We start from the raw sequence: 57,046 nt of genomic DNA on the forward strand, positions 1-57,046 counted from the left end.
GCCCGCGGCGTCGCGCGGCGGGTTGAACTCGACGGAGAACGGGACGTTGCGGCCCGAATGGACCTGCAAGCTCTGCACAACCGAAGGCGTTCCAGAGACGATCGGTGGCGTCGGGGACGGGCGCCCTGGGGTCGAACGTCCCCGCACGGAATCGAAAGTCACCGGTTCAGTGTAGTGGGACGCCCGTCCTGACATGTCTGCTCACTCCGGGTCCGGCGGATATCCGCTTCCGCTCGGGCCGCGTGCGGGGTCGTCGGCGGGGTTCGTCCGAAGGCGCGAAACGTCCTATGTCCGGCCACCCCATGAGTGGTTTTCCCAGGGCGGAGGTTGGTCACCGACGGGATGGGATGGCCGCGTATTCTCTGATACGGCACCACTATCGCTGCGGCCGAACCGGAGTGCGCCGCGATCGCGCCGAACCCGGGCGGCGGTGACACACGCTCGCTCACAGACCACTCGTCGCGCTCGACCGGCGCGACCACACCCGTGACCCTGGAGGTTCCTCTGTCCGCCGGACCCGGTACTCCGACACGAACCCCGGCAACGCCCGCCGACGCGCAGCGGACGCCGATCCCGGGCACGCCCGGATTCGTCGCGGCCGTGCAGGACCGGCTCACCGAGTTCTTCGCCACCCGGCGGCCCATCGTCGAGCCGCTCGGCCCGGTCTTCGTCGACGCCGCCGACGCGCTGGAGCGGTTCGTGCTCCGCGGCGGCAAGCGCACCAGGCCCGCGTTCGCCTGGACCGGCTGGCTCGGCGCGGGCGGCGACCCGGACAGCGCCGAAGCGGGCGCGGTGCTCGCCGCCTGCTCCGCACTCGAACTGGTGCAGGCGTGCGCGCTCATCCACGACGACATCATCGATTCCTCCCGGACTCGCCGCGGTTTCGCCACCGTGCACGTCGATTTCGAGCGGCGCCACAGCGAGCGCGACTGGTCCGGCGACGCCGCCCACTTCGGCACCAGCGTCGCGATCCTGATCGGCGATCTGGCCCTGGCCTGGGCCGACGACCTGGTTCACACCGCCGGGCTCGCCCCGGCCGCCCTCGCGCGGTTCGCGCCGGTCTGGGCGCAGATGCGCACCGAGGTGCTCGGCGGTCAGCTGCTCGACATCAACGGCGAGGCGGTCGGCGACGAGTCGGTGGAGGCCGCGCTGCGCATCAATCGCTACAAGACGGCCGCCTACACCGTGGAGCGCCCGCTGCACCTCGGCGCCGCCATCGCCGCCGCCGACCGCGACCTGATCGCGGCCTACCGCACCTTCGGCACCGACATCGGGATCGCCTTCCAGCTGCGCGACGACCTGCTCGGCGTGTTCGGCGATCCCGAGGTCACCGGCAAACCCTCCGGCGACGACCTGCGCGAGGGCAAGCGCACCGTGCTGCTCGCCGAGGCGCTGCGCCGGGCCGACGCCACCGACCCGTCCGCCGCGCACCTGCTGCGCACCAACATCGGCACCGACCTCGGCGCCGAGGATGTCACGCGCCTGCGCGCCGTGCTCACCGAGCTCGGCGCCGTCGACGAAGTGGAACGCCGCATCGCCGACCTCACCGACCGCGGCCTAGCCGCCATAGATTCCAGCTCGGCCACCCCAGCCGCCAAAGAGCAACTGCGCGGTATGGCACTGGCCGCAACCAGGAGGATTGCATGAAAGCCGTTGTGGGACCAGCTGATCGCGTGATCGCGGTCGGCGCAGGACCGGCCCCGCGCAGCACGGGCAAGCGCCGGGGGAAGTCCCCGGTCGCGCTGACCGAACGTCGGCTGATCCTCGGTGCCGCCCTGCCCACCCGGCGCGGCGTCCGTGTCCCCCGTGCGTGTTCGGCGCCGCGGGACACCGGGTCGACCGAGGACTAGTCCCCGTCTTCGAGCGCCGGATCGGCGAGCCGACCGGCGCCGTACACCGCGTAGCGATCCACCTACCGACCGGCAGGCATGAGATCATCGCGGAGCGAGCACCGCACCGCGAGGGTCTGCCCCTTGCGGTGCGGAAACGGCCGTGTCGTCCCGGAACTGACGCGGCGCAGGCCGACGCAGAGTTTCACGGGTAGCCCGCCGTGCCCGGCGGTCGAGGAGAAGTCGAATGAAAACCGTTGCGGGACCGACCGATCGGGTGGTCGTTGTGGGCGCGGGCCTGTCCGGGCTCGCCGCCGCGCTGTATCTCGCCGGCGCGGGACGATCGGTCACGCTGCTGGAGCGGGCCGATCATCCTGGCGGCCGGGTCGGCAGGTATCGCGGGCCGGACTACGAGATCGACAACGGCGCCACGGTGCTCACGCTGCCGGAACTGATCACCGACGCGCTGGCCGCCGTCGGCCGCACTCCCGAATCGGGCCCGGCGCCGCTGCGCATCCACCGGCTCGCGCCGAGCTACCACGCGCGTTTCGCCGACGACTCGACCATCCGGGTGTTCGCCGACGCGGACGCCATGGCCGACGAGGTCGCCCGCACCTGCGGCCCCGCCGAGGCGAACCGCTACCGACGGCTCCGCGACTGGCTGGCGCGCGTCTACCGCGCCGAGTTCACCGAGTTCATGGACACCAACTTCGACTCGCCGCTGGACATGGTGCGGTATCCGAGCAAACGCGCCGCGCTGACCGACCTGGTGCGCCTCGGCGGGTTCGGCAGACTCGGACCGCGCGTCGGCCGGATCCTGACCGACGCGCGGCTGGCCAGGCTGTTCACCTTCCAAGCGCTCTACGCCGGCATGGCGCCCGCCGACGCGCTGGCCGTCTACGGTGCGATCCCGCACATGGACACCTCGCTGGGCGTCTACTTCCCCGAGGGCGGGATGCGCGCCATCGCCGCCACCATGGCCGAGGCGTTCACCGCCGCGGGCGGGGTGCTGCGGCTGAACACCGAGGTCACCGGGATCGAGTACGAGGGACGGCGGGCCCGCCGGGTGCGCACCGCCGACGGACACGCGCTGGACTGCGACGCGGTGGTGCTCACCGCCGACATCGGCTCGGTCGAACGCTTCGGCGTCCGGCCCAGGCGCGGGCTGCGGGCCGCGCCGTCGGCGGTGGTCGCGCACGGCACCATCCCGGCAGAGATCGCCGCGCGCTGGCCGATCCAGGCGCACCACACCATCGACTTCGGCGCGGCATGGGACACCACCTTCGACGAGATCGCCGCAGCACCACGCCGCGGCGGACGGCTCACGGCGCGCGGACGGCTGATGCGCGACCCCTCACTGCTGCTGACCCGCCCCGCGCTGACCGATCCCGGGCTCTACATCGATCGGCCCGACGGACGTCACGAGCCGTTCTCGCTGCTCGCGCCCTGCCCCAATCTGGCGAGCGCCCCGCTCGACTGGGACAGGCTGGCCCGCCCCTATCTGCGCGAGCTGCTCGAGGTGCTGGAGACGCGCGGCTACCGCGGGATCGCCGAGCACTTCACCGTCGATCACCTGGACACCCCGCGCACCTGGCAGGCGCAGGGCATGATCGCGGGCACGCCGTTCTCCGTCGCGCATCTGTTCCGGCAGACCGGACCTTTCCGGCCGCGCAATTTCCCGAAGTTCAGCGACAACGTGGTTATCGCCGGTTGCGGCACCACGCCGGGCGTCGGTGTGCCGACGGCGCTGCTCTCGGGAAAACTGGCGGCAAACCGAATTACCGGCGCGACGAGTGTTACTGGGGATGAACCGCCCGCACCAGCGGGATAGTGTTCTCGGCGAACCATTAAACTGATCGCCGACCTATTCGCTCGCGGTTGCGACCGCCGACCTTGCCGGGGGGACCGACACCACATGCATCCCCCCGATACGAGCGCCGCAGCCGCACCGCCGACCGATACCGCGCCCCGCGTGTCGAGTCGCCCCGGCACCCCGGGGGCAGGCGCCTCGCGATCCGCCGACCGGCTCGGACTTCTGGATCGGATGCAGACCTACGCCGATTTCGCGCGCAGCCCCGAAGGGCACGCCGCGCTGTTCGGCTTCCTCGGCGCGGTGATGATCACCTTCGGCGGGTTCGGCGCGGGCAGCGTGCGTCAGCGCGATCCACTGCTCGAGGCGATGAACCTGTCCTGGCTGCGGTTCGGGCACGGCTACGCGCTGTCCACCATCCTGATCTGGATCGGCGTGCTGCTGATGATCACCGCGTGGGTTCGCCTCGGCCGCACCACACTCGGGCTCGGCAATCGGGCGGGCGCCGCGGTGACGCTCAACGAGTTGCGCGCGATCGTCGGAATCTGGATCTTCCCTTTGCTCTTCGCGGTGCCGATGTTCAGCCGCGATGCCTACTCCTACCTGGCCCAGGGCGCGCTCCTGCGTGACGGCTTCGACCCCTACCAGGTCGGTCCCGTCGCGAATCCCGGTGTGCTGCTGGACAATGTGAGCCCGGTCTGGACCACCACCACCGCGCCGTACGGCCCGGTGTTCCTGCTACTCGGCCGCGCCATCACCGCGATCACCGGTGACAACGTGGTCGCTGGCACCATCGCGCTGCGCCTGGTGATGCTGCCCGGCCTCGCGCTGATGATGTGGGCGGTGCCGTATCTGACCAAGCACCTGGGCGGCAAGCCGACGGTCGCGCTGTGGCTCGCGGTGCTCAACCCGCTGGTGCTCATCCACCTCATCGGCGGCGTGCACAACGAGATGCTGATGGTCGGCCTGATGTGCGCGGGCATCGCGCTGGTGCTGGAGCGCCACCACGCGGCGGGCATCGTGGTCGTCGCCATCGGCGTGGCGATCAAGGCCACCGCGGGCATCGCGCTGCCGTTCCTGGTGTGGATCTGGATGTTGCACGAGCGGGAGCGCCGCGCCGCCGAACGCGCGGCCGCGGACCCGAACGCGCCGGCGGATCCGAGCTCAACGCCCGAGAACGGCGCACCGGACGCCGCGAAAGCCGGACCGGACATGCCCCACCCGGCCATGACGTTCGCCAAGATCGCCGGGCTCGGACTGAGCGTGTTCGCGGTGGTGTTCGTCGCGGCCTCGGCCATCGCGGGCGTCGGCATCGGCTGGCTGACCGCGCTGTCGGGCTCGAAGAAGATCATCAACTGGCTCTCGCTGCCGACCATCATGGCGCACGCCACCACCTGGATCACCCCGCTGCGCATGGAATCGGTGCTCACCGTCACCCGTGCGCTGTGCGCGCTGGCGCTGGTCGCGGTGCTGGTGTGGACCTGGTGGCGATTCCGGCACAGCGAGCGCGAGGCGGTGTTCGGCATCCTCATCGCGTTCGTCGGCATCGTGATCCTCTCCCCCGCCGCGCTGCCCTGGTACTACTCGTGGCCGCTGGCGCTGGCCGCCGCGTTCGCGCTGTCCACCACGACGCTCATGGTGCTGGTCGGCCTGTGCACCTGGTTGATGCTGGTGTTCCAGCCGGACGGCTCGATCGGTCTGTACAACTTCTGGCACGTGGCGGCGGCCACCTTCGCCGCGGTCGTCGCCGCGCTCTCGCTGCGTACCGTGGACCCGCTGCGCCTGCGCTCCGCGCCACCACAGCAGGCAATGCCGCGCGCCGACGTCGCGGCCGCCGCTTCTCGTCCATGAGCGCCGCGAGACCCGGCGACGACCCGGACCTAGAGGTACGCAGAACGGGCACAGCCGGACGCTGGCCGTCGATAGACCCGCCCACGACCGGACCGATTCCAGAAGCACCGAGAACGGACGCACCCGGACACAGTCCGTCGATAGCCCCGCACACGACCGGAGCGGAGGCGGAGGTACGCCTTGTGTCCGCCTATCGGGCATGCCGGACTATCGCGGCGGAGCACGGGCGCACGTATTTCCTCGCGACCAGGCTGTTGTCGGCGCACCGAAGACCGGCGGTGCACGCGCTCTACGCGTTCGCGCGGATGGTGGACGACATCGTCGACCACGCGGAACCGAGCCTCGCGCGAACGGGGCGCGCCGACTCGACCTCGCCGGAGTCGCTGCTCACCCTCGGACAAGGCCCCGCCAACGAACTAGACCTGATCGAGAAACAGCTACGCACGGCCCTCGAACAGGGCGCATTCGCACCGCATGACACTCCCGACGCGCCAGCTTCGCCGCTGCGCGCCCAGATACTGTCCGCGCTCGCCGATACCGTCGACCGCTTCGCGATCGATCCAGAGCACTTCTGGACCTTCCTGGACTCCATGCGCATGGACGTCCCCGGCACGCATCGTTTCCGCGACCGCTACGCCACGATGGCCGAGCTGCGCGAATACATGCGCGGATCGGCCGCCGCCATCGGTCTGCAGCTGCTTCCCGTGCTCGGCACCGTCGTGCCGACGGTCGAAGCCGAACCCGCGGCCGCCGCGCTGGGCGAGGCCTTCCAGCTCACCAACTTCCTGCGCGATGTCGCCGAGGATCTCGACCGCGGGCGCGTGTACCTGCCCGCCGACCATCTCGCGGCCTTCGGCGTGGACGCCGACCTGCTCGCCCACTGCCGCCACACCGGCCACACCGATCCGCGAGTCCGCCGCGCCCTCGCCCACTTGATCGCGATCAACCGCGACGTCTACCGAACCGCCGCTCCCGGCATCGACCTGCTCGAGCCCAGGGTCCGTCCGGCTATCCAGGCGGCCGCCGCCCTCTACGCCGAAATCCTCGACCGCATCGAGCAATCCGGCTACGCGATCTTCCACACCCGAGCAGTCGTCCCCCGCCACCGACGCCTACTCGTCGCCACAACCCAACTCTTCACCGCCGCCCTGCCCTAACCGGCCTCGCACACCTGCCACACGCCTCACACAGGTAACAAGGGCTGCGAGGCGTGCGGACGGTCTGCGAGGGTCAGAAGGGATCGGCGGCGGCGCGTCGTAGCACCTCGCGGGCGAGGGGGCCGTGCAGTGCGTCGACGGGTTTGCCGGGGAGGCTGGCGTCGTCGGTGAAGATCCATTCGAGGATCTCCTCGTCGGTGTACTTGGCGTCCTTCATGACGGTGATCAGCCCGGGCAGGTGCTTGGTCACCGCGCCGGTGTCATCGAAGAAGACCTCGGGAACGCTCGCCACTCCGTTGCGGCGCACGGCAAGCAGCTGGTGGTCGCGCAGCATCTGATGCACTCGCGTCACCACGATTCCGAGCCGGTCGGCGACCTCGGGCAGCGGCAGCATGGCCACGGATTCCGGAAGGACATCCTCGCTGCAGGGAAATGCACTCACCCGCACAACGGTAGACGGTGCCGCGCCGCGCGTCGTATGACACCCGGGCGACAGACGGGTTCGGCCGCTCGACACGGTTACCATCGTGGGGGCCGCACGGGGCGGTCTGTCGCTGTTCGCGTCATTAGCGAGGGGTGAGCAGTTTTGTGAAAGCCGGAGGACATCACTTGATCGGGCAGATGCTGGAGGGGCGCTACCGGATTGACGCGCCGATCGCTCGGGGCGGGATGTCGATGGTCTTCCGCGGCGAGGACACCCGCCTCGATCGCCCGGTCGCCATCAAGGTGATGGACCCGAAGTTCGCCGCCGACCCGCAGTTTCTCTCCCGGTTCGAGTTCGAGGCCCGCGCCGTCGCCAAGCTCAAGCACCCCGCGCTGGTCTCGGTGTACGACCAGGGCGTGGACGGCGACCATCCGTTCCTGATCATGGAGCTGGTCGAGGGCGGCACGCTACGCGAGTTGCTGCGCGAACGCGGGCCGATGCCGCCGCACGCCGTGCGGGCGGTGGCCGAACCGGTGCTTGCCGCCATCGGGGTGGCGCACTCCGCGGGCCTGGTGCACCGCGACGTCAAACCGGAGAACGTGCTCATCTCCGATTCCGGCGAGGTGAAGATCGCCGACTTCGGCCTGGTGCGCGCGGTGGCGGCCGCTACGACCACCTCGGCGAGCGTCATCCTCGGCACGGCGGCCTACCTCTCGCCCGAGCAGGTGACCAGCGGCACCGCCGACTCGCGCAGCGACGTGTACGCGTTCGGCGTACTGATCTTCGAAATGCTCACGGGCCGTGTTCCTTTCGTCGGCGACACGTCGCTGTCGGTGGCGTATCAGCGCATCGAGAACGACGTGCCGAGCCCGAGCCAGTTCATCGCGGGCGTGCCGCCGGAGTTCGACGACCTGGTCGCCCGCGCGACCAATCGGGAGCCCGCGCACCGTTTCGCCGACGCCAACGAGATGGCCGCGGAGCTGGGCTCGATCGCCGCCGCGCTGAGCCTGCCGCCCTACCGGGTGCCCGCGCCGCGGGAGTCGGCCGAGCATCTGAGCGCCGGTTTCCGCGCCGATCCCGGTGGCAGGGCCGCGGCCGCGCGGCCGGGCCCCGCGCCGGACCCGCACACGCCGCAGCCGACGCAGCACACCAAGGTGGTCACCGCGCAGCGACCCCGGGTGCCGGACTACGACCCGCACGGGGAGTACGGACCGCCGACGGGCCACGATCCGCGGACGACCGGCCTGCGTCAGCCGCCGTACGACCCCTACGACGCCGATCGCCGCAAGTCGCGCAGGACGACCCTGGTGTGGGTCGCAATCGTCGCCGTACTCACCCTGATCGTCGGTGTCGGCGGCTGGTGGCTCGGCGTCGGCCGCTACGAGGCGGTGCCCCCGATCGCCGGGCTGGGCAGCGAGCAGGCGACGGCGACGTTGCGCGAGGCGGGCTTCGAGACCGAGATCAGACAGAAGGCCTCGGACACCATCCCGGTCGGCGGCGTGGTCGGCAGCGATCCGTCCGCGGGCTCCAAGGTGACCAAGGGCTCGACGGTGTCGGTGCTGGTCTCCAGCGGTAAGCCAAGGGTGCCCGACATCAAACCCGGCGACGACGTGCGCAAGGTGAATCAGCTCATCAAGGACGCCGGACTCCAGCCGATCGACGCGGGCGAGGTCGGCAGCCAGGCGCCGAAGGGTTCGCTCGCGAAGGTCGAGCCCGCGCCGGGCACCGTGCTGCCGATGGGCGGACAGGTCAAGGTCTTCCGCAGCAACGGCGCGCAGCCGGTGAAGGTCCCCGACGTGCGCGGCAAGACGACCGAGGAGGCCATGCAGGCGCTCACCGCCGCGGGCATCAAGGTCCGCGAGACGCGCACCGAGTACGACAAGGCCATCGAGGCGGACCAGGTGATCGGCACCGACCCGGCGGCGGGCAGCACGGTGAACTCCGGTGAGGGCGTCGCGCTGATCGTCTCCAACGCGGTCAAGCTGCCTTTCCTGGTCGGCGAAAGCGTCGGCGAGGCCAAGCAGAAGCTGGAGGGACTCGGCCTGCGCGTCCAGGTCCAGCAGCTGACCCCGTCGGACAGCTCCGTGGTCATCGGCCAGAGCCCGGGCGCGGCGGCCAAGGTCCAACCGGGCAGCACGGTCACCCTCACCGCGCTGCCCTGACGTTCAGAGCGTCAACGTGACCTTGCCGAGCGCGGCGACGACATCGCGGTACATCCACCGCTTCATCACCCCGAGCGCGGGACCCGCGGTGGCAGCCAGCGCGCCCGCCCTGGCCAGCGCGACCGGCAGCACCCGCTCGTGCTCCTCGACCACGTCGACGATGCCGGCGGCGAGCGCGTCGGGGCCGCCGTAGCGGCGTCCGGTCAGCATCGCCTCGTGCGCGGCGGGTCCGGGCAGCCGCGCGGTCAGCAGGTCGGCCATGCCGCCGGGGATGACGAGGCCGTCGTCCGACCGCGCCAGCGGCAGGGTGATCTCGGGCAGGCAGAAGAAGCCGCGATCGCCGCGCATGACCCGCCCGTCGTGGGCCATGGCCAGGATCGCGCCCGCGCCGAACGCGTGCCCCTGGACCGCCGCGACGGTCGGGGCGGGGAACGTCAGCACCCGCTCGAACACCCGCTGTCCGGCCATGAGGTAGTCGGCGACGTCCGGGCGCAGAAACCGCTCCGGCTCGAAACCGTTCGAGAAGAATTTGCCGGAGCCGGTGGTGACCAGCGCCTTCGGCCCGTCGGATGCCTGCACTTCGTCGAGGCAGGCGTGGACGGCATCCGCCCACTCCGGGGTGAAGCGGTTCTCGGTGTCGAGCTGGTCCGGCTCGCCGAGATCGAGCACGAAAACTTCGCCGTCGCGGCGTAGGTGCGGCATCGATACTCCCTGGGTGCGGTCTGTTTCGGGTCAGGCGGGCGGGTCGACGAAGATGTCGTAGCTCAGCTCGCCCTCGGGGCCGTAGCCGGACAGGTCGGTGATGCCGTGGGCGGCAAGGACTTCCACGTCCAGGTAGGTGTTGCCGGTGGTGGTCGCGGCCGGGCTCTCCAGGATCAGCACGGCGGCGTCGGCGACGATCTCCGGGGTGCGCGCGGTGGCGGCGACTTCCTCGCCGCCGAGCAGGTTGCGCACCGCGGCGGTGGCGATGAGCGTCTCCGGCCACAGGCAGTTCGCGGCGATGCCCGACTCGCGGTGCTCGGCGGCCACGCCGAGGGTCAGCAGGGTCATGCCGTACTTGGCCAGCATGTAGGGCGGGTGCACGCCGAGCCATTTCGGATCCAGGTTCAGCGGCGGCGAGAGCGACAGCACGTGCGGGTTCGCCGACTTGCGCAGGTGCGGCAGTGCGGCGCGGGTGAGCAGGAAGGTGCCGCGCAGCTGGATCTGCTGCATCAGGTCGAACTTCTTCGCCGGCAGCGTCTCGGTGCCCTGCAGATCGATGGCGCTGGCGTTGTTGACGACGATGTCGATGCCGCCGAAGCGCTCGACGGCCCGGTCGATCGCGGCCTGCACCGACTCCTCGTCGCGCACGTCGCCCACGACGGCGAGGGCCGATCCGCCCGCGGCCTCGATCTCAGCGGCCGCCGTGTGCACGGTGCCATCCAGCTTCGGATGCGGGACATCGGTTTTGGCGAGCAGGACGACGTTGGCGCCGCGGCGGGCGGCCGCGAGGGCGATGGACAGGCCGATGCCCCGGCTGCCGCCGGACATCAACAGGGTGCGGCCGGACAGTGTCTGTGTGGTCACGAGGGTGCCTTCCGGTTGCCGAAGCCGCGGCATGTCCCGGCCGAATCGAGGAGTGCCACGTATAATTTGCTTCACAAATCGTTTGCACTACTACTGTTTTATAGAGGCAACGGTTTGTCAAGCGAGCGGCGCCCTGGGCATGATGTGACGGGAGGTGAACGATGTCCTACAACGCGCCGCTGGTCCCCGGGTCCATCGGCAACCACACCGTGTGCCTGATACAGAAGATGGGACAGGCCGCCTTCCGATTGGCCGAGGAACGCCTGCTCGCCATCGGCCTGCGGGTGCGGCACTACAGCGTGCTCCAGGCGCTCGCCGATCGCGGCGGCATGGCGCAGGCCGAACTCGGCGGCTACCTGCGCATCGACGCGGCGACCATGGTCTCGACGCTCGACGACCTGGAACGGCAGGGCTATGCCGAGCGGCAACGCGATCCCGGCGACCGCAGGCGCTACCTGGTCATCCTGACCGGCAAAGGCAGCGAGACGCTCGCCGAGATCCAGACCATCCTGCGCGAAGTACACGAGGAGATGTTCGCCGACCTGTCACCGGAACGACGCGACATGCTCGCGGAGATTCTCGGCGAGCTCAACGACTCGGCGGCCTTGCGCGCGCGTTTCGACGCGACCCGAGGCTGAAAATTCCCGCGCGCCAGCGCGATCGAGCCCGGCCGCGTCGAAACGATTCCCCGACAACGAGATCCGCACCGGCCTCGGACACGCTCCGCGCGCCCCCTCCGCAGCGCCTTTCGGCGGCAGCGGCCAGGACGATTCCAGCGCACAGGCTTTCGATGACCGGGCGGCAGGCGCGAACCCCGCTCAGTGGCCGTGCGGACCACGGCGCAGCGGGCTCGAGCCCAGCGCAGTGACCCTCGACCTCAGCGCAGCATTTCGGCGACCAGGAACGCCAGCTCCAGCGACTGCTGGGTGTTCAGGCGCGGGTCGCAGGCGGTCTCGTAGCGGCCGGACAGGTCCAGGTCGGAGATGTCCTGCGCACCGCCGAGGCATTCGGTGACGTCCTCGCCGGTCAGCTCGATGTGCAGGCCACCGGGGTGGGTGCCCAGTGCGCGGTGCACCTCGAAGAAGCCCTGCACCTCGTCGACGATACGGTCGAAGTGGCGGGTCTTGAAACCGGTGGAGGCCTCGTGCGTGTTGCCGTGCATCGGGTCGCACTGCCAGATCACCTGGTGACCGGTCGCCTGCACCTTCTCGATGATCGGCGGCAGCACGTCGCGCACCTTGCTGTTGCCCATCCGGGAGACGATGGTGAGGCGGCCAGGCTCGTTGTTGGGGTCGAGCCGTTCGACGTACTCCACGGCCTGATCCGGGGTGGTGGTCGGGCCGATCTTCAGGCCGATCGGGTTGGCGAGCAGCTCAGCGAGCGCGATGTGCGCGCCGTCGAGCTGACGGGTGCGCTCACCGATCCAGAGGAAGTGCGCCGACAGGTCGTAGAGAACCGGTTCGCCGGACACCGGGTGCTCGCTCAGGCGCAGCATGGCGCGCTCGTAGTCGAGTACCAGCGCCTCGTGGCTGGCGTAGATGCGGGCCGACTGCAGGCTGGGGTCGGTCACCCGGCATGCGGTCATGAACGCGAGACCGCGGTCGATCTCCTCGGCCAGCGCCTCGTAGCGCGCGCCCGCCGGGGACTGCGCGACGAAGTCGCGGTTCCAGTCGTGCACCTTGTGCAGGTCGGCCATGCCCGCGCTGGTCAGCGCGCGGACCAGGTTCATCGCGGCGCTGGCGTTGGCGTAGGCGCGCACCAGCCGGGACGGATCGTGCTCGCGCATGCCCGCGTCGGCGACCAGCGCGTTCACCATGTCACCGCGGTAGGACTTCAGGCCGAGCGAGTCGGTGTCGGAGGAGCGCGGCTTCGCGTACTGGCCCGCGATGCGCGCGACCTTCACCACAGGAAGGCTCGCGCCGTAGGTCAGCACGACGGCCATCTGCAACAGCGTGCGGATGTTGCCGCGGATGTGCGGTTCGGTGTTGTCGGCGAAGGTCTCCGCGCAATCACCGCCCTGCATCAAGAACGCCTCGCCGCGCGCCACCTCGGCGAGCTGTCCGCGCAACTCCTCCACTTCGGCGGGCACACAGATCGGCGGCACGCTCTCCAGCACGGTGCGCATCATCGCCGCCTGCTCGGGATCCCACGACGGCTGCTGCAACGCCGGTCGGCCCAGCGCTTCGTCCAGCCTGCGGCGCAGCTCGGCGGGTAGCGGCGGCAGCTCCGGCAGGCGATCGATCGGTACGTCGACGGTCCAGTTCACGAGTTCAGAATACGGACCGGGCGATCGTGTAGACAGCCGGAGGTGGGGTGGAGTTCGCCCCCCGCAGGTGTGGGCGATACCCACCCTGAGTAACCCCTCGCGTCCGCCGCCCAGATCGCCGCATAGGGTGACATCGACCGGCACATGCCACTACCGCCCGACCGAGGAGAGGTCGATCTCGCTGAGATACTTCTACGATTGCGAGTTCATCGAGGACGGGGTCGTCATCGACCTGGTGTCCATCGGCGTCGTCTGCGAGGACGGCCGCGAATACTACGCGGTCTCCACCGAATTCGACCCCGAGCGAGCGGGGCCGTGGGTACGCAAGTACGTGCTGCCGCAGCTGCCGCCGCCCAGCTCCCCGCGGTGGCGCAGCCGCGAGCAGATCCGCGACGACCTCTACAAGTTCCTGGTTCCGCGCCCCTCTGTGCAGCCCGAGCTGTGGGCTTGGGTCGGCGCGTACGACCACGTGGCGCTGTGCCAGCTGTGGGGTTCGATGGTCGATCTGCCCACCGCGCTCCCCCGCTACACCAACGAACTGCGCCAGCACTGGGAGGCGCACGGCCGCCCCGCGCTGCCACCGGTACCGCCGGACGCCCACGACGCGCTGGCCGACGCCCGCCACAACTACGCCAAATTCGAGGCCATCGAGGCGGCCCGCAGGCGCTGAGCTGCGGCCCGAACGCAAAGGCCCCGAGTCCGACGGACTCGGGGCCTTTGCGTTCGACGCTTCCGGGGCTTGATCCGCGTTCGCTATCACTCGCCCGGCTCGGCGGCATAGCGCGGCAGCGTGAAAGCCGAAGGCCCCGAGTCGTACGACTCGGGGCCTTCGTGCCGACCGTGGGTCAGTGGCTGTGCTTGCCGTTGCCGTTGGCCTTTTCCTGTGCCTTCTGCAGCACCGCGAGCTGCCGGTGCTCTTCGGCGTGCTCGAGCTCGAAGTGCTTCTCCGACTCCTCGCGGGGGTCGGGTCGCAGGAAGCTACCGGTGCCCGGCTTGCCCGCCGAGCCCAGCTTGTTCATCTTCTTCGGCACCGGGGCGCCCTGGTACTCGAGCGGGATCGGGTGACCGTGGTCGTCGACCGGGCCGAGCGGCTGGTGCACCTCGATGTACTCACCGTGCGGCAGACGCTTGATCACACCGGTCTCGATGCCGTGCTCCAGCACCGCCCGGTCGCTGCGCTGCAGGCCGATGCAGAACCGGTAGGCCACGAAGTAGGCAACCGGCGGGGCGACGAGCAGACCGATACGACCGATCCAGGTGGTGGCGTTCAGCGAGATGTCGAACTTCAGCGCGATGATGTCGTTGACGCAGGACAGCGTCAGCACCACGTAGAAGGCGATCGCCATGGCGCCGATCGCGGTGCGCACCGGAACGTCGCGCGGACGCTGCAACAGGTTGTGGTGCGCATCGTCGCCGGTGAGGCGCTTCTCGATCCACGGGTAGGCGATCAGCAGCGTGAACACCAGACCCATGATCAGCGCGACCCAGAACACGGCGGGAACCGTGTAGTTGCCGATGTAGAGCTCCCACGGCGGCATCAGGCGCGCCATGCCGTCGGTCCACATCATGTAGAAGTCCGGCTGCGAACCCGCCGACACCTGAGCCGGGTTGTACGGGCCCAGGTTCCAGATCGGGTTGATCTGCAGGACGCCGCCCATGATGCCGATGATGCCCAGGGTGAACGCGAAGAACGCGCCCTGATCCGCGGCGAACACCGGCACGATGCGCGCGCCAACCACGTTGTTCTCGGTACGACCCGGCCCTGGGAACTGGGTGTGCTTCTGGTACCAGACCAGCGCGACGTGCGCGGCGATCAGAGCCAGGATGATGCCCGGGAAGAGCAGCACGTGCGCGATGTACAGGCGCGGGATGATGATGTCGCCGGGGAAGTCGCCGCCGAACATCAGCCAGTGCATCCAGGTGCCGATCACCGGGATGGAGATGGTGATGCCGGAGAACGCGGCCCGCAGACCGGTGCCGGAGAGCAGGTCATCGGGCAACGAGTACCCGAAGAAGCCCTCGAACATCGCCAGGATCAGCAGCAGCGATCCGATCACCCAGTTCGCCTCACGCGGCTTGCGGAACGCGCCGGTGAAGAAGATCCGGAAAAGGTGCACGATGATCGACGCCGCGAACAGCAGGGCCGCCCAGTGGTGGACCTGCCGCACGAACAGGCCACCGCGCACCTCGAAGGAGATGTTCAGTGCCGTCTCGTACGCCCGCGACATGCCGACACCGCGCAGCGGCTGGTAGGCGCCGTCGTAGACGACATGCGCCATCGACGGGTCGAAGTACAGGGTCAGATACACACCCGACAGCAGCAGGATGATGAAGCTGTAGAGGGCGATCTCACCGAGCAGGAACGACCAATGGGTCGGGAAGACCTTGTTGATCGACCGCTTCATGAACGCAGCGGCGCGATACCGCTCGTCCATTGCGTTGGCTTGGGCTGCGACTGAAGGGCTCATGCCTGCACCTCGCTGACGCTCGGTTCCGTCACGCGCCCAGCGCGCTGAAACATAATTCGCTCACTCCGTTCGCTCATGAACGACGCTCCCAGTAGGCCGGTCCGAGCGGCTCGATGAAGTCGCCGTTGGCGACGAGGAAGCCTTCGGAGTTGACGGTGATCGGCAGCTGCGGCAGTGCGCGAGCGGCGGGACCGAAGATCGGCTTACCCCATTCGGTCGCCGAGAACTGCGACTGGTGGCAGGGGCACAGGATCCGGTTGGTCTGCTGCTCGAACAGCGAGGTCGGGCAGCCGAGGTGGGTGCAGATCTTCGAGTAGGCGAAGTAGTCGCCGAAGTTGAAGCTCTCCTGGCCCTTGCGCTTGATGGCCTTCTCGGCGTCCTCGGTGCGCAGGCGGATCAGCATGACCGCGTTGCGGATGCCACGCAGCGACTGCAGCATCTCGTGCTCGTCACCGCGCCACTTCTCCTTCCACGGGAACACCGTCTCCATGGCGCCCGCGTCCAGGTCCTCCGGGCGCACCAGCACGATGTCGTCCGGGCGGCCGGTGTCGCGGCGCAGGTAGATGGTCTCGCCCGCGAAGTCCGGCGTCCAGCCCGAGACCCACAGCGGCGACTTCTCGCGCTTGGCCCACGGGTTCTTGATCATGCCGCCGACGAACAGGAACAGCGAGCCGACGCCGAGGATGCCGACGCCCGCGCCCGCGGTGCGGGTGATCATCTTGCGACGGCCAAGAGTGGAGGTGTCGAGCGCGTCCGACAGTTCGGCGACCAGGGTGCGCCGCTCCACCTCCGGCGAGGGACCGTCGTGGCGGTCCTGGATGGAGATCTCGGCCGGGATGAACTTCTTGCGGATCAGCACCACGGCTACGCCGATGACCAGCACCGAGATGCCGAAGGTCAGGCCGACCAGCGGCGTGAACAGCGAGTAGGCGTCGTGGCCTTCCTCGTTCGAGCCCTTGAACTCCCAGGGCCAGAACAGGAAGACACCGATCAGCGCGATCGCGGCGAGACCGGAGATGGCGAACCAGAAGGTGACCTCGCGCTCGGCGCGCTTCTCGGCCCTGGTACCCGGGATCGGGAAGCGCTCGCGCCGGTAGGCGACATCGACGCCGTCGCGCTCGGTGCCGAGCTCGACCAGCTCGTCGCGCGACATCGCGTCCAGTTCATCTTCGGTCGGCTCGGCCGGGGGGTTCACCGACCCCTTCGACAGCTCGGGCCCCTCATCCGGGCGACTCACGTCGTCACGCTCCTGTTCACTCATGGCTGTGTCCTTTCGGCCCATGCCCGGACGCCCTCCGTGGCCACGCAAGCTACCGCCTCCGGGCGTTGACCGGTCATGAGCGGGATCCGATCCACATAGCCGCACCCACGGTGAGCACGATGCCGACCACCCAGATCGCCAGGCCCTCGGTCGCGGGGCCGAAGCCGCCGAGGCCGTAGCCACCCGGGGTCTTCTCTTCGGCGGCGTTCTTGATGTAGGCGACGATGTCGCGCTTCTCTTCCGGCGTGAGCTGGCGGTCGGAGAACTTGGGCATGTTCTCCGGGCCGGTCAGCATGGCCGCGTAGATCTGCTGCTCGCTGGCGGGCTCCAGCGGCGGCGCGTACTTACCGGAGGACAGCGCGCCGCCCTTGCCGGTGAAGTTGTGGCAGGACGCGCAGTTCATCCGGAACAGCTCCGAACCGCGGGCGATGTCGTCGCCGCGCAGCGACTCCTGGGCGATCTCGCCGTTGGCGTCGCGCACGACGGTCGGGCCACCGCCGTTGGCGGCGACGTAGGCGCCGAGCGCGTCGATCTGCTGGGCGTCGAACTTCGGGGGCTTGCGGGTGGCCTGCGCCTCGTTGGCGGCCAGCGGCATGCGCCCGGAGGACACCTGGAAGTAGACGGCGGCCTCGCCGACGCCGATCAGGCTGGGGCCGCGGTCCTGCACGCCCTGGAGGTTCGCGCCGTGGCAGGTGATGCAGGAGGTTTCGTAGAGCTGCTTGCCCTCACGGATCAGCGCGGACTGGTCCTGGTTGGCGGTCGCCACCTGGGGCTCGGGCGTGAGAGCGGTCGCGAGGAAGCCGGCTCCGACCAGACCCACCAGGAGCGCGAGACCGCCCGCGATGCGCCTGCGAAGGCGACGCTGCTTACGGGTCTTGCTGGCCTCGCCGTTCCCGGGGCTGGCGGGCTCTGGCGCTGACGGGGGAGATGAACTCATCTGTGTCCCTTTGGAGTAGACGGAACCGACTTGTGCAAAGGATTCGGGGCTGACCCGCTGGCTATCGGACGAAGTAGATCGTGGCGAAGAGCCCGATCCACACGATGTCGACGAAGTGCCAGTAGTACGAGACGACGATCGCGGCGGTGGCCTGCGCCGGGGTGAACTTGCTGATCTTCGTGCGGATCAGCAAGAAGATGAAGGCGATCAGACCACCGATGACGTGCAGACCGTGGAAACCGGTGGTGATGTAGAACACCGAACCGTAGGCGCTGCTCGAGATCGAGGTGCCCTCGTGGACCAGGCTGAAGTACTCGTAGCCCTGGCCGCCGACGAAGAACGCGCCCATCAGGAAGGTGAGGACGTACCAGCGGCGCAGGCCGAACACGTCGCCCTTCTCCGCGGCGAAAACACCCATCTGGCAGGTGAACGACGACGCGACCAGCACGGCCGTGACCGGCACGGCGAGCTTGAGGTTCAGCTCGGTCGGTTCCGGCGGCCAGTTGCCGTGGGCCTGGGCTCGCGCGACGAAGTACATGGCGAAGAGGCCGGCGAAGAACATCAGCTCGCTCGACAGCCAGATGATGGTACCGACGCTGACCATGTTGGGCCGGTTCAGCGAGTGCACACGCTGGGTAATGGCCGATCCTGGGGTCCCTACTGCGGTCGTCACGGGGCTAAGTATGACTCGTCGTAGTACGACAGCAGTAGCCGGGTATGAAACTTGGCCGTCCGTGTCGGAAAACGCACGGACGGACCGGGTCCCGACGGCATCGGCGGCGCTCGGCCGGACCTCGGGGAGACGCCGTCGCACCGGATGCGCCGACCTGCGCGGACGCGGCCATGATGACAGGCGAGAGTAAGTAGAAGCTGAGACGAGGAGGCGGATGTGGCACCGCGAATCTGGCGGCGGCTTTTCGGGCGCGCCGCATCGGCGCCGCTGGACCAGAACCGCGCGGATCTGGTGGTGGTCGCGGCGGGTTTCGAGGACGCCGAGTCCTGCTCGGCCGTGCTGGACAGGGCCGAGGGGCTGATCGAGGACGCGCCCGCGGTGCTGCGCCATCACCTGCGGATTCCGGCGGCGCAGGTCGAGCGGGTGTGCGAGATCGCGGCGCAGGACGGGTACGCGCCCGCCCCGCCCACCGCCGCGTCATCGGACGAATTCGAGGCGCTGATCCTCCAGCGCGTGCAAATCGTCGACGCGCTGCACTGCGCGCAGGAGAAATCACGGATGGCCGGGCTGGCCCAGCGGCACGACGGATTCGCCGACGGCTGGGACGTCCTGCAACCGGGCCATTAGGCGTGCCTCCGCGTGCGCAGAATGTCGACGGCCTTTCCACCGTCCACGCGCGCCGATCATGCGTACCTCCGGCCATGCGCAGGGCTATCGACGGGCTTCGCCCGACCGCGCCAACTAGGCTGCTCACACAGAACTGGTGGAGGACCAGTGTGACGGGAGAGATGGAATGAGCGTGCGCAGCTGGCCCCAGGTGCTCGGAACCCTCGCCGACGGTGGCGACCTGGCCGCGGACGACACGGCGTGGGTGATCAACGAGATCTTCACCGACAACGCGACGCAGGCGCAGATCGCGGCCTTCGGCGTCGCGATGAAGATCAAGGGACCGACGCCTGCCGAGCTGTCCGGCATGGCGTCCGGCATGCTCTCGCACGCTCGCCTCGTGCACATCGACGGCGACGCGGTCGACATCGTCGGCACCGGCGGCGACCGGTCCGGCTCGGTGAACATCTCCACCATGTCCTCGGTCGTAGTGGCCGCGGCGGGCGTTCCGGTGGTCAAGCACGGCAATCGGGCGGCCTCGTCCAAGAGCGGCGGCGCCGACGTGCTGGAAGCGCTCGGCGTGCGGCTCACCCTCGGTCCCGAGTCGGTCGCGCAGTGCGTCCGCGAGGTCGGGATCGGATTTTGCTTCGCGCCGCTGTTCCACCCTGCCCTCCGCTTCGCGGGCCCGGCGCGTAAGGAAATCGGCATCCCGACCGTCTTCAACGTGCTCGGCCCGCTGACCAACCCCGCGCAGCCGCGGGCCGGACTCGTGGGTTGCGCCTTCCCCGAACTGCTTCCGGTGATCGCGGGCGTGTTCGCCGAGCGCGGGGCCAGCGCCCTCGTGGTGCGCGGCAACGACGGACTCGACGAGATCACCACCTCCGACACCACCGACGCCTGGGTGGTATCGGGCGGCCGTCAGCGCCGGACCACGATCGACCCGACCCGCCTCGGCATCCCGCGCGTGGAACTGGACGCGCTGCGCGGCGGTGACGCGGAGGTCAACGCCGGTGTCGCGCGGTCGGTGTTCGCCGGGACGCCGGGCGCCGTGCGCGACGCGGTGCTGGTGAACTCGGCCGCCGCCATCGTCGCCTACGACCTCTCGCGCGGGATCGGCGATCCCGAGGCCGACGTGCACGACGCGCTGGCCGCGGGCATCGAGCGCGCGGCCGCCACGATCGACGGCGGCCGGGCGGCGGCGCTGCTGGACAGCTGGGCCAAGCTTTCGCACACGCTCGGCGATCGGTAAACATTAGGCAATCGCTCGAAACGAGAGTCGCCGAATCTCTTCCGCGCAGGTAATGGACGATTAGACTGACCCATCGCGGGACGGATCGGCCGCAGCGATGCGCCCGTAGCAACAAGTCTGCATATCACGATTCCCGGCGGTCACCGGACCGCCGTGCACCCATCCGGCACGGCGTCCCGACGTGCGTCGGCGCGCCGTCCGGACCGACACGTGAGGAGCTGACTATGAAGCGCGCACTACTCGGAATCATGGCCGCGGGCCTGCTGTTGGCCGCGCCGGTCGCCAACGCCCAGGACGACGACCTGGTCGTGAACGGGCAGGTGATCCAGGACCTGGTGGGCTGCGTTCAGGTCGCCGACAACCCCGAAGAGCTCGACGTGCAGAACAACACCAACCGCACCGTCGGGGTGTACACCGATGCCCAATGCCAGGGCGACGCAGCTGCGGTGCTCGAGCCGGGTGAGTCCCGCTCGATCACCGGCTCGTACGTCGCGGCGCTCTGACCGGCTACTCCCCCAGCGAGAAACCGGCCTCCACGTCGGCTCGCGAGTAGGACTTGAACGCGATGTGGGTGGTGGTGCGTAGCACGCCGGGCGTCTTGTCGATCCGGTGCGTGACCACCTCGGCGACCTGCTCGTGATCGCGCACCCGCACGATCGCGATCAGATCGACATCGCCCGCGCACGAGTAGACCTCGGTGACGCCTTCGGTGTCGGCGACCGCCTGCGCGGTCTCCGGGATACGGCCGTTGTCGGCGTGGATCAGCACGATCGCGTTAATCATGCCGTCAGCCTAGGCGCTCGGCGTAGTCCGCCTCGGCGGAGCGGGTTCGCGCCGCGGCGTCGGCCGCCTCGGCCCAGCCGAGCCACCGGCCCGCGCCGTGGCGCGGCTCGCGATATCCCTCCGTGCCGCGCACGATCCGCACGCCGGGTCGCGCCAGCCAGCGGGCGATCAGCCCCGCCTCCTCCGGCGAAGCGCCTCGCAGCGGCGGTGCGCCGACGAGATCGGGGCAGCCGCTCTCAGCGAAGGACGGTGCGTCGGCGCCCCCGTCCGGGACGACCGTCTCCGCCGCCGCGACGATCTGTTCCACGATCGCCATCGGCGGCGTGCCGCGGCGCGCCACACCGGATCCCGCGAGGCGGCCGTACCGAATGACGGCGAACTCCCACCCGCCCGCGCCGTCCGGATGCGCGGCGATCAGTTCGGCGATGCGGGCGACGGCCGCGAGCCGCTGGGTGCGGCGCACCGCCCTGATCACCGCGACAGTGCGATCGCGCAACCGCGCGGCGGCCTCGAAATGCTCCGCACGGGAGTGGCTTTCGATGCGGTCGAGCATGGCGCTCATGGTGGCGTCGGAGTCGCCGCGAAACAGCGCGCGGACCGCGGCCGGAGCCGAGGCGTATTCCTTTGTATCCATAGGGATTCCGGAAGGGGTGGCCGCGGGGCAGCCGCCGACCACCGCGGGCGGGCAGTCGTGGCGGGCGTCGCGCGACAACCGCGCGGTGCAGGTGCGCAGTCCGGCATGCTCGGCGACGGTGGCCGCGACGTCGCTGGCGTCAAGTCGAGAGGTGAAGGGCCCCAACGCATCCCGAGTGGGCATGCGGACGATGGCGAAGCGTGGGAATGGCTCGTCGGTCAACGTGAGCCACCATCCGCGCTTGGGGAATTTCGAGCGCCGGTTGTAGGGCGGAGCATGCGCGACGAGCAACCGCAGTTCGCGCACGCCCGCCTCCAGCGCGTGCGCGCACACCACGTGGTCGACGCGGGTGGCCAGCGCGACCATCTCCTTCATCCGGCCCCTTGTCTCCGAGCCGGTGAAGTAATTGCGCACGCGGCGGCGCAGGTTCACCGCGGTGCCGATATAGAGGACTTCGTCGGCGGGGCCGCGGAAGAGGTAGACGCCGGGGGCTGCGGGCAGGTCGGTGGCCAGCACCCGCTTGGCGCGCTGCCCGGAGCTCACGTCGGGCAGGTAGTCCATCAGCTCGGTGAGACTGTGCACGCCTTGGTTTCCCACCCGGGCGATGAGCGCGTGCAGCACGTCGACGGTGGCGCGCGCGTCGTCGAGGGCGCGGTGCGTCGGCTGGGTGCTCGCGCCGAGCAGCCGGGCCAGTGACGCGAGCCGCACCGAGGGCGCCTCGTCCCTGCCGAGCACCCTCCGCGCCAGTTTGACCGTGCACAGCACCGGCGCCTTGGGCCACTCGGTCTCGCAGCGCGCCGCGGCGGCCCGCAGGAAGGCCGTGTCGAAGCGGGCGTTGTGGGCGACGAGCACCGCGCCCGCGGCGAACTCCAGGAACCCGGGCAGCACGGACTCGATGCGCGGGGCCGCGTAGACCATCGCGGTGGTGATGCCGGTGACGTGCACGACCGCGGGCGGTATCTCCCTGCCCGGGTTCACCAGCGTCGCGAACTCGCCGAGCACCTCGCCGCCGCGCACCTTGACCGCGCCGATCTCGGTGATGGCGTCGCCGTCCGGGCTGGTGCCGGTGGTCTCCAGGTCGACGACCACGAAGGTGGTGTCGTAGAGCGGCGTATCGAGTTCGTCGAAGGCCAGCTGCTTGGCGGCGGCCTGGTGCGGCGCGGGGTCGGGCACGGCGAGCAGCGTAGGGGCTCGGTACGACAACCTCCGGGCGCGCGGAACCGTGCCCCATTCGTCCGATTTGTCGCGCGAGGTTTTCGTTGCGATACCCCCGAAATGATCTAGAACACTCAAAAGTGACCCAGATCACATTTCCGTGGCGAAGGAATCAGCACCCGGGCGTGTCCGGTACAGCCGACCGGCCGCGCCCGGCACGCTGCCGCACCGCCGAGCACCCCTTGGTCGCACGTCCGGTCCAAGGACGCGTCAAGCACCGGCTCGAGCGTCACCACCTGGGCAAATGCTGGTCATGCAGACCCCGCATGAGCCGCATCGCCACCTGGGACAGTTGGGCGTGACGACGCGAACGCCGACGGGTAACCAGCCGTCGTTATCGTTTCGTGATTGCTGTGAGATACCTCGCAGATATGCGTGGCAAAAGTTGTTGAGCGTCGCCATTTCGGATGCCAGGGGCTTTACAAAACACCGTGATGTGTTCGTAACCTTTTCGAGACCTCACGGAGTCCGCCGCCCCGAACGGAGCGGCAGCACGCAGTCCGCTGCACCACCGGGTGTGGCGTCGTGGGGCAGATTGGAAGTACCGCATCATGGCGACCAACACCGTCAAGCGACAGGCGCAGCGTGCCGTTGCCGCCGGAGCCGTCGGCGCTGCCACCATCGGCGCGTTCCTCCTTCCCGCCGCCCCCGCGTCGGCTCAGCCGGTGACCATCCCCGGCGTGGGAACGTTCGAGGTTCCGAACGAGATCCCGATCCCGGCCGACATCCCCGGCATGCAGCTCGGCACGCCGCCCGGCGCCCCGCTGCCGTTCGTCGCTCCGCAGAAGACCCTCGGCGAGGTCGCGCTCGACGCCGCCCAGAGCAAGCTCGGCGCCCCGTACGTGTACGGCGCCGCGGGCCCGAACTCCTTCGACTGCTCCGGCCTCGTGCAGTGGTCGTACCGCCAGGCGGGCATGGAGCTACCGCGCACCAGCGGCGCGCAGCTCGCCGCAGGAACCCCGGTCTCGATGGACGACCTGCAGCTCGGCGACCTGGTGTCGTTCTACGGCGGCGGCCACTCCGGCCTGTACGCGGGCGACGGCAACGTCATCCACGCCTCCACCTCCGGCAGCCCGGTGATGATCGCCCCGATCTCGTCGATGCCGGTCGCGGGCGCGCGCCGCTTCTGATCTGCCGAACCGAGCCGGGCCGCCGCACGCGGCCCGGCTCGGTTCTCCCCACGGCCGTGATCGGGTCGTTCTCCACTGGACACCGACCGCTGCCGTTTCGTAACCTAAATGAGACCTACCCGCGGGTTGCAGAGTCGCCGAACCCGTCTCCGTGAGCCGCGTGGGCGACTGCGTCGCGTTCGATTTCACGAGTCGGCATTACGAGAGAACGGGGCACGCCAGTGACAGCTGGTCACCGAAGACTTCGCGCGAATCGTCTGGTGAGCGGGGTGCTGGCGGCCGGAGTTCTGGCCACGGCCGTCTACGCGAGCGGTCCCGCGATCGCCGACCCCGTGGCGCTGCCGGCCACCGCGACCGAAGCGGTGCAGCGGATGGTCGATCTCTCCCGGCAATCCGAGCAGCTGAATCAGCAGGCACTGACCGTCCAGGCCGAACTCGACGCCAAACTCGCCGTGCAGGAAGAGGCCGACGCGACGCTGGCCGCGACCACCGAGGTCGCCGACGCCGCGCGCGCCGAGGTACGCAAATTCCAGCCGGTCATCGACCGCACCGCGATCGCCGCCTACCAGGGCGCGCGCACCAACCGCTTGTACGCCGTGCTGGTCAGCGATTCCCCGCAGAAACTGCTCGATCAGATGTCGACGCTGGACGTGCTCAGCGCGCAGACCACCGATCAGCTGCGCCAGTTCAAGAAGGCCACCGACGCGGCCGAATCCGCCGAGTCCGCCGCCCGCGCCGCCGCCGACGCGGCTCGCGGCGCCGCCCAGAAAGCCGACCAGGCGCGCGCCGATCTGGAACGCAAACGCAGCGAGCTCGGCGGCGCGGTCGCCCAGGTGGTCGAGGCGTGGGGCGCGCTGTCCAGCAAGGACAAGTCCGCGCTGGCCGGATCGCCGTTCCCGCCCGGCTTCGATCGCGACACGCTGCTCCAAGGCCTGGTCCCCGGCAGCGGAACCAGCGCGCTTGCCGCCGGACTCACCCGCGTCGGCGACCCATACGTCTGGGGCGCGACCGGACCGAGCCAGTTCGACTGCTCGGGCCTGGTGCAGTGGGCGTTCAAACAGGTCGGCAAGAACGTGCCGCGCACCAGTTCGGCGCAGGCGTCCTACGGCACGCCGGTGGACAAGGACGATCTACAGCCCGGTGACGTGGTGTTCTTCTATTCCGACATCTCGCATGTCGGCATCTACGCGGGCAACGGACTCATGTTGCACGCCTCCACTTTCGGCGTGCCGGTCGCGGTAGCGCCCATGGGGTCGACGCCGTATCACTCCGCTAGGCGATACTGATCCGCTATGGAGGGTTGGCGACGGGCGCGCGGCTGGTGCATGGCCAAAGGGCGGTGTCAGTTCGTTCTCACCGTCGGAATGGTCACCCTGTTGACGGGCCTGTGCTGCGCATTGGCCATGGCGCCCAAGTGGACACTGCCGAAAATCCGCGCGGCCCAAGACGCTTCGACCGAGAGTTTGGGCCAAGCGCCCGCAGGCGACCCGCGACTGGCCGCCGTGCGCCGCACCATGGAACCCTTCGGCCCGATCGAGTCGATCGGCGTTCCCGGCGCTGACGGCACGGAATCGCTGGTGGTCGGCCATCCCGGCCATCGCGCGGAGCTCGAGGTGCTCGCCCGCGAACTGCCCGACGCCACCGCCGCGATCACCGAGCTGTGGGGTCCGGACTGGGCGCGGTCGGCGCTCGTCGTGGTCGCCGCGACGCCGTCGGAGTTCGCCGCACTGGTGCGTGCAGGCACCGAGATGCCCACCGAGGTCGCCGCGGCCTCGGTGGCCGACCCGTTCGTGCGCGGCAGCAAGCCGACCGGTCAGCGGGTGGTCTTCAGCCCCGACGCGGGCCGTCGCCTCTCGGCCGACGGATTGCGCACGCTGCTGCGCCACGAGCTGACCCATATCGCGGCGCGCGCCGAGACCGCCGACGGCGCCCCGCAATGGATGCTGGAGGGCTTCGCCGAGTACGCCGCCCATCGCGGCCAAGGTCACCCGTTCGCCCAGATCGCGCCGACGGTGAACGCGGCGCTGCGCAGCGGAACGCTCCCCGACGACCTGCCGCCGGACGCCGCCTTCACGGGCGGTAGCGCCGTCGCTGCTTACGAGGAGGCGTGGTCGGCAAGCGCTTTCGTCGCCGAGAAGTACGACGAACGCCGTCTCGTCGAGCTCTACCGGCGCCTCGCGGCGCAGCGGCAAGACGCCGCGAGCGAGGATCGCGTCCTCCGCGAGGTGCTCGGCATCGGCCGCGCCGACTTCGTCGCGGACTGGCGCGGCTGGCTCTCGGCCCAGGCCGTGTGATCCGTCCCAGCGCAGCCCGACCGGAGCGGCGGCGCGCCGATCCCACCAAGTAGGTTGTCCTCCATGGCCCGAACTCTGCTGGTTACCAATGATTTCCCGCCGCGGCCGGGCGGTATCCAGTCGTATCTGCAGGCGCTCGCCGGACAGTTACCGCCCGACGATCTGGTGGTCTACGCGCCGCGCTGGCGCGGTGACTCGCACCTGAAGTTCGATGCCAAGCAGAAGTTCCAGGTGGTGCGCCATCCCACCACCCTGATGCTGCCGACGCCGCTGGTGCTGCGCCGGGCCGCGCGGCTGCTGCGCGACGAGAAGTGCGACACCGTCTGGTTCGGCGCGGCGGCCCCGCTGGCGCTGCTCTCGCCGCGGCTGCGCCGGGCCGGAGCCGAGCGCATCCTGGCCAGCACGCACGGGCACGAGGTCGGCTGGTCGATGCTGCCGGGCGCCCGACAGGCGCTGGGCGCGATCGGCAGGCACACCGACGTCGTCACCTACGTCAGCAAGTACACCCGCGGCCGGTTCGCCGCGGCCTTCGGCGCGGACGCGGCGCTGGAATACCTGCCGCCCGGCGTCGATACCGACGTGTTCCGTCCCGACCCAGAGGCGCGCGCCGAGCTACGCGGGCGCTACGGGCTCGGCGACCGCCCGACCATCCTGTGCCTGTCCCGGCTGGTGCCGCGCAAGGGCCAGGACGTGCTGATCGCGGCGATGCGCGAGGTCCGCGACCGCGTCGACGGCGCGGTGCTGGTGATCGCGGGCGGCGGGCCCTACGAGGACAAGCTGCGCGGTCTCGCCGTCACGCTCGGCGTCACCGACAGCGTGATCTTCACCGGCCGGGTGCCCTCGGCCGAACTCGCCGCGCACCACACCATCGCCGACGTCTTCGCCATGCCGTGCCGCACCCGCGGCGCCGGTCTCGATGTGGAGGGCCTCGGCATCGTGTACCTGGAAGCGTCGGCCACCGGCGTGCCCGTGGTCGCGGGCCGTTCCGGCGGCGCACCGGAAACCGTGCTGGAGGGCAAGACCGGCCGGGTGGTCGACGGACGCAAGGTCACCGAGATCACCGACGCGCTGGTGGACATCCTCGCCGACCGTGACGCCGCCGCGGCGATGGGCGCCGCGGGTCGTGCCTGGGTGGAGGAGAACTGGCGCTGGGACACCCTCGGCGCGCGCCTGCGCCACCTCCTCCGCTGAGTGAACCCCGATCAACTACGCTCAGCGGTGTGAGCAGTATTCAGGTCGCGGACCAGACGTTCGTCGCCGCCTCGGGCGCGGCGGTCGCGCAGGTGCTCGATGGCGCAGGCAAGTGGCGCCAGTGGTGGCCCGATCTCACCCTCGACGTCCGGGAGGACCGCGGCGACAAGGGAATTCGCTGGTCGGTATCCGGAGCGCTGACGGGGACCATGGAGGTGTGGCTGGAGCCCGCGCTGGACGGGGTCATCCTGCATTACTTCCTGCACTGCGAACCGCGGGGCGTCGAAGGGATGTCGCCGCGCGAGTTGTCGGCCGCCAGCCGGGCACGCCGGGTCGCGGGCAAGAACATGTCGTTCGAGATCAAGGCGCGGCTCGAGGCGGGCCGTCCGGCCGGGGTGACGCCCGCCGCGACGCAGGCAGGCTGAGCACCGCGGCTGTACGCAGAGAGGGAGCGACTCCGACGAGGACAATCCACCCCCGACCCGGCCCACACGGAGCGAGTCTTACGAGCGACCGTTCGCGGCCGTCTCGCGGCCGTGCGGTCGAAGCGCACGCGCCGCAGGCGCAAGTCTCGACCGCTCGGACGCGAGACAGAAGGGGCCGCGAACCCGCCGCGCCCGCGCGGCAGACAAACACCGAAAGGAACCGTTGACCACCATGGCCGACCGGACCCAGAGGTCGATCCTCATCGAGGCCCCCTCGCAGCGAGTGATGTCCGTCATCGCCGATCTGGAGTCCTACCCGGAGTGGGTCTCGGCGGCGAAGTCCGTCGAGGTGCTGGAGAAGGGCCCCGACGGCCGGGCGCGCACCGCACGTTTCGTGCTCGACGCGGGCGTCGTCAAGGACACCTACGTGCTGACCTACACCTGGCGCGCCGACGACAAGGCGGTCAGCTGGAAGCTGATCAGCGGTGATCTGCAGAAGGCACAGGACGGAACCTACGAGCTCATCGATCAGCCCGACGGCGGGACCCTGGTGGTCTACGAGCTCACCGTGGATCTCAACATCCCGATGATCGGCATGTTCAAGCGCAAGGCCGAGAAGGTCATCACCGACACCGCGCTGAAGGAACTGAAGAAGCGGGTCGAAGGCTGACCGGGCAGCAGAAGCCCGGCGGACGCGAGCCGACCAGGCTCGAGCTGTACATCGGCAAGGGCGGCGTCGGCAAGACCACGCTGGCCTGCGCGACCGCCATGTCCTATGCCCGCGCCGGGCAGACCGTGCTGCTGGCCTCCCTCGACCAGGCGCACTCGCTCGGCGACGCGCTCGGTTTCCGTTTCCCGCACGATCCCGGGACGGTGACCGGAATCGCCAGGGTGCTGCCGGGACTCGACGTCATCGAGGTGGATTCTCTTGCGCTGCTGGAGGATCGGTTCCGCGAGGTGACACGGATGCTGTCCGCGGGCGGCGCGCACACCCACGACCACGGCGTCGATCTGGCCGCGCTGGATCCCGCCGAGCTGACCGGCCTGCCCGGCGTGCAGGAACTGCTGATGCTGGTGGAGATCGCGCAATTCGCCGACGAGAACGACTGGGACGTCATCGTCGTGGACTGCCCGCCCTCGGCGGACATGCTGCGCATCGTCACCGCGCCCGACACCCTGCTCGGTTATCTGGAACGGATCTGGCCACCGCACGCGCGGGCGATGAGCACCATCAGCACCGACCTGCGGCGGGCGGTGCTCGCGGCGACGGTGGATCGGATCGTCGCCGCCGTCGGCGAGGTGCGCGACCTGCTCGCCGATCACCACCGCACCGGTGCGCGGCTGGTCACCGTCGCCGAACGGGTCGCGCTCGCCGAGTCCCAGCGGGTGCGCTCGGCCGCCGTGCTGCTCGGGCTGCGGCTGGACGCGGTGATCGTCAACAAGGTGCTGCCGCCGATGCCGGAACCGTCCGGTCCGCCCGAAGCCGCGCATCCCGCCGTGCACTGGTACCACAACCGGCGCGCCGAGCAGCACGACGTGATCGCAGGGCTCGGCAAGGCCATGCACGGCATCCCGGTGCTGATCGCTCAGCACACGGGCGCGGAGCCGGTGGGTCTCGGTTCGCTGCAAGCGCTTTCCTACGCGGTCGATTCCGGCGCGTCAGACGCCGGAACGGGATTTATGCTGGGCGACAATCCGGCGAAGGTTCACGCACGTTCCGGTGAACCGGTGGTTCGATTGGAATCGGGCACGGGTCTGCATTCGGTGTACGCGATGCGGATGCACCTGCCCGTCGTCGATCCGGCGACGCTGCGACTGGGACGAGTGGAGGACGATTTGATCGTGGGAGCGGACGGGGTGCGGCGCCGGGTGCGCTTGGCTCCGGTGTTGCGGCGATGCGCGGTCGACGACGCCGAACTCGACAGCGGCTACCTGATCGTGCGCTTCCGCCCGGACCCGGACGTGTGGCCGCTGACGCCAGAGGCTCACTGAGATGGAACACGGGACGTCGGCCCCGCACGGCGACGGGTTCAGCGAATTCGCCGAGGAACTGAAGCTGCTCGCGGAGGCGGTGCTCGAACGCGTCGAACCGGTGCTGCGGCACAGCGCGGCGCAGGGTCAGCCGAACTGGTCGGCGTGCAGCTGGTGCCCGGTGTGCGCGGCCGCCGCACTGGTGCGCGGCGAGCACCACGACGTGGTCGCGGCGATCGCCGACCACGGCACCGCGATCGTCACAGTCTTGCGCGAGGCGCTGGCCGGGGTGCCGGTCGATCCGCTGCTACCGACCGACGATCCGGAAAGCGATGTGCGGCAACGGCATCCGGGGTCCGATGACGCGCCGCATCGGAGCGCCGACGAGGCGAGGTCGCGTGCCGGACACAGTGGCTCGCGCACGGCCGAACGGCACGATGCCGGGGCTCGGCCGGGTGGCCATGGTGCGTCCCGATCCGGTGACCGGCACGGCAATCCGGCGCGGTCCGGGTACGTCGGTATCCCCGTGACGATCAAGGCATGACGCACCCGGTGGCAGATGCACTCCCGCTGACCGTCGGTATCGACGTCGGCGGCACCAACATTCGGGCCTCGGTGGTGGACGGCGACGGCGAGGTGCTCGACACCGTGCAGTCGCCGACACCGCACAGCGAGCGCGCCCTGGAAGACGCCCTCGACCGCGCCGTGCGCGAACTGCGCCGCCGTCACCCGATCGGCGCCGTCGGTCTCGCCGTCGCGGGCTTCATCAGCGGCGACCGTTCCACCGTCCGATTCGCACCGCACCTGCCCTGGAAGGACGCGCCCGTCGCGGCGCGGCTCACCGACCGTCTCGAGCTGCCGGTGATCCTCGAGCACGATGCCAACGCCGCCGTCTGGGCGGAGTACCGGTTCGGCGCGGCGGCGGGCGGGCACAACGTGGTGCTCGTCGCGATCGGCACCGGTGTCGGCGCGGCGCTGCTCATCGAGGGCACGCTCTATCGCGGCACGCACGGCGTCGCACCGGAACTCGGCCATCTGCAAGTGGTACCGCAGGGCCGGGCCTGCCCGTGCGGCAAGCATGGTTGCTGGGAAAGGTATTGCAGCGGAACCGCGCTCGCCGAAACCGCCATCGAACTGCTCGCCACCGACCCAGGCCGCTCGACGGTGCTCGCCAGAGAGGCGTCCCGCGATCCCGGCTCGCTCACCGGCAGACGGGTGGCGGGCGCCGCCCAGGACGGCGACCCCGTTGCGCTCGCCGCGATGGCCGACTTCGCGCGCTGGCTCGGGCTCGGGCTGGCATTCGTCAGCGACATCTTCGATCCCGATCTGGTCGTCATCGCGGGCGGCGTGAGCAGTTCGGCCCCGCTGTTCCTCGACGCCGCGCGCGAGGAGTACGCCCGCGCCGTCACCGGCGCAGGACACCGGCCGCTTGCCCGCATCCGCACCACCCAGCTCGGTGAGGCGGCGGGCATGATCGGCGCCGCCGAACTGGCGCGCGCCGTGCTCGCGGAGCCAGGGCGGCGCTCGTCGCGGGTCGCCCGCAGCGGCCGCTGACCGCCGCGCGCACGGGCACATCCGTTCGAATCAGGCCGCCGCGGAGGGGCCTTCGGGGCTTGCGCCGATCCGATTGTGGTGAGATCCATCGCTGAGATTGGATGTGATCTCGGACCAGCGGTAAAGTCGGCAACTGACGCAGGTTGCCCGCTACTATCCCGGTCCCGGGGAAAGGACGTCATGTTCTACTGGCTGCTGAAGTTCGTGCTGCTGGGACCGTTCATTCATCTCTACAATCGGCCCACCGTCGAAGGCGTGGAGAACATCCCGGCGGACGGGCCGGCCATCATGGCGGGTAACCACCTATCCTTCGCCGACTGGCTGTTCGCTCCGCTGACCAGCCCGCGGCGCATCAACTACCTGGCCAAGGCCGAATACTTCAACACCCCCGGCATCAAGGGGCGCTTCCAGAAGTTCTTCTTCAGCGCCACCGGTCAGTACCCGATCGACCGCAGCGGCGCAGACGCCGCCGAGGACGCGCTGAACGCCGCGCGCAAGCTGCTCGACGAGGGCCGCCTGGTCGGCCTCTACCCCGAGGGCACCCGCTCCCCCGACGGTCGTCTCTACAAGGGCAAGACCGGCCTGGCCCGCCTGGCGCTGGAGACCGGCGTGCCCGTCATCCCGGTCGCCGTCATCGGCACCAACGAGGTCTCCCCGCCCGGCCCCTTCAAGTGGCGCCGCCGCAAGGTCACCATCAAGTTCGGCGACCCGATCGACTTCTCCCGCTACGAGGGCATGGGCGGCAACCGCTTCGTCGAACGCGCCGTCACCGACGAGGTCATGTACGAGCTCATGACGTTGGGCGGCCAGGAGTACGTCGACATCTACGCCCACAGCCTCAAGGGCGTCCCCTCCGGCACGAAACCCGAAGCCACCCGCATCCCCGATACCGCCGCCAGCTGACCTGCCCCGAACGGCCCCGGAGACCCCAAAGGTTCCGGGGCCGTTCTCGTTTCCGCGACGGTATCGTTGCCCAGGTGCCGGTGCGTGCGAAGCTGTGCGGGATCAGGTCCGAGAGCGATCTGCGGATCGCGATCGCGGCGGGCGCCGACGCGGTCGGATTCATCGCGGGCGTCACCCACGTCAGCGAGGACGCGCTCGACGCCGACCTGGCCGCCTGGCTCGCCGGGCGGACGCCACCGTTCGTCACCAGGGTTCTGGTCACCCATCTCGAGCGGGCCGAGGCGATCCTCGAGCTCGCCGAACGTGTCGGCGTGGACGCCGTTCAGATCCACGGCTTGGTGACCGACGAGACCGTCCGGCAGGTCCGCGCGGCCTCGGCGCACCGGATCATCCGGGCGGTGCACGTCACCGGTCCCGAGGCCGTGGACGCCGCCCGCTCGGCCGCGGCGGATTGCGATGCGGTCCTGCTGGATTCGCGCACGACCGACCGTCTCGGCGGCACCGGCCGCACCCACGACTGGTCCGTGAGCGCCGCCATCGTCGACGACCTGCGCGGGCTCGGCCGGCGCGTCATCCTTGCGGGCGGTCTGAACACGGCCAATGTCGCCGACGCCATCCGCACGGTCCGCCCCTACGCCGTCGACGTCAACAGCGGAGTCGAACACCCCTCCGGCGACAAATCCCCCGACGCCTGCACCGACTTCGTCACCACCGCCCACCGCGCTTCCCCCTGACCCTCACAGACCTCCCATACGCCTCGCAAAGGCTGCAACCTCTGTGAGGCGTGCGAAAGCTCTGTGAGGCTGCCGATGACGTTGGTCACACGGTAGGGAAACGACAAGGTGTCGGTAAGGCGGGGCGGGGAGACTTCGGGGCATGTTCAAGAAGTTGTTGGCGGCGGCGGGGGTCGGCGGGGCCGAGGTCGAGACCGAGTTGTTCACTCCCGGGGTGCAGCCCGGCGGGACGGTCGAGGGCGTGGTGCGGCTGCGCGGCGGGAAGGTCGGGCAGGACATCGCGCATATCGCGGTGGAATTCGTGACCAGGGCCGAACAGGAGTACGAGGACCACGAAGCCGTGCGCGACATCGCGTTCGGGCGCACCGGGGTGCACGGCCCGCTGCACCTGCCGCCCGGCGCGGTACTGGATTTCCGTTTCGCGGCGCGCGCGCCGATGGAAACGCCGATCACGTTCTACAACGGAAGGCACCTGCCGGGCACGGTGGTCTCGCTGCGCACGATCGTGGAGATCCACGGCGCCGTCGACGCCGCCGACACCGACCCGATTGGTGTCGGCGCGCTGCCCGCCCAGCACATGCTGCTCGAGGCCCTGGAGCGCTTGGGTTTTCACCTGCGCAGCGCCGACGTGGAGGCGGGACGGGTGCACAACACGCCGCAGACGTTGCCGTTCTACCAGGAGATCGAGTTCGCAGGCTCACCGCACTACCCGCGGCTGAACCAGCTGGAGGTCACCTTCGTCGCCACCGAGACCGGTATGAGCGTGGTGCTGGAGGCGGACAAGCGCGGCGGCTGGATCTCCGAGGGCCGCGACGTCTTCGACGCGCTGTGGGTCGACTACCAGGCCCTCGGTGGCGTCGACTGGGCGGGCGAACTGCATCATCGCCTGGCGCGGCTCGCGCACTGAGCCCGGTTGGTAACCTTGTCGAGCACAACGTCGACGCGGGACCACGGGTAGGGGTGGTCTGCTCGACGTGCGAGTGAGGTGAGCATGGTCCGCCGCGACACCGGTGGTCGAATTCTGAAGCTGCCCAGGCGTGTCGACGCCGAGCCCGCCGGTGATCCGCCGACGGGCAGGCTCGCCCGCACCACGAAGCTGGCCGGACTACCGGTGGCGTTCGCGGGCAGGCGGGTCGCGGGCGCGGGCAAACGCATGCTCGGCCGTTCCGCGGACGAGGTGAACCGCGAGATCCAGGCACGGACCGCCCAGCATCTGTTCGACGTGCTCGGCGAGCTCAAGGGCTGCGTGGCCAAGCTCGGGCAGCTGATGTCGCTGTACGAATTGGCACTGCCCGCGGATTTCGCGGCGCCGTATCGCGATGCGCTCAACCAGCTGCAGGATTCGGCGCCCGCCATGCTGCCCCCGATGGTGCACGCGGCGCTGGCCGCCCAGCTCGGCCCGCACTGGCGAACGTTGTTCCTGGAGTTCGAGGACCGGAACGCGGCGGCCGCCTCCGTCGGCCAGGTGCACCGCGCGGTGTGGCGCGACGGCCGCCGGGTGGCCGTGAAGGTGATGTACCCCGGCGCGCGCGAGGCCGTGCTCAGCGATCTGCAGGCGCTGCGCCAGATCGCCCCGCTGTTCACCGCCCTGCTGCCAGGCGCGGATTCGCGCGCGGTGATCGAGGCGCTGTGCGCCTACATCGGCGAGGAACTCGACTACGAGATCGAGGCCGCGCATCAACGCAGCTTCGCAGCGGCCTACGCGGACGACCCCGATTTCGTGGTGCCAGGCGTGGTGGCGCAGCAGGGTGACGTGCTGATCACCGAATGGCTGGACGGCGTCTCGCTGTCGCGGATGCTCGCGCATGGCGGGCCGTTCGATCGCGACCGGATCGGGTTGCTCGTGCTGCGCTTCCTGCTGTCCGGCCCGACGAAAACCGGTCTGCTGTACGGCGATCCGCATCCGGGCAATTTCCGCGTCATGCCCGACGGCAGGCTCGGGATCGTCGATTTCGGCGCGTGCGCGCCGTTCCCGCCCGGCTACCTGGACGCGCTGACCGATATCGCCCGCGCGATCCTGAGCGACGATCCGACCGACCTGGAGGCGGCGATTCGCCGCCGCGGCTACGTCGAGCCGGATCGCGCGCTGGACAGTCACACGGTGCTCGCGCAGCTGGCGCCGATGCGTGACGCCATGCTCGACCCCACCTTCCGCCTGACCACCGAGTGGTTGCGCAAACGGGTCTCGGCGACAGTGGATCTGAGCCTGTCCAACGTGATCCGGCAGCTGACCATGCCCGCCGAGCACACCCCGATGCTGCGGACGTTCCTTGCGGGCGTGAGCGTGATGTCGCAACTCCAGCCCGAACTGCCGCTGCGCACCGAATGCACCCGCTGGTTCCCCGACGTGATCGCCGCGCTCGGCCTCGACGACGCGGGTTCGCCTTGGCTGCCGGACAATCCGACCGAACCGCTGCGCCGCGTGAACCCGGCCCAACCGAGCGCCCGGCTCACACTCGCCTCCACGTCCACAACGGACTCCGCGCACGCTCGCCGACCCGCGCACACCGCCGAATCCAGCGCACAGCAGGGCAACACCCCCGATGCGCCGATGACGAACCGACCGGTCGAGCCTGGCCCCTGAAAACCCGCCGAAGCGCACGGCCCAGATGCCGCCACGATGCATCGCCGGTCAATTGGTCGGACCGACAGCGACCGTTCACGCGGCGTTGACATCACTGCGTGAGGGTGGCGACCATGGCACACAGCGGTCCGGCACTCGGCATCTCCCGGCGCACCCTGCTGCGCACCTCCGCGCTCGGCCTGGTGGCCGGGCCCGCGCTGACCGCCTGCGGCGCCGACGACGGTCCCGTCCTCGTCCGGCAGCGGCCGAACCTCACGCACGGCGTCGCGGTCGGCGACCCGCGCTCCGACGGCGCGCTGATCTGGGCTCGCTCGGACCGGCCCGCGACACTGATCGTGGAGACCGCCGCCACCGAATCCTTCACCGACGCGCGCCGTTTCACCGGTCCGCTGCTCGCGCCCGACGCGGACGGCACCGGACGGGTTCGCGTCGCCGGACTGCCCTCGGGCTCGCTGGTGCACTACCGCGTCACCCTCGAAGCCGAGGACGGCGCCACCTCCGAACCGCTGACCGGCGTGTTCCGCACCGCACCGACGAGTCCGGCCGACATCAAGCTCCAGTGGTCGGGCGACGTCGCGGGCCAGGGTTACGGCATCAACCCTGATGTCGGCGGGATGAAGATCTTCTCGACCATGGCCGCCCGCGACCCGCACCTGTTCCTGCACTCCGGCGACGTCGTCTACGCCGACGGCCCGCTCCAGGAGTCGGTCACCCTGCCCGACGGCCGGATCTGGCGTAACACCGTCACCGAGGCCAAGAGCGCGGTCGCGCAGACGCTCGACCAGTTCCGCGGCCAGTACGCCTACAACCTGAGCGACCGGAACTACCGCGGGTTCAATGCCGGGGTGGCGCAATTGGTTCAGTGGGACGACCACGAGACGGTCAACAACTGGTACCCCGGCGGCACGGTGGCCGCGGACAAGGGCTACACCGAGCGCAGCATGGACACCCTCGCCGCTCGCGCGTGGCAGGCGTTCCACGAGTGGATGCCCTTGGACCCGAAGGAGGCCGTCGACGGCAGGCTGTACCGCAAGGTTTCGTACGGCCCTTTGCTGGACGTGTTCGTCCTCGACATGCGCACCTACAAGGACGCCAACGGCGCCAACACCGCGCCCGAGGGCAGGATCTTCGGTGCGGCGCAGACGAAATGGCTGATCGAGGGCCTGCGCGAGTCACGTGCCACCTGGAAGATCGTGGCCAACGACCTGCCGCTCGGCGTGGTGGTGCCGGACGGCAAGACCGCCTTCGAGGGCCCGGCCAACGGCGCGCCCGGTGCGCCGTCGGGCCGCGAATCCGAGATCGCGCAGGTGCTCTCGGCGATCAAGGCGAACCGGGTCACCGGCGTGGTGTGGCTGACCGCCGACGTGCACTACACCGCGGCGCACCGCTACTCCCCCGAGCGCGCGGCGTTCACCGATTTCGACGAGTTCTGGGAGTTCGTCTCCGGACCGCTCAACGCGGGCGCCTTCGGCCCCAATCAGCTCGACCCCACGTTCGGTCCCGAGGCGGTCTTCGTGCACGCGCCGCCCGCGCCGAACACCTCGCCGCTGGACGGCGCCTATCAGCATTTCGGCGAGGTCCGCATCGATGGCCGTTCCGCCGAACTCACGGTGGATCTGTGCGACGCGACGGGCGCGGTGTTGTTCAGTCGTCGCCTGCCGGCGCCGGGCCGTTGAACCAGGATCCGGGGCCGGTGCGCGGCGTGCCTGCCGGGGTGCCCGTCCTGGCGTCCACAGCCCTGGTCACCGAGGCGGACGACATCCGCATCGTCGCAGGTCGAAAGGGGTTGTCCGGGTGCGGAGAAAGAGCCTCCGGCTTCGGGTGCGCACCGAGCGCCAGACTGTGGTTAGCTGTCGTGCCATGAGCACGCCGCAGACTGTCTCCGCCGAAGAATATCTACCTCGTGACACCGCGGATGTCGTTCGCACCGTGCGGAATTCACGCGGTCGCGTGGAGCGCCTCACGGTCCGCGGCGGCGAGCCGGTCGAAGACAACCTGACACTGCCCGATCAGCGCACCGTGGTCTCGCTGCGCCGGATGAACTCGGTGCTCGATATCAACCTCGGTCGTCGCACCGTTCGCGTGCAGGCAGGCGCCAAGCTCTCCGACATCGACCGCCGCCTCGGCGCGCACGGACTCGGCCTGCCCGTCGTCGGCGACCACCGCGACATCACCGCGGGCGGCTTCGCCTCGGTCGGCGGCGTGAGCAGCGCCTCGCACCGGTACGGCCTGTTCATCGACCAGATCGTGGATCTGGAATACGTCGACCCGGACGGGCGCATCGGCACCTGCGGGCGCAACCACCACACCGAGCGGTTCCACCGCATCCTCGGCGCGGGCGGGCGCGCGGGCATCATCACCGCGCTCACCCTGGACGCCGTCGACATCGACAAGGACCACACCTGGCTCACCACCGACGCCGACCGGTTCCTCGATTTCGACTCCTTCGTCGAGCACGCGCACAGGGAGATCGCGAATCCCGGCAACGCGGCGTTGCAGGTCGGCCGCTGGGTCGACACCGCGCCGCTGAAGGTGGCGCGACCGGTCGGCACCGGCCACGTGCAGCTCGGCACCGTGCGGTTCGGTCAGTGGTCCAGCCTCTACCCCACCACGCCGACCCGGTCGCTGCGGGCCCGCCGCGAGGTCGGCAGCCGGACCCGGAAGTCGTTGGGCGCCATCGCCTCGCACGCGGGCGGCAAGGCGGGTATGCCGGTGCGCAACGCCGCGGCGGGCGCGCTGATGTTCGCCCCCAAGGTGCTCACGCTGCGCGACGCGGAGTACCTCGCCGACACGGTGATCAGCTCTTCGGAGCGCGGACCCGCCTACCGCGTCGGCATTTTCGCGCCGCTGTCGACCTACGCCTCGGTGTTCTACCGGCTGCACGACCTGTTCTCCGGGCACCGGGAGCGCACCGGCTGCTTCACCGTCATCTCCGCGATGACCTACGGCGTGCGCTCGAGCTACCTGCGGGACGAGGCCGCCGCGCGCAATCTGCCCGCCGAGGACCACGGCCTGATCACCTTCACCTGCCGGTTGCGTCCGTCCGCGCTGCCCTCGGAGCTGCTGCGCGACATCGTCGCCGGAATCGACGAGATCTGCGCGTCCGAACACGCCATGCGGTACGAGTCGGCCGACTAAACTGTGTCGCGCCGCGGTCACTGGGTGATAGCTATCGTCCGGCGGCCGTGGCCGATTCGGCACTGTCGGCGGGGTGTCGATGGGTTGGTTCAGCATGTCATCCGATGCGAAGGCTGTATCGATGCTCGAATTTCGCCCTGCCCCGGCCCGTTTCGTCGACCGTAAGCTGCGCGTGCCGCGCACCGACCGGCCCGCCGCGGAATCCCTGGCTGATCAACGGATTCTCGTCACCGACGCCTGCTCCGACGTCGGCCGCGCGACCGCCGCGCTGCTCGCGGAGCACGGCGCCGAATTGCTCCTGGTCGCCCGGCGCGGTGATCAGCTCATCGCGGCCTGCGAGGAGATCGTCGCCGCGGGCGGCCGGGCGCACTGGTTCCGCTGCGATATCTCCGCGCTCGGCGACGTCGATCAGCTGGTCGAATGGGTGCTCGCGGAATTCGGCGCGGTCGACGTCCTGATCAACAACGCGGGCCGCCCCGTGCGCAGCCCCGTCACGCAATCGCTGGACCGTTTCCGCGACTACCAGCGCATGATGGCCGCCAACTACTTCGGGCCGCTGCGCCTGACCCTCGGGCTGCTTCCCGCGATGCTCCGCTCCGGGTCCGGCCATGTCGTGAATGTCGGCCCCGCGCACCACAACACCGCCGCGGCGGGCCGTTTCGCCTCCTACGCGAGTTCTCAGGCGGCGTGGACCACCTTCGCCGAGTGCGCCGAGGCCGAGCTGGGACCGAGCGGCGTCCACGTCACCGCGATCGACTATCCGGCGCTGCACACCGACGACCCGGACTTCGCCGACGAGTACGAGCGAGATCCGGCCGAAGTGGCCCGAGCTGTCGAGGCAGCCCTCACCGACCGCGACGACGCGCACCCGCGGTTCGCCCGCAGGCTGCGCGACCTGGCCGGCGCCGCACCGCGCTCCACCACGCGCCTGCGCCACGCGTTCGGATTCTGACGAACCCAGACTCTGACGAACTCGGGAAACGGCGAAGCGCCCCACCGGTTTCCCGGCGGGGCGCTTCGTGTTCGTTCTCAGTGCTTCTCGGGCCCGAGGTGGTACTCGAACACCAGGCCTCCCGCCGCGGCGAGCACGCACAGCACACCGACACCGATCAGCCACGGCTCGAAGAAGGCCAGTCCCAGCGCGGTGACCGAACCGGCGGCCGCCAGGGTGATGGGCCAGAAGCTGCCCGGTGAGAAGAAGCCGAGGTCACCGGCGCCGTCCACGATCTCGGCGTCCTCGAAGTCCTCTGGACGCAGGTCGAGACGACGGGCGACGAACCGGAAGTAGGTGCCGATGATCAGCGACAGGCCCGCGGTCAGCACGATCGCGGTGGTGCCCGCCCACTCGACGCCGGTGCGCGACTGGGCGGTGAAGAAGCCGTACACGATGCCGACGATGACGAAGAACACCGTCAGCAGTTCGAAAATGCGCGCTTCGATCTTCATGTCAGATCAGTCCTCACTTGGTCTCGGGCGCGGCCGCGCTCTTGACCGAGCGGTCGGTGTTGAACGGCCGGGTGGAGGTGGCGACGGGGGACTCACCGATCGCCTCGAGCGCCTCGGCATTGGTCTTGCCCGCCCGACGCGCGTCGAGGTACTGGGTGAACTTCTCCGGCGACACGGCACGGACCTCGAAGTTCATCATCGAGTGGAAGGTACCGCACATCTCGGCGCAGCGGCCGACGAACGCCCCTTCCTTCTCGATCTTGGTGATCTGGAAGACGTTGTCCGAGTGGTTTTCCTTCGGGTTCGGCATCACGTCGCGCTTGAACAGGAACTCCGGCACCCAGAAGGCGTGGATCACGTCGGCCGCGGCGAGCTGGAACTCGATGACCTTGCCGGTCGGCAGCACCAGGACCGGGATCTCGCTGCTGGAGCCAACGGTCTCGACAGTGTCGTAGTGCAGGTAGGACAGGATGTCGTTCTCCGGCTTGCCGTGCACCGGGCCCGGCCGCGGGTGACCGTTCTCGGTCCGCTCCTCGTACTCCTCCAGCTGCGCCTGCGCGGCGTCCTCGCGGACGGAGTCGATGCCGTTGAACTGGTAGCCGTTCTTGAAGTCGACCTCGCGGTAGCCGAACTTCCAGTTCCACTGGAAGGCGGTCACGTCGACCGTCACGTCCGGGTTGTCCACCTTTTCGTGGACGTAGTTCTGCACCACCACGGTGAAGTAGAACAGCACCGCGATGATGACGAACGGGATCGCCGTGTAGGTCAGCTCCAGCGGCACGTTGTAACCGGTCTGCCGCGGGAACTCCGGGGAGTCCTTCTTCTTGCGGTGGAACGCGACCGTCCAGAAGGTCAGACCCCAGACCAGCACACCCATCGCCAGCGCGGCGACGACCGACCAGGTCCACAGCTCCCGCATCCGGGTGGCCTGCGGCGTGATACCCGAGGGCCAGCCGAACCGCAGCCAAACATTGTCGATCGAGCAGCCCGAGACGAGCATCGCGGTGATCCCCAAGGACACCGCCAGCCCGGCCCGCCGAAGGACGCGGCCTCGGGGTTGGTTGGTCGGCGAAGCCGACGGGGCGGGTGAATACCGCCCCTTCACGGGTCGTGCCCCGATCTCTTCGCTCGCCTTGTGCGCCACGCTCACGCCTTCCTGGTCGCCACACATTCCGACAGTGCGCCGCCGGGGCCGCGATCTGCCCTGACGACACTTTCAAGCTCATGTCAGGCCGTCCCGGCGGGCATCCGACTCCGCGCACGCGTCGCCTGAGAATGGCCTGAGTACTACGCAGCGTAGACCAAACCGGCGTCCTCATTGACGTCGGGTCGCGTTCGACACTCCGCCAGCGCGGGAGCCGGTGCAGTCACCAGTGCATCCGCGCAGGACAGGACGTGCGCGGCGCGCGGATCCCCCGCGTGCGGCATACTCGGACACAACATTTCGGCCCGCGGTGTGCGTGGCGCGCGCCGCAGCACCCCAAGCCATCCGGACGCCCGTCACTCGGCGTCCCTCACCGGAGAAACGAGGTTGCCGACACCGTGTGCGGACTGCTCGGATTCCTGACATCTGACGCGGCGACATCCGACGTGGTCGACCAGGTCTACAACGCGCTGCACTGCATGCGCCACCGCGGCCCCGACGAGCGCGGCACCTGGCACGACGACCACTTGGTCTTCGGCTTCAACCGCCTGTCGATCATCGATATCGAGCACTCGCACCAGCCGCTGCGCTGGGGTCCCGCCGACAACCCGGAGCGCTACGCGCTGACCTTCAACGGCGAGATCTACAACTACATCGAGCTGCGCGAGGAGTTGGCGGCGGCGCACGGGGCCGAGTTCCCGGACGGGAAGATGTTCGCCACCAAAGGCGACAGCGAGGCCATCGTGGCGGCCTTCCACTACTGGGGCGCCGAGGCGGTGCGGCGGCTGCGCGGCATGTTCGCCTTCGCGATCTGGGACACCGAGACCAGCGAGCTGTTCCTGGCCCGCGACCCGTTCGGCATCAAGCCGCTGTTCCTGGCCACCGGCGCCGGCGGCACCGCTTTCGGCAGCGAGAAGAAGAGCCTGCTCGACCTGCTGCCCGCGCTGCGGTCGTCCGACGAGCTGGACCCGCGCGCGCTGGAGCACTACACGGTGCTGCAGTACGTGCCGGAGCCCGAGACGCTGCACAAGGGCATCCGGCGACTGGAGTCGGGCACCTACGCGACGGTCCGCCCCGGCGAGGAACCGAAGCTCACCCGCTACTTCCGGCCGGGCTTCACGGTGCGCCCCTTCACACCGGGTTCGGAATCCGCCCGCTACCGCGAGATCGCGGCGGCGCTCGAGGACTCGGTCGCCAAGCACATGCGCGCCGACGTGACCGTCGGGTCGTTCCTGTCGGGCGGCATCGACTCCACCGCGGTGGCGGCGCTGGCCATGCGGCACAACCCGAAGCTCATCACCTTCACCACCGGCTTCGAGCGCGAGGGCTACTCCGAGGTGGACGTGGCCGCCGAGAGCGCAGAGGCGATCGGCGCCCGTCACATCGTCAAGGTGGTCTCGCCCGCCGAGTTCGCCGCCGCCATCCCCGAGATCGTCTGGTACCTGGACGACCCGGTGGCCGACCCGGCGCTGGTTCCGCTGTACTTCGTGGCCAAGGAGGCGCGCAAGCACGTCAAGGTCGTCCTCTCCGGCGAGGGCGCCGACGAGCTCTTCGGCGGATACACCATCTACCGGGAACCGTTGTCGCTCGAGCCTTTCGAGTACCTGCCGAAGGGTCTGCGCAGGCTGGCGGGCAAGCTGTCCGACCGGATTCCGGACGGCACCCGCGGCAAGAGCCTGCTGCACCGCGGTTCGCTCACGCTGGAGGAGCGCTACTACGGCAATGCCCGCAGCTTCAACGACGCCCAGCTGCGCGCCGTGCTGCGCGAGTTCCGCCCGGAGTGGACCCATCGGGACGTCACCGCCTCGATCTACGCCCAGTCCCGCGGCTGGGACCCGGTGGCGCGCATGCAGCACCTCGACCTGTTCACCTGGCTGCGCGGCGACATCCTGGTCAAGGCCGACAAGATGACCATGGCCAACTCGCTCGAGCTGCGGGTGCCGTTCCTGGACGCCGAGGTGCTGAAGGTCGCCGAGCAGCTGCCCTTCGAGCAGAAGATCACCAAGGAGACCACCAAGTACGCGCTGCGCCAGGCACTGGAGGGCATCGTGCCCCCGCACGTGCTGCACCGCGCCAAGCTGGGCTTCCCGGTCCCGCTGCGGCACTGGCTGCGCGGCACCGAACTCTACGACTGGGCGCAGGCGCAGATCGCCGACTCACAGACCGACCACCTGCTGGACAAGGCGGCCATCAAGACCATGCTGGACGACCACCGCGCCGGCCGGTCCGATCACAGCAGGCGGCTGTGGACGCTGCTGGTCTTCATGGTGTGGCACGGCATCTTCGTGGAGAACCGGATCAAGCCGGAGATCCAGGAGCCGGTCTACCCGGTGTCGTTGTAAAGGCCGTCTCGTAAAAGGCCCGTGGAATCAAAAGAGCCCCGGCCGATCGTGAACTGCTCCTGGCGAGGCAGTTCGATCGGCCGGGGCTCTTTCCGCTCGGCATTCGGTCGAGGCCCTTTCGAGGTTCCGCGCGCCGCGCCGACGCGCCGGAGCCCCCGGTCGGGCGACCGAGGGCTCCGGAAAGCGCTGTGCCGAGATCAGGTCAGAGCAGCGGCTTGATGTCGTCGGCGGCCGCCGCGCCGTAGGCCTCGGTGAGGCGCTCGAGTGCTTCGTCCTTGTTGAGCGTCCACTCCTGGGTGCCCATGGTCTCCAGTACCAGCACAGCGACCAGCGATCCGAGCTGGGCGGAGCGCTCCAGGCTCAGTCCGGCGGTGTGACCGGTGAGGAAGCCGGCGCGGAAGGCGTCGCCGACACCGGTCGGCTCGACCTTGGTGCGCTCGGGGACCACGCCGACTCGGACCTCGGTGCCGTCCTTGTCGACGATCTGCACGCCGTCGGCGCTCAAGGTGGTGATCCGGATGCCGACCCGCTTGGCGATCTCGTCTTCGCTCAGGCCGGTCTTCTGCAGCAGCAGCGCCCACTCGTACTTGTTGGTGAAAAGGTATGCGGCGCCGTCGATCAGGCGCACCGCCTGGTCGCCGTCCAGGCGGGCGAGCTGCTGCGAGGGGTCGGCCGCGAACGGGATGCCGAGCTCGCGGCATTCCTCGGTGTGGCGCAGCATCGCCTCGGGGTCGTTGGCGCCGACGAGCACCAGATCCAGCTGCCTGGTCTCGGCCAGCTCGGCGACGGAGATGTCACGCGCCTCACTCATCGCGCCGGGGTAGAAGGACGCGATCTGCGCCATGTCGTCGTCGGTGGTGCAGACGAAACGAGCGGTGTGCGCGCGATCGGACACATGCACCGTGGAGCAGTCGACGCCGTGCCGCTCCAGCCACGCGCGGTAGTCGGCGAAATCGGAGCCGACCGCGCCGACCAGCAGCGGCGTGCGATTCAGCACACCCATGGCGTAGGCGATATTGCCTCCCACACCGCCGCGGCGGATCTGGAGATCGTCGACGAGGAAGCTCAGCGAAACATGATCGAGTTGATCGGCCAAGAGCACATCGGCGAACCGTCCGGGGAAACGCATGAGGTGGTCGGTCGCAATGGACGCGGACACGGCGATAGACACGAGGCTGGGCCCTTCAACGGTAGGCGGCAGGCGGTGGGGGGAGATCGAAAATCCCCGCTCCCACCGTAGCCGATCCCCGGTGTGCTCCAGCGGCATCGACGCAATCGGCGCGGTCCGCCGACAGTCCGCGCCGGCCGCAGTGCCGGCGGGCGTATGCGAGATCAGCGCGGCCGGGCGCCGTGCCCCGATAGCCCGCGCACGGCCGGAGCGGAGGCGGAGATACGCCCACTTCCCCCGACGCAGTCCGTGTGCGGGTGCGCTACCGCGGTGAAGGCGGCAGGTACCGGTGGTCGGCGCGGCCGGACGCAGGGCGTCAACAGCCGCGCGCGGCCTCAGCGGAGGCGGATGGACACCTCTTGCGAATCAGTTGAAGGAGTCGCCGCAGGCGCAGGAGCCGGTGGCGTTCGGGTTGTCGATGGTGAAACCCTGCTTCTCGATGGTGTCGACGAAGTCGATCGAGGCGCCCTGGACGTAGGGAGCGCTCATCCGGTCGACGGCCAGGGTGACGCCGCCGAAGTCGACGGTCAGATCGCCGTCGAGCGAGCGGTCGTCGAAGAAGAGCTGGTAGCGCAGGCCCGCACAACCACCCGGCTGCACCGCGATGCGCAGCGCCAGGTCGTCGCGGCCCTCCTGATCCAGCAGCGCCTTGGCCTTCGAGGCGGCGGCATCGGTCAGAGTCACACCGTGGGTGGTCGTCTCGTTCGGCACAGTCATGAACTCTCCTCAGGACAGCTGTGGGTCAACCCGTGAACAGCGCACGGCTCGTGGAGTCAACACCACTCAGCGGGCTGCTATTCCCCATCTTGCCACTCGACCCCTCGCGCGTTGACACAACCTGGGTGTTGCGTGGCCCTCCCCACGGCCGCATTTCCGGCTGGCTGGCGCATCGAATAGCCTGGTTGCTGTGAAATTGTTCCGTCGCGGCGAGTCCAGCACCACCGACGCGACCGCCGACACCACGGCGGACGCGAACGGCGGCTCCACCGCCACCACCACCAAGACGACCCCAACGGTCACCCCGGGCAAGGGCCGTCCCACCCCGAAACGCCGTGAGGCGCAAGGCAAGCGGCGCGGTCCGGTCGCGCCTGCACCGCTGACCGCCAAAGAAGCGCGAGCGCGCCGCAAGGCCACCCGCGGCACCAAGGAGGAGCGCAAGGCCGCCAGCGCCGAGCGCAGGCTCGCCGCCCAGGACCGCAGGGCCCGCATGCTCGCGGGTGAGGACAAGTACCTGCTGCCGCGCGATCAGGGCCCGGTCCGCGCCTACGTGCGCGATCTCGTCGACGCGAGGCGCAACCTGGTCGGCCTGTTCATGCCGATGGCGCTGGTGCTGATCATGTCGATGTTCGCCGCGCCCGGTCTGCAGACGATCGTGACGTTGGCCATGCTGGTGATGATGCTGTTCATGATCATCGAGGGCGTCATCCTCGGCCGGATCGTGAACAACCGGGTCAGCGAGCGGTTCCCCGAGAACACCGACACCGGCTTCCGGCTCGGCTGGTACGCCTTCGTCCGCGCCTCACAGATCCGCAAGATGCGGGCGCCGAAGCCGCGAGTCGGTCCCGGCGACGCGGTCTAGAAGTTCGAGCGGCGATCGCTCCGGGTTCGGCCGTTCGTGGCGAGTAGCCACGGGCGGCCGTTTCGCGTTTCAGCGGTGGTGCGAGAAACGCATGGCGTTCAGCTCGGCCCGCAGCCGCTGCGCGTCCCGGTCGGTCACGTGGGTGGATCCGGCGAGTCCGCGACCGCGAGCGAGGAAGAGAGACACCGCCACGATGACGGTCGCGAGGAGAAGGAAAGTCAGCATGGCAGAAATTTTGCGCTGATTGATTTTCCGCCGAAAGTGGCAGCGAAGCCATTGTTCGCAAATATCCGGCCAGGTACCCTCGGTGCATGCTGTCGAAGGTCGCGGTCGTGCTGTTCGAAAAGCTCGCCATGTTCGAGTTCGGCGTGGTCTGCGAGGTCTTCGGGCTCGACCGCACCGCCGACGGACTGCCCGGCTTCGACTTCAAGGTCTGCGGGTCGGAACCGGGCAAGCCGCTGCGCTCCACCACGCCGGGGGTGACGATCACTCCCGAGTTCGGACTGGACGAACTCCTCCATGCCGACTTGGTCGCGGTCCCCGCCGCCCCCGCCCCCGCGCTGGCGGACGGGCTCGACCCGCGGATCGTCGACGCCGTGCGCGGCGCCTCGGATGCCGGGGCGATCGTGCTGACCGTCTGCTCCGGCGCGTTCGTCGCGGGCGCGGCAGGCCTGCTCGACGGACGCAAATGCACCACGCACTGGCGCTACGTCGATCAGCTCGCCGAGCGCTATCCGTCCGCCACCGTCGACCCCGACGTGCTCTTCGTCGACGAGGGCAACCTCATCACCAGCGCGGGCACCGCCGCGGGCATCGACGCCTGCCTGCACCTGGTGCGCAGGGAGATCGGCAGCGCCGCCGCCAACGGCATCGCCCGCCGCATGGTCGTGCCGCCGCAGCGCGACGGCGGGCAACGACAGTTCATCGAACGCCCGGTCCCCGCATGCACCACCGACAGCCTCGCGACAACCCTCCAGTGGATGAGCGAGAACCTCGACCTGCCGCACACCGTCGACGACCTGGCCGCGCGCTCGATGATGTCCACGCGCACCTTCGCCCGCCGCTTTGCCGCCGAGACCGGGACGACCCCGGTGAAATGGCTCACCAACCAGCGCGTCCTCTACGCCAAGCACCTGCTCGAAGAGACCGAACATGGCCTCGAACAGATCGCCGCCCGCGCGGGCTTCGGCTCCGGCGCCCTGCTGCGCCACCACTTCCAGCGCCTGGTCGGCATCTCCCCGACCGAATACCGCCGCCGCTTCGGCGCCACGTCGCCGACGGGCTGATGAGCACACCGTCTGGCAACGGAATCAATCGGTGTAGCGTGCTCGCGTGTCGCAGGATTCCGGAACCGCGCGTCCATTGCGGACGCTTGTGCTCGGCGGGGCTCGCTCGGGGAAGTCGGCGTTCGCGGAGAACCTCGCCGCGGCGACGGGGGTGGTCCGGTACCTGGCGACCTCGGTCCCCGATCCGGACGACCACGACTTCGCCGAACGCATCGCCCGCCATCGGGAGCGTCGGCCCGCCGATTGGACCGTGGTCGAAAGCGCCGACGCCGCAGCGGTTCTCGCCGACCCCGCACCCGAGGCCGCGACACTGATCGACGACATCGGCACCTGGCTGACCGCGCGCATCGACGCGCTCGACGCCTGGGATTCCCCGCGCGGCACCGTCGCCCCCGACACCGAAGCCCTCGTCTCCGCCGTGGCCGCCTACCGGCACCGGCTGATCATCGTCAGCCCGGAGGTCGGCATGGGCGTCATCCCAGCGACCCGCTCCGGCCGGCTGTTCCGCGACGAGATCGGCACCCTCAACCAGCGCCTCGCGCAGGCCTGCGACGAAGCGTTCCTCGTCGTCGCGGGTCTTCCCGTCCGGCTGAAGTAGCGGCGCCCTCGGAAGCGGCGACGGCAAGAACGTTCGAACCGCTTCCCTCGAATCCATTCGGCTCCGCGCGATAAGGAAGTGACCCCGTCACGAAGAGAGGCAGACCCGAGGATCCGGGTAGGTGCGGTACGGGCGATGCGTTCCGGGCAAGATTGGGCGTCGGAAGCACGTGCGGCGGACGCCGCCCGACCGGAGAGGCTCGACAGTGACACACGGATTCGGACCGGTTGCGCCCCCCGACGCGCGGATTCGCGCGGCCGCCGAAGAGCGGCAGACGCAGCTGACCAAACCCGCTGGGGCGCTGGGTCGCCTGGAGACGCTGGGCAACTGGGTCGCCGCCTGCCAGGGCGTGTGCCCGCCGAAGCAGTTCGAACGGGCCAGGGTCGTCGTCTTCGCCGGTGATCACGGCGTCGCGCGGCACGGTGTGTCGGCGTACCCGAGCGAGGTGACCGCACAGATGGTCGCCAACTTCCTCGGCGGCGGCGCGGCGGTGAACGCGTTGGCCGCGGTCGCGGGCGCGAGCGTGCGGGTCGCCGACATCTCGGTCGACGCCGAGACCGATTCCGTCGTGAGCAAGCACAAGGTGCGCAGGTCGAGCGGTTCCATCGACCGCGAGGACGCGCTGAGCGAGGAGGAGGTGCGGGCAGCCCTGGCCGCGGGCCGCGCCATCGCCGACGAAGAGATCGACGGCGGCGCCGATCTGCTCGTCGCGGGCGACATGGGCATCGGCAACACCACGCCCGCCACCGTGCTCATCGCCACGCTCACCGACACCGAGCCGGTCGTCGCGGTCGGGCGCGGCACCGGCGTGGACGACGCGGGCTGGTCACGCAAGGTCGCGGCCATTCGCGACGCCATGCGCCGTGCCCGGCCGGTCGTCAAGGATCCGGTGGATCTGCTGCGGGTCGCCGCGGGCGCCGATTTCGCCGCCATGGCGGGCTTTCTCGCGCAGGCCGCGACCCGTCGCACACCGGTGATCCTGGACGGCGTCGTGGTCACCGCGGCCGCGCTGGTCGCCGAGGATCTGGCCGCGGGCGCGAGCGCCTGGTGGCTGGCCGCACACCGCTCCACCGAACCCGCGCACGATCTGGCGCTGAAGCAGCTGCGCCTGGAACCGCTCATCGACCTGAGCATGCGTCTCGGCGAAGGCTCCGGCGCGCTCGCCGCCCTGCCCATCCTGCGCGCCGCCGTCGCCGCACTGGCCGAGATGGCCACCTTCGGCGAGGCGGGCGTCAGCACCGCCGACGACGCGGCCACGGCCGCCCCGAACCTGACCAAATGACGCCGGGCGCCGGGATCCGGCTGGCCGTCTCCTGGCTGACCGTGCTTCCGGTGCGCGGCCCAGACGCGGTCGATCGAGCCGCGGCGTGCCGTGCGATCGCACTGGCGCCCGTCGTCGGTGTGCTGCTCGGCGCCGCGGCGACCGCGTTGCTGTGGGCGCTGACCGGCGCGGGCGCCAGCGCACCGCTGGCCGGACTGGTGACCGTTGCGGCGCTGGCGCTGCTCACCCGCGGCATGCACTTGGACGGACTGTCCGACGCGATGGACGGACTGGGCAGCTACGGCCCGCCCGAGCGCGCTCGGCAGATCATGAAGAGCGGCGGGGTTGGGCCGTTCGGCGTGGCCGCGCTGGTCTTCGCCATCGGCGTGCAGTCGTTCGCCTTCGCCGCACTGGCCGACGCGGGACGGTGGCTCGCGGTGGCGCTGGCGGTCGCGACCGGGCGGGTCGTCGTCGTCCTCGCCTGTCGCCGCGGAGTGCCCGCCGCGCCTGGCGCCATGTTCGGCGCGCTGGTCTCCGGCACCCAGTCTCGGCTGACCGGCGCGGCGTGGGTGGTCGTCGCGCTGTCCTGCGGAGTCCTGGCGGTGCCGGATCGCCCCTGGCTCGGGCCGGTCGCGGTCACGGTGTCCGTGGCCGTCGCGACGTTGGCGATCCAGCACATGGTGCGCAGGTTCGGGGGGTTGTCGGGCGACGTGCTGGGTGCGGGGATCGAGATTGCGGTCACTGTCGCCGCGGCCGGACTCTCGCTTACCGGATAAATCGTAAAATTGACGTAACCCTCGGTATCACGTGGCGATATATATCGAGTTTCGACGGTGTATGAACTTCGTCTCCCCGCCGCGCACCGAGAATGGGCGACGGTGTTGCGGTGCGGTTCGCCCGGCACCGATTTCGCGGGAACCCTGCGGAATCTCGGGCGCGCGGCAATGCCGGGCCGGGTACGCACGCCGCATCCCCCGAGCCAGGAAAACCATTGGCGGACAATCGAAATCGACGAACCGACGGACTCGCCTCGCGCGAATCGTGACGAACGCAACACTAGGCGCACCGCCGAAGGTGGCCACAGCACCCACTCGCCACCGGTTTGCGCGCACCGTGATCCGACCCATCGGAATCTTTTCCACACTGGCGCACGAACCGTCTGGGTCAGGATCTAATGTGGGCGGTATGTCTTCCGAGCGCCTGTATTTTCGACAACTGCTGTCCGGCCGGGACTACGCCGTCGGTGATCCGATCGCGACGCAGATGCGAAATTTCGCCTACTTGATCGGTGATCGGGAGACGGGCGAATGCGTTGTGGTCGATCCGGCCTACGCCGCGGGCGATCTGGTGGCCGTCGCCGAGGCCGACGGACTGCGCATCACCGGAGTTCTCGCCACCCACCACCACCCCGACCACGTCGGCGGCACCATGCTCGGCTTCACGCTGCGCGGCGTGCGGGAACTGCTGGAGAAGACCAGCGTGCCCGTGCACGTGAACAATCAGGAACTGTCCTGGGTCGCCAACGTCACCGGCATCGCGCCCAGCGAACTCACCGGCCACGAGCACGGCGACAAGGTCGAAGTCGGAGCCTTCGAGATCGAGCTATTACACACCCCGGGGCACACCCCGGGCAGCCAGTGCTTCCTGTTCGAGGATCGCCTCATCGCGGGCGACACCCTGTTCGTCGACGGCTGCGGCCGCACCGACTTCCCCGGCGGCGACTCCGACGAAATGTTCCGCAGCCTGCGCAGTCTCGCCGCACTCCAGGGCGACCCTGTCGTCTACCCCGGCCACTGGTACTCGCACGAACCGAGCGCGGCGCTGTCGTCCATCCGCGACAACAACTACGTCATGCGGCCGCAGACGCTGGAGCAGTGGCAGATGCTGATGCCGGGCTGAGTACCGCCCAGCAAATTCGTCGGACGTCCGCCGGGCACACCGACCGGCCTCGTGCAGCGCCTCGGCGTCCGCGCTGACCGGTGTCTGCCCAGCGCGCTTCGACCGTCACCGTGGGCAAAGACGACCGAGGTCGTTACGGCGGAGCGAACGTGCGGAGCGGTGGGTTCCGATCTCAGCGATGGAACTCCAGCGCAGGCTGGCCGTCCCGCTCGGCGAAGACGGCCACCCAGTCCGCCCCCGCACCGCCCAGGAAGCCCCGGTACCGCTGGACCTCGCGGCCGGATTCGCGGTCGAAGACGACAGTCACGTGCCCTGGGCCGGGCTCTGACCTGAGGACACCGTCGATCACCACCCGGTCACCGGCGACTATCGTGCGCAGCTGTCTCATCGGGCTCGATTCGAATCCTGGATCCGGCACCGTCCACTTCAGCGCGCCGGTCGCGAAGTCGAACAACGACAGCGCCCCCTGATCGGCGAACTCGCCGAACAGCAGCGACCGGTCGTCGCCGTCCAGCGGGCTGCCCGTGCCCGAGCCGGTCCACACCGTCGTTCCGGTGGCGAGGTCGAACAGCTGCGGCGCACCGGAAGCGGTGACCGCCGCGATGCGGGTGCCCGCGCCGATGAACTGATCGTCTCCGAAGACCGGGCCGAGCATGTTCTGACACTCGCCGGCCTTGCGGCGGCCGCTGTATACGTTGCCGCGGTAGTGTTCGGCGCCGCTGCGCGCGTCGGTCGCGGTGATCGAGACGCGGCACTCGCCGCTGTCGGACGAGGCATGATGATCGGTGGCCACCAGGAGGTCGCCCGCGGCGAGGTTGTACCAGGCGTGGTGCTCGGCGCGGCCCGGGAGAACGGTCCCCGTCGACGCCTCCACGAGCGCCCACGGACGCTCCGCTGTGGAGGACGGGTTCTCCACAGCGATGGACACCAACGCCGGTTCCACGGGAGCGCGATGATGCCAGACGCCGACAGTGTCGTCGTCGGCTCGCCCCCCCAGCCGGCGTGAGCCAAGTCGGCGCTCCGGATCGGATGTCGTGGCGCATGGAGGTGCAGTCCTCGCGGCCGCGCGCGCAGTCGGCTGTGTAGATCGCTTTGTCGAAGACCACGGCGTCATCGGCGCTCGCCTGCCACAGCGTCCGGCCGTCGGCGGCCTCGATGACCTCCACCAGCGCCGGGTCCCCCAGGTTGCCCCCGTCCTCCAGGAAGACGACGACGTCGTCGCTCGCCGTGTAGAAGTATTTCGCGTCCTTCCGCTTCGGCTCCCTGCGCCACAGCTCACGGCCGGAGGATCGATCCACCGCGACCAGCGCGTCCTCGTCCGGAACCAGGACGGCGTTGCCCGCCATCGAGATCCACGAGATCATCGAATCCTGCAAGTCCAGACCGGCTTTCGACCACACCGGCGCGGGATTGGGGGGATGCCCGGTGGTCGTCGGCGCCGCTGCCGCAGACGTAGTGGTGCGAACTGCCTTGTCTGGCAACGAGGTTCCACCACCGCAGGCCGAAACACCTATGGTTGCCAACACGATTCCGGCCGCGATCGATCGCCGCACTATGTCCTCCCCCACTTTCCCGGCTGTCCGACAGCCGAGCCTACGGCCCGCCCCCTGCAAGGGCGAGCCGTTCTCACATACCGCGCATCCAGCCGTGCTTGTCTTCGAAAGTGCCGCGCTGGATTCCGGTCAGCGTGTCGCGCAGCGCCATGGTGACCGCGCCCGGTTCGCCGCCGCCGATGGTGAATTCGCCTTCGGCGGAGCGCACCCAGCCGACGGGGGTGATGACGGCGGCGGTACCGCAGGCGAAAACCTCGCTGATCTCACCGCTTTCGGCGCCCTTGCGCCACTCCTCCACCGAAACCTTGCGCTCCTCCACGACATAACCCGAGTCGGCGGCGAGGGTGAGCAGCGAATCGCGGGTGATGCCAGGCAGCAGCGAGCCCGACAGCTCGGGGGTCACCAGCCGCGCCTCGGAACCCGAGCCGAAGACGAAGAACAGGTTGTTGGTGCCCATCTCCTCGACGTAGCGGCGCTCGCAGGCGTCCAGCCACACCACCTGATCGCAGCCCTTTTCGGAGGCCTGCGCCTGGGCGAGCAGCGACGCGGCGTAGTTGCCCGCCACCTTGGCCTCGCCGGTGCCGCCGGGCGCGGCGCGCACGTACTCGGTGGACAGCCACACCCGCACCGGCTTCACACCGCGCGGGAAGTACGCGCCCGCGGGCGAACCCAGCAGCAGGTACTTGTAGGAGGCGGCGGGCTTCACGCCCAGGCCTGCTTCGGTGGCGAACATGAAGGGCCGCAGGTAGAGCGAGTCCTCACCGCCCGCGGCGGGCACCCAGCGCTCGTCCACTTCGAGCAGCTGACGCACCGACTCGACGAACAGCTCCTCCGGCAGCTCGGCCATCGCCATGCGGCGCGCCGACTTACGGAAGCGGGTCGCGTTCGCGTCGATACGGAAACAAGAGACGCTGCCGTCGCTCTGCCGGTACGCCTTGAGGCCCTCGAAGATGGCCTGGCCGTAGTGGAAGACCATGGTGGCCGGGTCCAACGGCAGCGGGCCGTACGGCTCGACTCGCGCGTTGCTCCACCCTTCGCCCGCGGTGTAGTCGATCGACACCATGTGATCGGTGAAGAACCGGCCGAACCCCGGCGCCGCCAGAATCTCCTGTACCCGCTGCGCCGGAGCGGGCGCAGGATGCGGAACATGGGCGAACTGTGCGGCAACGGTCATGCAGGTGATCCTATCGGTGCCGGATTTCCTTCCGTCCACCTGTCGGGAAACGACTCGGCTGCCGCCTTCCCGAATTCCCCTCGCGAGGTCGGCGCGCGGCGGGCGAAGACCCGGTTCGTCACCCGAGGGACGCGAGTACCGGCCGGCGGAGTTCCGCATGGCCGAGGCTGTCGCGTCCCGACCAGCGGCTCAGGCGGTGCGCGCCTGCACGAACGGCGGCTTGACGACCTCGCAGCGCAGACGGCGGCCGCGCACGTCCACCTCGACCTCGTTGCCCGGCTCGAGGTCGGCGTCGGTGTCGAGCAGTGCGAGCGCGATGCCGACCTTGAGCGTCGGCGAGAAGGTGCCCGAGGTGGTCTCGCCGACCGGTTCGCCGTCGCGCAGCACGGACTGGCCCTGACGCAGTACGCCGCGGTCGAGCGCCTTGAGCCCCAACAGGGTTCGCCGCGGTCCGTCCGACTTCTCCTTCTCCAGTGCGGCTTTGCCCCAGAATTCCGGCTTCTTCCAGCCGACCGCCCAACCGGCCCGCGCCTGCACCGGCGAGATCTCCGGCGACAGTTCGTGTCCGTGCAGCGGGTAACCCATCTCGGTGCGCAGGGTGTCGCGCGCGCCGAGACCGGCGGGCTGACCGCCCGCGGCCCGGACCTGCTCGGCGAGCGCGCGGAACACCGCCGCGGCGTCGGCCCAGCGCGGCAGCAGCTCGTAGCCGTGCTCACCGGTGTAGCCGGTGCGGCAGACCCGGACCGGACGCCCGTCCCATTCGGCGTCGGCGTAGGCCATGTACTCCATGTCGGAGGGCAAACCGAGCGCGGTGAGCACCTCGGTCGAGCGCGGGCCCTGCACCGCGAACACCGCGTACTCCCGGTGCTCGTCGGTGACCGTGATGCCCTCGGGGGCCGCCGCGCGCAGAGCCGCGACCACCGCCGCGGTGTTCGCCGCGTTCGGCACGAGGAAGATCTCGTCGTCACTGACGTAATAGGCGATCAGGTCGTCGATCACGCCGCCCTCGGGCGTGCAGCACAGCGTGTACTGCGCCTTGCCCGGACGGATCCGGCCGAGATCGTTGGTGAGCGCGGAATTCACGAACGCCGCCGCGCCCGGCCCGGCGACCGTCGCTTTGCCGAGATGACTCACGTCGAACAGACCGACGGCGGTGCGCACCGCCTGGTGCTCGCCGACCGTCCCCGCGTACGAGACCGGCATCTCCCACCCGCCGAACGGCGCGAACGTCGCGCCCAGCTCGACGTGGACATCGTGAATCGGGCCTTGCAGCAGGTTCTTCTCGGTCACCCGGCGAGCTTAACCGCTGGACCGGGCGGTCGGGCCGCGCGCCGGATGCCGTCGTTGCCCGACGTCCGGCGCACAGCCGCTCGTCCGGATCGATCTGTTCCGGTGCGTCAATCGCGGAATCACATCCGGACGAGGCGGGCCCGCCATCGGACAACACGGTCCGCGGCAGCGCCCGACGCACCGCCACGCGTCCCAACCGGTCCATCCGGCACGTCAGCCGCGGAACCACATTCGGATGAGGGCGGGACCGTCATCAGACAACATCCGCCGCGGCAGCCGCCCGCCGCACCGCCACCCGTCCGGACCGATCCGTCCGGCACATCGGCCGCGGAACCACATCCGGATGAGGGCGGGCCCACCATCGGACCACTTATGCCGCGGCGGCCCGCTGCACCGCCGCTCGTCCCAACCGGTCAGTCCGGCGCGTCAGCCGCGAAACCACATCGGGATCAGGGTGGGCCCGTCGTCGGGCAACGCGTGCGTGACGCCGGTGCGGACGAACCCGTTGCGGGCGTAGAGGCGGGAGGAGCGTTCGGTGCTCGCCTCGAGGAACGCGGTCTCGGACGCGTCGGAGAACGCCTTCAACCGGTCGGCGAGGATGGCGCCGCCCGCACCTCTGCCGCGGTGTTCCGGCACGGTGACGATCGCCTGGAGATAGCGGTGCGGGAACTCGCGCGGATGGTGTTCGGCGAGCAGCGCGGTAACGGCGACCAGCCTGGCCAGCGGACGCAAGCCAGGCGCGGCCTCGGCCATGGCGCGCATCTCGGCAGCCTCGGCGATGACTCGATCGGGCGAGGTCACCTGCTGCCAGAGCGAGACCGCCCAGATCTCGTCGTCGGTTCCAGCCAACCAGACCTCGTCGTCGCGGATCGCGCGTTCGACGAGGCGCGGCGCGTGTTCGGTGCGGAAGGCCTCCGCGACCTCGGGATGATCGGCGACCACCCAGGCCGTCACCGCCTCGTCGGCGGACCCCCTCGCGAAGGCGGCCGCGACCGCGTCGATCTCGTGCAATCCCGCCCGGCGAACTGTGGGCTGCATGGTGAACCTCCCGTTGTGAACGATGTCAACGTTCGCCAATTTATGGAGCCCAGTGCGGTACAGCCATCATTTCGTCACACTTGTTGGTGTGTCGAAATCACCGGCCTGCGCCACCTGCGGGCAGGCGCTGACCCAACCGAGCCGCGGCCGATCACGCCGCTACTGCTCGCGCTCGTGCCAGGCCCGCGCCTACCGCGCCCGCCGCGACCGGCGCGTGCCCGCCGCCCGTCCGCGTCCCGCCCGGCTCACCGCGGTCGGAATCGCCCGGACCGCGGTTGAGCTGACCGACCGCGAGGGCATCGACGGTCTCACCATGCGCCGTCTCGCCAGCGAGCTCGGCGTCGCGACGGCCGCCCTCTACCGCCACTTCCCCGACCGGGAGGCGCTGCTGACCGCGATGACCGAACTCGTCCTCGCCGAAAGCCCGCCGCCCCCGGTCACCCCGACCGACTG

Annotated in this window: 55 protein-coding genes and 1 pseudogene (2 of these 56 only partly in view); 35 read left to right on the forward strand and 21 right to left on the reverse strand. The window is 69.7% G+C overall.

Translation table 11 applies throughout. The features are described 5' to 3' along the window. Positions 1-162: the beginning of a methylenetetrahydrofolate reductase gene (locus AB0H50_RS18300; protein WP_357453653.1), read on the reverse strand. The gene continues 840 nt to the left of window position 1, outside the view; only the first 162 of its 1,002 coding nucleotides appear in the window; its start codon is at positions 160-162; its stop codon lies beyond the left edge, outside the window. A gap of 330 nt (positions 163-492) precedes the next feature. Between AB0H50_RS18300 and AB0H50_RS18305 the strand changes: the two genes are divergently transcribed. From AB0H50_RS18305 to AB0H50_RS18325, 5 genes are all read left to right on the forward strand, one after another. Continuing rightward, positions 493-1,647 carry a polyprenyl synthetase family protein gene (locus AB0H50_RS18305; RefSeq protein ID WP_357455268.1) on the forward strand — a complete coding sequence of 385 codons (1,155 nt, stop codon included), beginning with the start codon at positions 493-495 and terminating at the stop codon, positions 1,645-1,647. Continuing rightward, positions 1,644-1,850, forward strand: a complete 207-nt coding sequence (locus tag AB0H50_RS18310; protein WP_357453656.1) for a hypothetical protein — start codon at positions 1,644-1,646, stop codon at positions 1,848-1,850. Before AB0H50_RS18305 ends, AB0H50_RS18310 begins: the two co-directional genes overlap by 4 nt. A gap of 226 nt (positions 1,851-2,076) precedes the next feature. Further along, positions 2,077-3,660 (forward strand): phytoene desaturase family protein, encoded by a 1,584-nt coding sequence (gene crtI, locus AB0H50_RS18315; protein WP_357453659.1) that lies wholly within the window; start codon positions 2,077-2,079, stop codon positions 3,658-3,660. Between the two features lie 213 nt (positions 3,661-3,873). Further along, positions 3,874-5,490, forward strand: coding sequence for an alpha-(1->6)-mannopyranosyltransferase A (locus tag AB0H50_RS18320; protein WP_357455271.1), 1,617 nt, complete (start codon positions 3,874-3,876; stop codon positions 5,488-5,490). 182 nt (positions 5,491-5,672) lie between these two features. After that, entirely contained in the window at positions 5,673-6,647 is a 975-nt protein-coding gene (locus tag AB0H50_RS18325) for a phytoene/squalene synthase family protein (RefSeq protein ID WP_357453662.1), read from the forward strand. 73 nt (positions 6,648-6,720) lie between these two features. On the opposite strand, the gene AB0H50_RS18330 is transcribed toward AB0H50_RS18325, so the two are convergent. Beyond that, positions 6,721-7,089, reverse strand: a complete 369-nt coding sequence (locus AB0H50_RS18330; RefSeq protein WP_357453665.1) for an Rv2175c family DNA-binding protein — start codon at positions 7,087-7,089, stop codon at positions 6,721-6,723. Between the two features lie 167 nt (positions 7,090-7,256). On the opposite strand from AB0H50_RS18330, the gene pknB reads away from it, so the two are divergent. Then, on the forward strand, positions 7,257-9,233 hold the full coding sequence (gene pknB / locus AB0H50_RS18335; protein ID WP_357453668.1) for a Stk1 family PASTA domain-containing Ser/Thr kinase: 1,977 nt from the start codon (positions 7,257-7,259) through the stop codon (positions 9,231-9,233). Positions 9,234-9,236: 3 nt separating this feature from the next. Here pknB and AB0H50_RS18340 read toward each other — a convergent pair whose 3' ends face one another. Next, entirely contained in the window at positions 9,237-9,935 is a 699-nt protein-coding gene (locus tag AB0H50_RS18340; protein ID WP_357453671.1) for an enoyl-CoA hydratase/isomerase family protein, read from the reverse strand. Between the two features lie 30 nt (positions 9,936-9,965). Next, the gene (locus tag AB0H50_RS18345; RefSeq protein ID WP_357453673.1) at positions 9,966-10,832 is read right to left on the reverse strand and encodes an NAD(P)-dependent oxidoreductase; all 867 of its coding nucleotides are present in this window, start codon (positions 10,830-10,832) and stop codon (positions 9,966-9,968) included. Positions 10,833-10,960: 128 nt separating this feature from the next. Between AB0H50_RS18345 and AB0H50_RS18350 the strand changes: the two genes are divergently transcribed. Then, the gene (locus tag AB0H50_RS18350) at positions 10,961-11,437 is read left to right on the forward strand and encodes a MarR family transcriptional regulator (RefSeq protein ID WP_357453676.1); all 477 of its coding nucleotides are present in this window, start codon (positions 10,961-10,963) and stop codon (positions 11,435-11,437) included. A 239-nt stretch (positions 11,438-11,676) separates the two neighbouring features. On the opposite strand, the gene AB0H50_RS18355 is transcribed toward AB0H50_RS18350, so the two are convergent. Beyond that, the gene (locus tag AB0H50_RS18355) at positions 11,677-13,065 is read right to left on the reverse strand and encodes a class II 3-deoxy-7-phosphoheptulonate synthase (protein ID WP_357453679.1); all 1,389 of its coding nucleotides are present in this window, start codon (positions 13,063-13,065) and stop codon (positions 11,677-11,679) included. A gap of 181 nt (positions 13,066-13,246) precedes the next feature. Between AB0H50_RS18355 and AB0H50_RS18360 the strand changes: the two genes are divergently transcribed. Further along, positions 13,247-13,735 carry a polyadenylate-specific 3'-exoribonuclease AS gene (locus AB0H50_RS18360; protein ID WP_357455272.1) on the forward strand — a complete coding sequence of 163 codons (489 nt, stop codon included), beginning with the start codon at positions 13,247-13,249 and terminating at the stop codon, positions 13,733-13,735. Positions 13,736-13,910: 175 nt separating this feature from the next. Here the strand turns inward: AB0H50_RS18360 and AB0H50_RS18365 are convergent, their stop codons facing one another. The 4 genes from AB0H50_RS18365 to AB0H50_RS18380 all read right to left on the reverse strand — a co-directional run bounded on the left by AB0H50_RS18365 (position 13,911) and on the right by AB0H50_RS18380 (position 18,404). Continuing rightward, entirely contained in the window at positions 13,911-15,533 is a 1,623-nt protein-coding gene (locus tag AB0H50_RS18365; protein WP_357453682.1) for a cytochrome bc complex cytochrome b subunit, read from the reverse strand. A gap of 73 nt (positions 15,534-15,606) precedes the next feature. Continuing rightward, the gene (locus AB0H50_RS18370; RefSeq protein ID WP_357453685.1) at positions 15,607-16,794 is read right to left on the reverse strand and encodes a ubiquinol-cytochrome c reductase iron-sulfur subunit; all 1,188 of its coding nucleotides are present in this window, start codon (positions 16,792-16,794) and stop codon (positions 15,607-15,609) included. Between the two features lie 73 nt (positions 16,795-16,867). After that, positions 16,868-17,731: a cytochrome c gene (locus tag AB0H50_RS18375; RefSeq protein WP_357453688.1), complete on the reverse strand. Its 864-nt coding sequence runs from the start codon at positions 17,729-17,731 to the stop codon at positions 16,868-16,870. 61 nt (positions 17,732-17,792) lie between these two features. Next, the gene (locus tag AB0H50_RS18380) at positions 17,793-18,404 is read right to left on the reverse strand and encodes a heme-copper oxidase subunit III (RefSeq protein ID WP_357453691.1); all 612 of its coding nucleotides are present in this window, start codon (positions 18,402-18,404) and stop codon (positions 17,793-17,795) included. A 216-nt stretch (positions 18,405-18,620) separates the two neighbouring features. Here AB0H50_RS18380 and AB0H50_RS18385 point away from each other — a divergent pair, with 216 nt between their 5' ends. The 3 genes from AB0H50_RS18385 to AB0H50_RS18395 all read left to right on the forward strand — a co-directional run bounded on the left by AB0H50_RS18385 (position 18,621) and on the right by AB0H50_RS18395 (position 20,762). Continuing rightward, complete coding sequence (locus tag AB0H50_RS18385) at positions 18,621-19,031, forward strand: hypothetical protein (RefSeq protein WP_357453693.1); 411 nt, start codon at positions 18,621-18,623, stop codon at positions 19,029-19,031. 166 nt (positions 19,032-19,197) lie between these two features. Then, complete coding sequence (gene trpD, locus AB0H50_RS18390) at positions 19,198-20,259, forward strand: anthranilate phosphoribosyltransferase (RefSeq protein WP_357453696.1); 1,062 nt, start codon at positions 19,198-19,200, stop codon at positions 20,257-20,259. Positions 20,260-20,483: 224 nt separating this feature from the next. Beyond that, positions 20,484-20,762, forward strand: coding sequence for a hypothetical protein (locus AB0H50_RS18395; RefSeq protein WP_357453699.1), 279 nt, complete (start codon positions 20,484-20,486; stop codon positions 20,760-20,762). Positions 20,763-20,766: 4 nt separating this feature from the next. Here the strand turns inward: AB0H50_RS18395 and AB0H50_RS18400 are convergent, their stop codons facing one another. Together AB0H50_RS18400 and AB0H50_RS18405 are read right to left on the reverse strand one after the other, a co-directional pair. After that, the gene (locus tag AB0H50_RS18400) at positions 20,767-21,042 is read right to left on the reverse strand and encodes an Lrp/AsnC ligand binding domain-containing protein (RefSeq protein ID WP_067785820.1); all 276 of its coding nucleotides are present in this window, start codon (positions 21,040-21,042) and stop codon (positions 20,767-20,769) included. A 4-nt stretch (positions 21,043-21,046) separates the two neighbouring features. After that, a complete protein-coding gene (locus AB0H50_RS18405) occupies positions 21,047-22,849 on the reverse strand; it encodes a DEDD exonuclease domain-containing protein (protein ID WP_357453702.1) in 1,803 nt (600 codons plus the stop codon). A gap of 593 nt (positions 22,850-23,442) precedes the next feature. Between AB0H50_RS18405 and AB0H50_RS18410 the strand changes: the two genes are divergently transcribed. The 16 genes from AB0H50_RS18410 (at position 23,443) to AB0H50_RS18485 (ending at position 39,767) form a co-directional block, all read left to right on the forward strand. Next, positions 23,443-24,021, forward strand: a complete 579-nt coding sequence (locus AB0H50_RS18410; RefSeq protein WP_357453704.1) for a C40 family peptidase — start codon at positions 23,443-23,445, stop codon at positions 24,019-24,021. Positions 24,022-24,281: 260 nt separating this feature from the next. Further along, positions 24,282-25,307, forward strand: a complete 1,026-nt coding sequence (locus AB0H50_RS18415) for an NlpC/P60 family protein (protein WP_357453707.1) — start codon at positions 24,282-24,284, stop codon at positions 25,305-25,307. Between the two features lie 6 nt (positions 25,308-25,313). Then, a complete protein-coding gene (locus tag AB0H50_RS18420; RefSeq protein WP_357453710.1) occupies positions 25,314-26,315 on the forward strand; it encodes a hypothetical protein in 1,002 nt (333 codons plus the stop codon). Between the two features lie 63 nt (positions 26,316-26,378). Beyond that, on the forward strand, positions 26,379-27,506 hold the full coding sequence (locus AB0H50_RS18425; protein ID WP_357453713.1) for a glycosyltransferase family 4 protein: 1,128 nt from the start codon (positions 26,379-26,381) through the stop codon (positions 27,504-27,506). Between the two features lie 29 nt (positions 27,507-27,535). Continuing rightward, positions 27,536-27,931 (forward strand): polyketide cyclase / dehydrase and lipid transport, encoded by a 396-nt coding sequence (locus AB0H50_RS18430; protein ID WP_357453716.1) that lies wholly within the window; start codon positions 27,536-27,538, stop codon positions 27,929-27,931. A gap of 232 nt (positions 27,932-28,163) precedes the next feature. Beyond that, positions 28,164-28,601 carry an SRPBCC family protein gene (locus AB0H50_RS18435; protein WP_357453718.1) on the forward strand — a complete coding sequence of 146 codons (438 nt, stop codon included), beginning with the start codon at positions 28,164-28,166 and terminating at the stop codon, positions 28,599-28,601. Between the two features lie 50 nt (positions 28,602-28,651). Next, positions 28,652-29,923, forward strand: a complete 1,272-nt coding sequence (locus tag AB0H50_RS18440; protein WP_357455274.1) for an ArsA family ATPase — start codon at positions 28,652-28,654, stop codon at positions 29,921-29,923. 1 nt (position 29,924) lies between these two features. Further along, positions 29,925-30,446 (forward strand): hypothetical protein, encoded by a 522-nt coding sequence (locus tag AB0H50_RS18445; protein ID WP_357453721.1) that lies wholly within the window; start codon positions 29,925-29,927, stop codon positions 30,444-30,446. Beyond that, on the forward strand, positions 30,443-31,456 hold the full coding sequence (locus AB0H50_RS18450; RefSeq protein ID WP_357453724.1) for an ROK family protein: 1,014 nt from the start codon (positions 30,443-30,445) through the stop codon (positions 31,454-31,456). Before AB0H50_RS18445 ends, AB0H50_RS18450 begins: the two co-directional genes overlap by 4 nt. A 180-nt stretch (positions 31,457-31,636) precedes the next feature. Next, positions 31,637-32,359 carry a lysophospholipid acyltransferase family protein gene (locus AB0H50_RS18455; protein ID WP_357453727.1) on the forward strand — a complete coding sequence of 241 codons (723 nt, stop codon included), beginning with the start codon at positions 31,637-31,639 and terminating at the stop codon, positions 32,357-32,359. Positions 32,360-32,433: 74 nt separating this feature from the next. Then, complete coding sequence (locus AB0H50_RS18460) at positions 32,434-33,093, forward strand: phosphoribosylanthranilate isomerase (protein ID WP_357453730.1); 660 nt, start codon at positions 32,434-32,436, stop codon at positions 33,091-33,093. A gap of 142 nt (positions 33,094-33,235) precedes the next feature. Next, positions 33,236-34,000, forward strand: coding sequence for a sporulation protein (locus AB0H50_RS18465; protein WP_357453733.1), 765 nt, complete (start codon positions 33,236-33,238; stop codon positions 33,998-34,000). A gap of 84 nt (positions 34,001-34,084) precedes the next feature. Then, complete coding sequence (locus AB0H50_RS18470) at positions 34,085-35,677, forward strand: AarF/ABC1/UbiB kinase family protein (protein WP_357455277.1); 1,593 nt, start codon at positions 34,085-34,087, stop codon at positions 35,675-35,677. A gap of 113 nt (positions 35,678-35,790) precedes the next feature. Further along, positions 35,791-37,353, forward strand: a complete 1,563-nt coding sequence (locus AB0H50_RS18475) for an alkaline phosphatase D family protein (protein ID WP_357453736.1) — start codon at positions 35,791-35,793, stop codon at positions 37,351-37,353. 184 nt (positions 37,354-37,537) lie between these two features. Beyond that, positions 37,538-38,815 (forward strand): FAD-binding oxidoreductase, encoded by a 1,278-nt coding sequence (locus AB0H50_RS18480; protein WP_357453739.1) that lies wholly within the window; start codon positions 37,538-37,540, stop codon positions 38,813-38,815. A 121-nt stretch (positions 38,816-38,936) separates the two neighbouring features. Further along, positions 38,937-39,767 (forward strand): SDR family NAD(P)-dependent oxidoreductase, encoded by an 831-nt coding sequence (locus AB0H50_RS18485; protein WP_357453742.1) that lies wholly within the window; start codon positions 38,937-38,939, stop codon positions 39,765-39,767. 77 nt (positions 39,768-39,844) lie between these two features. On the opposite strand, the gene AB0H50_RS18490 is transcribed toward AB0H50_RS18485, so the two are convergent. Further along, entirely contained in the window at positions 39,845-40,261 is a 417-nt protein-coding gene (locus tag AB0H50_RS18490) for a cytochrome c oxidase subunit 4 (RefSeq protein ID WP_357453745.1), read from the reverse strand. A gap of 13 nt (positions 40,262-40,274) precedes the next feature. Continuing rightward, positions 40,275-41,261 carry a cytochrome c oxidase subunit II gene (locus AB0H50_RS18495; RefSeq protein ID WP_357453747.1) on the reverse strand — a complete coding sequence of 329 codons (987 nt, stop codon included), beginning with the start codon at positions 41,259-41,261 and terminating at the stop codon, positions 40,275-40,277. 542 nt (positions 41,262-41,803) lie between these two features. On the opposite strand from AB0H50_RS18495, the gene asnB reads away from it, so the two are divergent. Further along, positions 41,804-43,747, forward strand: coding sequence for an asparagine synthase (glutamine-hydrolyzing) (gene asnB, locus AB0H50_RS18500; RefSeq protein WP_357453750.1), 1,944 nt, complete (start codon positions 41,804-41,806; stop codon positions 43,745-43,747). Between the two features lie 202 nt (positions 43,748-43,949). Here the strand turns inward: asnB and AB0H50_RS18505 are convergent, their stop codons facing one another. Together AB0H50_RS18505 and AB0H50_RS18510 are read right to left on the reverse strand one after the other, a co-directional pair. Then, on the reverse strand, positions 43,950-44,918 hold the full coding sequence (locus AB0H50_RS18505; RefSeq protein ID WP_357453753.1) for a carbohydrate kinase family protein: 969 nt from the start codon (positions 44,916-44,918) through the stop codon (positions 43,950-43,952). Between the two features lie 363 nt (positions 44,919-45,281). After that, positions 45,282-45,632: an iron-sulfur cluster assembly accessory protein gene (locus AB0H50_RS18510; protein WP_067785873.1), complete on the reverse strand. Its 351-nt coding sequence runs from the start codon at positions 45,630-45,632 to the stop codon at positions 45,282-45,284. A 190-nt stretch (positions 45,633-45,822) separates the two neighbouring features. Between AB0H50_RS18510 and AB0H50_RS18515 the strand changes: the two genes are divergently transcribed. Then, positions 45,823-46,494: a DUF3043 domain-containing protein gene (locus tag AB0H50_RS18515; RefSeq protein ID WP_357453756.1), complete on the forward strand. Its 672-nt coding sequence runs from the start codon at positions 45,823-45,825 to the stop codon at positions 46,492-46,494. Positions 46,495-46,563: 69 nt separating this feature from the next. Here AB0H50_RS18515 and AB0H50_RS18520 read toward each other — a convergent pair whose 3' ends face one another. Then, a complete protein-coding gene (locus AB0H50_RS18520; protein WP_357453758.1) occupies positions 46,564-46,719 on the reverse strand; it encodes a hypothetical protein in 156 nt (51 codons plus the stop codon). 86 nt (positions 46,720-46,805) lie between these two features. On the opposite strand from AB0H50_RS18520, the gene AB0H50_RS18525 reads away from it, so the two are divergent. The 5 genes from AB0H50_RS18525 to AB0H50_RS18545 all read left to right on the forward strand — a co-directional run bounded on the left by AB0H50_RS18525 (position 46,806) and on the right by AB0H50_RS18545 (position 51,538). Further along, positions 46,806-47,780: a helix-turn-helix domain-containing protein gene (locus AB0H50_RS18525; protein WP_357453760.1), complete on the forward strand. Its 975-nt coding sequence runs from the start codon at positions 46,806-46,808 to the stop codon at positions 47,778-47,780. A gap of 46 nt (positions 47,781-47,826) precedes the next feature. Continuing rightward, complete coding sequence (gene cobU, locus AB0H50_RS18530) at positions 47,827-48,378, forward strand: bifunctional adenosylcobinamide kinase/adenosylcobinamide-phosphate guanylyltransferase (RefSeq protein ID WP_357453762.1); 552 nt, start codon at positions 47,827-47,829, stop codon at positions 48,376-48,378. A 205-nt stretch (positions 48,379-48,583) separates the two neighbouring features. After that, positions 48,584-49,660, forward strand: coding sequence for a nicotinate-nucleotide--dimethylbenzimidazole phosphoribosyltransferase (gene cobT, locus AB0H50_RS18535; protein WP_357453765.1), 1,077 nt, complete (start codon positions 48,584-48,586; stop codon positions 49,658-49,660). Then, positions 49,657-50,415 carry an adenosylcobinamide-GDP ribazoletransferase gene (locus AB0H50_RS18540; protein ID WP_357453768.1) on the forward strand — a complete coding sequence of 253 codons (759 nt, stop codon included), beginning with the start codon at positions 49,657-49,659 and terminating at the stop codon, positions 50,413-50,415. The genes cobT and AB0H50_RS18540 overlap by 4 nt, the downstream gene beginning before the upstream one ends. A 409-nt stretch (positions 50,416-50,824) precedes the next feature. Beyond that, positions 50,825-51,538, forward strand: coding sequence for an MBL fold metallo-hydrolase (locus AB0H50_RS18545; protein ID WP_357453771.1), 714 nt, complete (start codon positions 50,825-50,827; stop codon positions 51,536-51,538). A gap of 172 nt (positions 51,539-51,710) precedes the next feature. Here the strand turns inward: AB0H50_RS18545 and AB0H50_RS18550 are convergent, their stop codons facing one another. From AB0H50_RS18550 to AB0H50_RS18570, 5 genes and pseudogenes are all read right to left on the reverse strand, one after another. Further along, positions 51,711-52,466: a PQQ-binding-like beta-propeller repeat protein gene (locus tag AB0H50_RS18550; RefSeq protein WP_357455280.1), complete on the reverse strand. Its 756-nt coding sequence runs from the start codon at positions 52,464-52,466 to the stop codon at positions 51,711-51,713. A gap of 187 nt (positions 52,467-52,653) precedes the next feature. Beyond that, positions 52,654-52,902, reverse strand: a pseudogene (locus tag AB0H50_RS18555) (PQQ-binding-like beta-propeller repeat protein); the annotation flags it as partial. Between the two features lie 262 nt (positions 52,903-53,164). Beyond that, positions 53,165-54,265 carry a branched-chain amino acid aminotransferase gene (locus tag AB0H50_RS18560; protein WP_357453774.1) on the reverse strand — a complete coding sequence of 367 codons (1,101 nt, stop codon included), beginning with the start codon at positions 54,263-54,265 and terminating at the stop codon, positions 53,165-53,167. Positions 54,266-54,454: 189 nt separating this feature from the next. Continuing rightward, positions 54,455-55,555 (reverse strand): glycine cleavage system aminomethyltransferase GcvT, encoded by a 1,101-nt coding sequence (gcvT, locus tag AB0H50_RS18565; protein ID WP_357453777.1) that lies wholly within the window; start codon positions 55,553-55,555, stop codon positions 54,455-54,457. A gap of 426 nt (positions 55,556-55,981) precedes the next feature. Beyond that, positions 55,982-56,593 carry a GNAT family N-acetyltransferase gene (locus AB0H50_RS18570; protein WP_357453780.1) on the reverse strand — a complete coding sequence of 204 codons (612 nt, stop codon included), beginning with the start codon at positions 56,591-56,593 and terminating at the stop codon, positions 55,982-55,984. Between the two features lie 88 nt (positions 56,594-56,681). Here AB0H50_RS18570 and AB0H50_RS18575 point away from each other — a divergent pair, with 88 nt between their 5' ends. Continuing rightward, positions 56,682-57,046: the beginning of a TetR family transcriptional regulator gene (locus AB0H50_RS18575; RefSeq protein ID WP_357453783.1), read on the forward strand. 430 nt of this gene lie beyond the right edge of the window; 365 of the gene's 795 nt are visible here — the first part of the coding sequence; the start codon lies at positions 56,682-56,684; its stop codon lies beyond the right edge, outside the window.

The sequence above is a fragment of the Nocardia sp. NPDC050793 genome, assembly GCF_040654065.1.
In the GTDB taxonomy this organism is placed as follows: Bacteria; Actinomycetota; Actinomycetes; order Mycobacteriales; family Mycobacteriaceae; genus Nocardia.

Coding starts and splice junctions, on each gene's coding strand:
- AB0H50_RS18455 (WP_357453727.1), top strand. CDS start 31,637: ATGTTCTACTGGCTGCTGAAGTTCGTGCTGCTGGGACCGTTCATTCAT.
- AB0H50_RS18395 (WP_357453699.1), top strand. CDS start 20,484: ATGAAGCGCGCACTACTCGGAATCATGGCCGCGGGCCTGCTGTTGGCC.
- AB0H50_RS18475 (WP_357453736.1), top strand. CDS start 35,791: ATGGCACACAGCGGTCCGGCACTCGGCATCTCCCGGCGCACCCTGCTG.
- AB0H50_RS18375 (WP_357453688.1), bottom strand. CDS start 17,731: ATGAGTTCATCTCCCCCGTCAGCGCCAGAGCCCGCCAGCCCCGGGAAC.
- AB0H50_RS18365 (WP_357453682.1), bottom strand. CDS start 15,533: ATGAGCCCTTCAGTCGCAGCCCAAGCCAACGCAATGGACGAGCGGTAT.
- AB0H50_RS18520 (WP_357453758.1), bottom strand. CDS start 46,719: ATGCTGACTTTCCTTCTCCTCGCGACCGTCATCGTGGCGGTGTCTCTC.
- AB0H50_RS18490 (WP_357453745.1), bottom strand. CDS start 40,261: ATGAAGATCGAAGCGCGCATTTTCGAACTGCTGACGGTGTTCTTCGTC.
- AB0H50_RS18465 (WP_357453733.1), top strand. CDS start 33,236: ATGTTCAAGAAGTTGTTGGCGGCGGCGGGGGTCGGCGGGGCCGAGGTC.
- AB0H50_RS18470 (WP_357455277.1), top strand. CDS start 34,085: ATGGTCCGCCGCGACACCGGTGGTCGAATTCTGAAGCTGCCCAGGCGT.
- AB0H50_RS18400 (WP_067785820.1), bottom strand. CDS start 21,042: ATGATTAACGCGATCGTGCTGATCCACGCCGACAACGGCCGTATCCCG.
- AB0H50_RS18560 (WP_357453774.1), bottom strand. CDS start 54,265: ATGACCGTTGCCGCACAGTTCGCCCATGTTCCGCATCCTGCGCCCGCT.
- trpD (WP_357453696.1), top strand. CDS start 19,198: ATGAGCGTGCGCAGCTGGCCCCAGGTGCTCGGAACCCTCGCCGACGGT.
- AB0H50_RS18480 (WP_357453739.1), top strand. CDS start 37,538: ATGAGCACGCCGCAGACTGTCTCCGCCGAAGAATATCTACCTCGTGAC.
- AB0H50_RS18510 (WP_067785873.1), bottom strand. CDS start 45,632: ATGACTGTGCCGAACGAGACGACCACCCACGGTGTGACTCTGACCGAT.
- AB0H50_RS18350 (WP_357453676.1), top strand. CDS start 10,961: ATGTCCTACAACGCGCCGCTGGTCCCCGGGTCCATCGGCAACCACACC.
- AB0H50_RS18310 (WP_357453656.1), top strand. CDS start 1,644: ATGAAAGCCGTTGTGGGACCAGCTGATCGCGTGATCGCGGTCGGCGCA.
- AB0H50_RS18485 (WP_357453742.1), top strand. CDS start 38,937: ATGCTCGAATTTCGCCCTGCCCCGGCCCGTTTCGTCGACCGTAAGCTG.
- AB0H50_RS18435 (WP_357453718.1), top strand. CDS start 28,164: ATGGCCGACCGGACCCAGAGGTCGATCCTCATCGAGGCCCCCTCGCAG.
- AB0H50_RS18420 (WP_357453710.1), top strand. CDS start 25,314: ATGGAGGGTTGGCGACGGGCGCGCGGCTGGTGCATGGCCAAAGGGCGG.
- AB0H50_RS18425 (WP_357453713.1), top strand. CDS start 26,379: ATGGCCCGAACTCTGCTGGTTACCAATGATTTCCCGCCGCGGCCGGGC.
- AB0H50_RS18345 (WP_357453673.1), bottom strand. CDS start 10,832: ATGCCGCGGCTTCGGCAACCGGAAGGCACCCTCGTGACCACACAGACA.
- AB0H50_RS18525 (WP_357453760.1), top strand. CDS start 46,806: ATGCTGTCGAAGGTCGCGGTCGTGCTGTTCGAAAAGCTCGCCATGTTC.
- AB0H50_RS18540 (WP_357453768.1), top strand. CDS start 49,657: ATGACGCCGGGCGCCGGGATCCGGCTGGCCGTCTCCTGGCTGACCGTG.
- crtI (WP_357453659.1), top strand. CDS start 2,077: ATGAAAACCGTTGCGGGACCGACCGATCGGGTGGTCGTTGTGGGCGCG.
- AB0H50_RS18545 (WP_357453771.1), top strand. CDS start 50,825: ATGTCTTCCGAGCGCCTGTATTTTCGACAACTGCTGTCCGGCCGGGAC.
- AB0H50_RS18445 (WP_357453721.1), top strand. CDS start 29,925: ATGGAACACGGGACGTCGGCCCCGCACGGCGACGGGTTCAGCGAATTC.
- AB0H50_RS18320 (WP_357455271.1), top strand. CDS start 3,874: ATGCAGACCTACGCCGATTTCGCGCGCAGCCCCGAAGGGCACGCCGCG.
- AB0H50_RS18370 (WP_357453685.1), bottom strand. CDS start 16,794: ATGAGTGAACAGGAGCGTGACGACGTGAGTCGCCCGGATGAGGGGCCC.
- AB0H50_RS18450 (WP_357453724.1), top strand. CDS start 30,443: ATGACGCACCCGGTGGCAGATGCACTCCCGCTGACCGTCGGTATCGAC.
- AB0H50_RS18570 (WP_357453780.1), bottom strand. CDS start 56,593: ATGCAGCCCACAGTTCGCCGGGCGGGATTGCACGAGATCGACGCGGTC.
- AB0H50_RS18340 (WP_357453671.1), bottom strand. CDS start 9,935: ATGCCGCACCTACGCCGCGACGGCGAAGTTTTCGTGCTCGATCTCGGC.
- AB0H50_RS18410 (WP_357453704.1), top strand. CDS start 23,443: ATGGCGACCAACACCGTCAAGCGACAGGCGCAGCGTGCCGTTGCCGCC.
- AB0H50_RS18495 (WP_357453747.1), bottom strand. CDS start 41,261: ATGCTCGTCTCGGGCTGCTCGATCGACAATGTTTGGCTGCGGTTCGGC.